Origin of the sequence: Ruminococcus flavefaciens (genome assembly GCF_900116855.1) — a bacterium.
GTDB lineage: Bacteria > Bacillota > Clostridia > Oscillospirales > Ruminococcaceae > Ruminococcus > Ruminococcus flavefaciens_R.
The window spans coordinates 109,250-164,857 of record NZ_UETD01000012.1; the positions used below are offsets into that span (position 1 = coordinate 109,250).

59 protein-coding genes are annotated in these 55,608 nt (G+C 47.3%); 31 read left to right on the forward strand and 28 right to left on the reverse strand.

Annotated elements, in window-relative coordinates; all coding sequences use genetic code 11:
* Positions 1-24: 24 nt before the first annotated feature.
* Positions 25-765, reverse strand: coding sequence for a DUF2461 family protein (locus tag DSZ37_RS13465; protein WP_109727412.1), 741 nt, complete (start codon positions 763-765; stop codon positions 25-27).
* Positions 766-1,271: 506 nt separating this feature from the next.
* Here DSZ37_RS13465 and DSZ37_RS13470 point away from each other — a divergent pair.
* Entirely contained in the window at positions 1,272-1,631 is a 360-nt protein-coding gene (locus DSZ37_RS13470) for a hypothetical protein (RefSeq protein WP_109727413.1), read from the forward strand.
* Positions 1,632-1,755: 124 nt separating this feature from the next.
* Here the strand turns inward: DSZ37_RS13470 and DSZ37_RS13475 are convergent, their stop codons facing one another.
* The 3 genes from DSZ37_RS13475 to DSZ37_RS13485 all read right to left on the reverse strand — a co-directional run bounded on the left by DSZ37_RS13475 (position 1,756) and on the right by DSZ37_RS13485 (position 5,240).
* Entirely contained in the window at positions 1,756-3,051 is a 1,296-nt protein-coding gene (locus DSZ37_RS13475) for a Sapep family Mn(2+)-dependent dipeptidase (protein ID WP_109727414.1), read from the reverse strand.
* Positions 3,052-3,208: 157 nt separating this feature from the next.
* The gene (locus DSZ37_RS13480; RefSeq protein ID WP_109727415.1) at positions 3,209-4,339 is read right to left on the reverse strand and encodes an ABC transporter ATP-binding protein; all 1,131 of its coding nucleotides are present in this window, start codon (positions 4,337-4,339) and stop codon (positions 3,209-3,211) included.
* A 115-nt stretch (positions 4,340-4,454) separates the two neighbouring features.
* Complete coding sequence (locus DSZ37_RS13485) at positions 4,455-5,240, reverse strand: pseudouridine synthase (RefSeq protein ID WP_109727416.1); 786 nt, start codon at positions 5,238-5,240, stop codon at positions 4,455-4,457.
* Between the two features lie 92 nt (positions 5,241-5,332).
* On the opposite strand from DSZ37_RS13485, the gene DSZ37_RS13490 reads away from it, so the two are divergent.
* Positions 5,333-5,740, forward strand: coding sequence for a DUF4830 domain-containing protein (locus tag DSZ37_RS13490; RefSeq protein WP_109727417.1), 408 nt, complete (start codon positions 5,333-5,335; stop codon positions 5,738-5,740).
* A 1-nt stretch (position 5,741) separates the two neighbouring features.
* Here the strand turns inward: DSZ37_RS13490 and DSZ37_RS13495 are convergent, their stop codons facing one another.
* The 4 genes from DSZ37_RS13495 to DSZ37_RS13510 all read right to left on the reverse strand — a co-directional run bounded on the left by DSZ37_RS13495 (position 5,742) and on the right by DSZ37_RS13510 (position 8,840).
* The gene (locus DSZ37_RS13495; protein ID WP_109727418.1) at positions 5,742-6,116 is read right to left on the reverse strand and encodes a DUF4870 domain-containing protein; all 375 of its coding nucleotides are present in this window, start codon (positions 6,114-6,116) and stop codon (positions 5,742-5,744) included.
* A gap of 3 nt (positions 6,117-6,119) precedes the next feature.
* Positions 6,120-6,611 (reverse strand): transcriptional regulator NrdR, encoded by a 492-nt coding sequence (nrdR, locus tag DSZ37_RS13500; RefSeq protein WP_109727419.1) that lies wholly within the window; start codon positions 6,609-6,611, stop codon positions 6,120-6,122.
* On the reverse strand, positions 6,608-7,411 hold the full coding sequence (locus DSZ37_RS13505) for a sugar phosphate isomerase/epimerase family protein (RefSeq protein WP_109727420.1): 804 nt from the start codon (positions 7,409-7,411) through the stop codon (positions 6,608-6,610). Before DSZ37_RS13505 ends, nrdR begins: the two co-directional genes overlap by 4 nt.
* A gap of 100 nt (positions 7,412-7,511) precedes the next feature.
* Positions 7,512-8,840 (reverse strand): hemolysin family protein, encoded by a 1,329-nt coding sequence (locus DSZ37_RS13510; RefSeq protein ID WP_109727421.1) that lies wholly within the window; start codon positions 8,838-8,840, stop codon positions 7,512-7,514.
* A gap of 371 nt (positions 8,841-9,211) precedes the next feature.
* On the opposite strand from DSZ37_RS13510, the gene DSZ37_RS13515 reads away from it, so the two are divergent.
* Positions 9,212-9,826, forward strand: coding sequence for a manganese efflux pump (locus tag DSZ37_RS13515; protein ID WP_109727422.1), 615 nt, complete (start codon positions 9,212-9,214; stop codon positions 9,824-9,826).
* On the opposite strand, the gene DSZ37_RS13520 is transcribed toward DSZ37_RS13515, so the two are convergent.
* The 12 genes from DSZ37_RS13520 to dnaA form a co-directional block, all read right to left on the reverse strand.
* Positions 9,823-10,623, reverse strand: a complete 801-nt coding sequence (locus tag DSZ37_RS13520; protein WP_109727423.1) for a metallophosphoesterase — start codon at positions 10,621-10,623, stop codon at positions 9,823-9,825. The genes DSZ37_RS13515 and DSZ37_RS13520 overlap by 4 nt on opposite strands.
* Positions 10,620-10,898 carry a hypothetical protein gene (locus DSZ37_RS13525; RefSeq protein WP_146198194.1) on the reverse strand — a complete coding sequence of 93 codons (279 nt, stop codon included), beginning with the start codon at positions 10,896-10,898 and terminating at the stop codon, positions 10,620-10,622. Before DSZ37_RS13525 ends, DSZ37_RS13520 begins: the two co-directional genes overlap by 4 nt.
* A gap of 5 nt (positions 10,899-10,903) precedes the next feature.
* Entirely contained in the window at positions 10,904-11,374 is a 471-nt protein-coding gene (locus tag DSZ37_RS13530; RefSeq protein ID WP_109727425.1) for a hypothetical protein, read from the reverse strand.
* Positions 11,364-13,994 carry a DNA gyrase subunit A gene (gene gyrA, locus DSZ37_RS13535; RefSeq protein WP_109727426.1) on the reverse strand — a complete coding sequence of 877 codons (2,631 nt, stop codon included), beginning with the start codon at positions 13,992-13,994 and terminating at the stop codon, positions 11,364-11,366. The genes DSZ37_RS13530 and gyrA overlap by 11 nt, the downstream gene beginning before the upstream one ends.
* A 49-nt stretch (positions 13,995-14,043) precedes the next feature.
* Entirely contained in the window at positions 14,044-14,616 is a 573-nt protein-coding gene (locus DSZ37_RS13540; protein ID WP_242978635.1) for a YcxB family protein, read from the reverse strand.
* 11 nt (positions 14,617-14,627) lie between these two features.
* Positions 14,628-16,559, reverse strand: a complete 1,932-nt coding sequence (gene gyrB / locus DSZ37_RS13545; protein ID WP_109727428.1) for a DNA topoisomerase (ATP-hydrolyzing) subunit B — start codon at positions 16,557-16,559, stop codon at positions 14,628-14,630.
* Positions 16,560-16,562: 3 nt separating this feature from the next.
* Positions 16,563-17,081 (reverse strand): transposase, encoded by a 519-nt coding sequence (locus tag DSZ37_RS13550; RefSeq protein ID WP_109727429.1) that lies wholly within the window; start codon positions 17,079-17,081, stop codon positions 16,563-16,565.
* The gene (remB, locus tag DSZ37_RS13555; protein WP_028521539.1) at positions 17,081-17,341 is read right to left on the reverse strand and encodes an extracellular matrix regulator RemB; all 261 of its coding nucleotides are present in this window, start codon (positions 17,339-17,341) and stop codon (positions 17,081-17,083) included. Before remB ends, DSZ37_RS13550 begins: the two co-directional genes overlap by 1 nt.
* Positions 17,319-18,467, reverse strand: a complete 1,149-nt coding sequence (recF, locus tag DSZ37_RS13560) for a DNA replication/repair protein RecF (RefSeq protein WP_109727430.1) — start codon at positions 18,465-18,467, stop codon at positions 17,319-17,321. Before recF ends, remB begins: the two co-directional genes overlap by 23 nt.
* Positions 18,464-18,676, reverse strand: coding sequence for a S4 domain-containing protein YaaA (yaaA, locus tag DSZ37_RS13565; protein WP_028521537.1), 213 nt, complete (start codon positions 18,674-18,676; stop codon positions 18,464-18,466). The genes recF and yaaA overlap by 4 nt, the downstream gene beginning before the upstream one ends.
* Positions 18,677-18,808: 132 nt before the next feature.
* A complete protein-coding gene (gene dnaN, locus DSZ37_RS13570; RefSeq protein WP_109727431.1) occupies positions 18,809-19,915 on the reverse strand; it encodes a DNA polymerase III subunit beta in 1,107 nt (368 codons plus the stop codon).
* Between the two features lie 482 nt (positions 19,916-20,397).
* Complete coding sequence (dnaA, locus tag DSZ37_RS13575) at positions 20,398-21,768, reverse strand: chromosomal replication initiator protein DnaA (protein WP_109727432.1); 1,371 nt, start codon at positions 21,766-21,768, stop codon at positions 20,398-20,400.
* A 557-nt stretch (positions 21,769-22,325) separates the two neighbouring features.
* Here dnaA and rpmH point away from each other — a divergent pair.
* The 12 genes from rpmH (at position 22,326) to serS (ending at position 33,569) form a co-directional block, all read left to right on the forward strand.
* Positions 22,326-22,460 carry a 50S ribosomal protein L34 gene (rpmH, locus tag DSZ37_RS13580; protein ID WP_009986162.1) on the forward strand — a complete coding sequence of 45 codons (135 nt, stop codon included), beginning with the start codon at positions 22,326-22,328 and terminating at the stop codon, positions 22,458-22,460.
* A 66-nt stretch (positions 22,461-22,526) separates the two neighbouring features.
* On the forward strand, positions 22,527-22,895 hold the full coding sequence (rnpA, locus tag DSZ37_RS13585; protein ID WP_109727433.1) for a ribonuclease P protein component: 369 nt from the start codon (positions 22,527-22,529) through the stop codon (positions 22,893-22,895).
* A gap of 8 nt (positions 22,896-22,903) precedes the next feature.
* Positions 22,904-23,179: a membrane protein insertion efficiency factor YidD gene (gene yidD, locus DSZ37_RS13590; RefSeq protein ID WP_431768068.1), complete on the forward strand. Its 276-nt coding sequence runs from the start codon at positions 22,904-22,906 to the stop codon at positions 23,177-23,179.
* A gap of 12 nt (positions 23,180-23,191) precedes the next feature.
* A complete protein-coding gene (locus tag DSZ37_RS13595; protein WP_109727435.1) occupies positions 23,192-24,337 on the forward strand; it encodes a YidC/Oxa1 family membrane protein insertase in 1,146 nt (381 codons plus the stop codon).
* Between the two features lie 21 nt (positions 24,338-24,358).
* Positions 24,359-25,450 (forward strand): RNA-binding cell elongation regulator Jag/EloR, encoded by a 1,092-nt coding sequence (gene jag, locus DSZ37_RS13600; RefSeq protein WP_109727436.1) that lies wholly within the window; start codon positions 24,359-24,361, stop codon positions 25,448-25,450.
* A 49-nt stretch (positions 25,451-25,499) separates the two neighbouring features.
* Positions 25,500-26,861, forward strand: coding sequence for a tRNA uridine-5-carboxymethylaminomethyl(34) synthesis GTPase MnmE (gene mnmE, locus DSZ37_RS13605; RefSeq protein WP_109727437.1), 1,362 nt, complete (start codon positions 25,500-25,502; stop codon positions 26,859-26,861).
* A gap of 33 nt (positions 26,862-26,894) precedes the next feature.
* Complete coding sequence (mnmG, locus tag DSZ37_RS13610) at positions 26,895-28,784, forward strand: tRNA uridine-5-carboxymethylaminomethyl(34) synthesis enzyme MnmG (protein WP_181380324.1); 1,890 nt, start codon at positions 26,895-26,897, stop codon at positions 28,782-28,784.
* The gene (rsmG, locus tag DSZ37_RS13615) at positions 28,774-29,478 is read left to right on the forward strand and encodes a 16S rRNA (guanine(527)-N(7))-methyltransferase RsmG (RefSeq protein ID WP_242978636.1); all 705 of its coding nucleotides are present in this window, start codon (positions 28,774-28,776) and stop codon (positions 29,476-29,478) included. The genes mnmG and rsmG overlap by 11 nt, the downstream gene beginning before the upstream one ends.
* 112 nt (positions 29,479-29,590) lie before the next feature.
* Positions 29,591-30,412 (forward strand): ParB/RepB/Spo0J family partition protein, encoded by an 822-nt coding sequence (locus DSZ37_RS13620; RefSeq protein WP_109727439.1) that lies wholly within the window; start codon positions 29,591-29,593, stop codon positions 30,410-30,412.
* A gap of 154 nt (positions 30,413-30,566) precedes the next feature.
* Positions 30,567-31,394: a ParA family protein gene (locus DSZ37_RS13625; RefSeq protein WP_109727440.1), complete on the forward strand. Its 828-nt coding sequence runs from the start codon at positions 30,567-30,569 to the stop codon at positions 31,392-31,394.
* 16 nt (positions 31,395-31,410) lie between these two features.
* Entirely contained in the window at positions 31,411-32,265 is an 855-nt protein-coding gene (locus DSZ37_RS13630; protein ID WP_109727441.1) for a ParB/RepB/Spo0J family partition protein, read from the forward strand.
* 11 nt (positions 32,266-32,276) lie between these two features.
* Entirely contained in the window at positions 32,277-33,569 is a 1,293-nt protein-coding gene (gene serS / locus DSZ37_RS13635) for a serine--tRNA ligase (RefSeq protein ID WP_109727442.1), read from the forward strand.
* Positions 33,570-33,621: 52 nt separating this feature from the next.
* On the opposite strand, the gene DSZ37_RS13640 is transcribed toward serS, so the two are convergent.
* Positions 33,622-33,729, reverse strand: a complete 108-nt coding sequence (locus tag DSZ37_RS13640) for a DUF3789 domain-containing protein (RefSeq protein WP_109727443.1) — start codon at positions 33,727-33,729, stop codon at positions 33,622-33,624.
* A gap of 716 nt (positions 33,730-34,445) precedes the next feature.
* Between DSZ37_RS13640 and DSZ37_RS13645 the strand changes: the two genes are divergently transcribed.
* The 7 genes from DSZ37_RS13645 (at position 34,446) to DSZ37_RS13675 (ending at position 40,127) form a co-directional block, all read left to right on the forward strand.
* Entirely contained in the window at positions 34,446-35,603 is a 1,158-nt protein-coding gene (locus DSZ37_RS13645; RefSeq protein ID WP_109727444.1) for an FprA family A-type flavoprotein, read from the forward strand.
* Between the two features lie 21 nt (positions 35,604-35,624).
* Complete coding sequence (locus DSZ37_RS13650; RefSeq protein WP_028521522.1) at positions 35,625-35,828, forward strand: ferredoxin-thioredoxin reductase catalytic domain-containing protein; 204 nt, start codon at positions 35,625-35,627, stop codon at positions 35,826-35,828.
* A gap of 64 nt (positions 35,829-35,892) precedes the next feature.
* Positions 35,893-36,339, forward strand: coding sequence for a GNAT family N-acetyltransferase (locus tag DSZ37_RS13655; RefSeq protein WP_109727445.1), 447 nt, complete (start codon positions 35,893-35,895; stop codon positions 36,337-36,339).
* Between the two features lie 24 nt (positions 36,340-36,363).
* On the forward strand, positions 36,364-36,696 hold the full coding sequence (gene trxA, locus DSZ37_RS13660) for a thioredoxin (RefSeq protein ID WP_028521520.1): 333 nt from the start codon (positions 36,364-36,366) through the stop codon (positions 36,694-36,696).
* 120 nt (positions 36,697-36,816) lie between these two features.
* Positions 36,817-37,311 (forward strand): RNA polymerase sigma factor, encoded by a 495-nt coding sequence (locus tag DSZ37_RS13665; RefSeq protein ID WP_109727446.1) that lies wholly within the window; start codon positions 36,817-36,819, stop codon positions 37,309-37,311.
* The gene (locus tag DSZ37_RS13670) at positions 37,301-39,187 is read left to right on the forward strand and encodes a hypothetical protein (protein WP_109727447.1); all 1,887 of its coding nucleotides are present in this window, start codon (positions 37,301-37,303) and stop codon (positions 39,185-39,187) included. The genes DSZ37_RS13665 and DSZ37_RS13670 overlap by 11 nt, the downstream gene beginning before the upstream one ends.
* A gap of 193 nt (positions 39,188-39,380) precedes the next feature.
* Complete coding sequence (locus DSZ37_RS13675) at positions 39,381-40,127, forward strand: exodeoxyribonuclease III (protein WP_109727448.1); 747 nt, start codon at positions 39,381-39,383, stop codon at positions 40,125-40,127.
* A gap of 47 nt (positions 40,128-40,174) precedes the next feature.
* Here the strand turns inward: DSZ37_RS13675 and DSZ37_RS13680 are convergent, their stop codons facing one another.
* The 3 genes from DSZ37_RS13680 to DSZ37_RS13690 are packed head-to-tail and all read right to left on the reverse strand — an operon-like array spanning position 40,175 to position 43,158.
* Positions 40,175-40,972, reverse strand: a complete 798-nt coding sequence (locus DSZ37_RS13680; RefSeq protein ID WP_109727449.1) for a TIGR02452 family protein — start codon at positions 40,970-40,972, stop codon at positions 40,175-40,177.
* A gap of 9 nt (positions 40,973-40,981) precedes the next feature.
* A complete protein-coding gene (locus DSZ37_RS13685) occupies positions 40,982-42,079 on the reverse strand; it encodes a metallophosphoesterase (RefSeq protein WP_109727450.1) in 1,098 nt (365 codons plus the stop codon).
* On the reverse strand, positions 42,067-43,158 hold the full coding sequence (locus DSZ37_RS13690) for an iron-containing alcohol dehydrogenase family protein (protein ID WP_109727451.1): 1,092 nt from the start codon (positions 43,156-43,158) through the stop codon (positions 42,067-42,069). Before DSZ37_RS13690 ends, DSZ37_RS13685 begins: the two co-directional genes overlap by 13 nt.
* 228 nt (positions 43,159-43,386) lie before the next feature.
* On the opposite strand from DSZ37_RS13690, the gene DSZ37_RS13695 reads away from it, so the two are divergent.
* Complete coding sequence (locus tag DSZ37_RS13695) at positions 43,387-44,574, forward strand: glycoside hydrolase family 5 protein (RefSeq protein WP_242978637.1); 1,188 nt, start codon at positions 43,387-43,389, stop codon at positions 44,572-44,574.
* 490 nt (positions 44,575-45,064) lie between these two features.
* Here DSZ37_RS13695 and DSZ37_RS13700 read toward each other — a convergent pair whose 3' ends face one another.
* Together DSZ37_RS13700 and DSZ37_RS13705 are read right to left on the reverse strand one after the other, a co-directional pair.
* Positions 45,065-46,885, reverse strand: coding sequence for a hypothetical protein (locus DSZ37_RS13700; protein ID WP_109727452.1), 1,821 nt, complete (start codon positions 46,883-46,885; stop codon positions 45,065-45,067).
* On the reverse strand, positions 46,882-47,460 hold the full coding sequence (locus DSZ37_RS13705; RefSeq protein WP_109727453.1) for a sigma-70 family RNA polymerase sigma factor: 579 nt from the start codon (positions 47,458-47,460) through the stop codon (positions 46,882-46,884). Before DSZ37_RS13705 ends, DSZ37_RS13700 begins: the two co-directional genes overlap by 4 nt.
* 224 nt (positions 47,461-47,684) lie before the next feature.
* On the opposite strand from DSZ37_RS13705, the gene DSZ37_RS13710 reads away from it, so the two are divergent.
* The 7 genes from DSZ37_RS13710 to DSZ37_RS13740 all read left to right on the forward strand — a co-directional run bounded on the left by DSZ37_RS13710 (position 47,685) and on the right by DSZ37_RS13740 (position 51,574).
* Positions 47,685-48,119 (forward strand): hypothetical protein, encoded by a 435-nt coding sequence (locus DSZ37_RS13710; protein WP_109727454.1) that lies wholly within the window; start codon positions 47,685-47,687, stop codon positions 48,117-48,119.
* Between the two features lie 27 nt (positions 48,120-48,146).
* Complete coding sequence (locus tag DSZ37_RS13715; RefSeq protein WP_109727455.1) at positions 48,147-48,614, forward strand: DUF2975 domain-containing protein; 468 nt, start codon at positions 48,147-48,149, stop codon at positions 48,612-48,614.
* Between the two features lie 15 nt (positions 48,615-48,629).
* Positions 48,630-48,836 (forward strand): helix-turn-helix domain-containing protein, encoded by a 207-nt coding sequence (locus DSZ37_RS13720; RefSeq protein ID WP_109727456.1) that lies wholly within the window; start codon positions 48,630-48,632, stop codon positions 48,834-48,836.
* A 10-nt stretch (positions 48,837-48,846) separates the two neighbouring features.
* On the forward strand, positions 48,847-49,206 hold the full coding sequence (locus tag DSZ37_RS13725; RefSeq protein ID WP_109727457.1) for a hypothetical protein: 360 nt from the start codon (positions 48,847-48,849) through the stop codon (positions 49,204-49,206).
* Between the two features lie 93 nt (positions 49,207-49,299).
* Complete coding sequence (locus DSZ37_RS13730) at positions 49,300-49,593, forward strand: hypothetical protein (protein WP_109727458.1); 294 nt, start codon at positions 49,300-49,302, stop codon at positions 49,591-49,593.
* Positions 49,594-49,607: 14 nt separating this feature from the next.
* Positions 49,608-50,024, forward strand: coding sequence for a hypothetical protein (locus DSZ37_RS13735; RefSeq protein ID WP_109727459.1), 417 nt, complete (start codon positions 49,608-49,610; stop codon positions 50,022-50,024).
* A gap of 14 nt (positions 50,025-50,038) precedes the next feature.
* Positions 50,039-51,574 (forward strand): DUF4153 domain-containing protein, encoded by a 1,536-nt coding sequence (locus DSZ37_RS13740; RefSeq protein WP_109727460.1) that lies wholly within the window; start codon positions 50,039-50,041, stop codon positions 51,572-51,574.
* A gap of 483 nt (positions 51,575-52,057) precedes the next feature.
* Here the strand turns inward: DSZ37_RS13740 and DSZ37_RS13745 are convergent, their stop codons facing one another.
* Positions 52,058-53,332 (reverse strand): sensor histidine kinase, encoded by a 1,275-nt coding sequence (locus tag DSZ37_RS13745; RefSeq protein ID WP_109727461.1) that lies wholly within the window; start codon positions 53,330-53,332, stop codon positions 52,058-52,060.
* 1 nt (position 53,333) lies between these two features.
* Positions 53,334-54,041 (reverse strand): LytR/AlgR family response regulator transcription factor, encoded by a 708-nt coding sequence (locus tag DSZ37_RS13750; protein WP_109727462.1) that lies wholly within the window; start codon positions 54,039-54,041, stop codon positions 53,334-53,336.
* Between the two features lie 360 nt (positions 54,042-54,401).
* Between DSZ37_RS13750 and DSZ37_RS13755 the strand changes: the two genes are divergently transcribed.
* Positions 54,402-55,352 carry a glycosyltransferase family 2 protein gene (locus DSZ37_RS13755; RefSeq protein WP_109727463.1) on the forward strand — a complete coding sequence of 317 codons (951 nt, stop codon included), beginning with the start codon at positions 54,402-54,404 and terminating at the stop codon, positions 55,350-55,352.
* The last annotated feature ends 256 nt before the right edge of the window (positions 55,353-55,608 follow it).

The window sequence follows — 55,608 nt, forward strand, 5'->3', positions numbered from 1 at the left end:
TAAACATATTCTTGTCCTTTCATTTTACCACATGAACTCCACATCGGGAGCTTTTACCATGTTGATCTCGGGCTCTGGCTGGGACTTTTCCTCCTTCAGCAGAGCCTTTGCAAGCTCCTCCATTTCAACTATCTCGTGGAAATAATCGTTGAGGGGCTGGAGCGCCTTGAATATTTCAATAGCGTGATCGGCTATTTTATGGGAAAAAAGCTCCTCAGCGCCGCTGACCTTGGTGTAGACGCTGAACCCCTTTTTGATGAAATAGGGCTCCAGCTTCGGGTCGGGACAGGGCTTTTTCCGCTTGTACTCGTCACCGCCGACGGTGAGTCCGTACTTTTCAACAAGCTCATCCACCATGTTGATAAACGGCTCCGAGTCCTCAAGAAGTCCGCTGCGGAAACGCTCCATAACAGCGGCTTCGGGCTTGGAAATACGGAAGCCGAACTCCGCTCCCTCGGGGGAAAGCTCGAAATACAGCGTGGGAGTCTTGCTCCAGTACCACGCATCATAGCGGACATATATCCACATGGTGTCACGGTAATGTAGATAAGGAGCAAAATTCTCGTCACGGTATATCCTGCCCACCTTGTACATCATGCCGTCAGTTTCGGCAAATGGCGCAAAAAGCTCCTCGCCGAGAGCCTTCATAGGCTCATATATCTTTTCGGTGTAGACCGCCTTCCGCGGCTCGAACCACTCTTTATTGTTGTTATGCCTTATGCCGAGGAGGAACTCCAGCGCCTCCTGTGAAAATCCTTCAAACATAGTTTATCCTTTCATAAATCGGAATTTAACACCAAAGGTGTTAAATTCCGAAGCCCTTAGCCTTTAGCTTTTAGCCATTAGGAAGCGGCTTCGCCGCTTTATTATCGGGCGGCGGAACGCCGCCCCTACATCAGGCTAACGGCTAATGGCTATTGGCTAACGGCTCAAATCATAATTTAGCAGAGCTAAATTATGATTTATTATATCACAAGTTGCGACATAATTCAAGCGGAAACAACTTTTAACCAATTTTTTACAGCAATATCGTCCTAATTTCATTTCACAAGCGGGTGGAAAAGTTTTCAACACGGTGTTGAATTGATTGTGGAGTCATATGTTCGATTGTTGATAACTCTGTTGAAAGGGTGGAAAACAACGCAGAATTAACTTTCTGGAAGTTCTTAAAAGTTGAAAACGGTGTGGATAATCAGGGAAAATGAGTAAACAATAAAAATACGTTGTGGAAAACGGCTCCACAACAATTCACTGTAAAGGATATGATTTGTATGAAAAAGCTTTTAGCAATATGCTCCATATTTTTTACCGTTTGTGCAACTCTCACAGGCTGCGGCGATAATAACGACGGACATTATACGGACGACGGAAACGGCGCTGTCATAGAGGACTCCACTACCGATAAAAAGTACGAAAGCAATGCTGACAACGACATTCGCGACCGCGTTGACGACGCTGCCGACGGTATCGGTGACGCAGGAAAAGACATTATAGACGGTGCAGGTGATGCAGGCAAGGAGGCTATCGACGGAGCCAAGGACGCTGCTGACGATATCATCGACGGACTTGACGGCGATAAGGAGCACGACGAGGAGGAGACTACCTCCCGTAAAAACCGCAAGGACAGGTAAAACATGAGCCCCGGGGCAATGCCTCGGGGCTTCGTGATTATCTGTTGTAAGGGGCACTGCCCCTTGAAATCCCATACATGGAAGATTGCAACTATTCAACATTCAGCCTTTAATTGTTGAAAAATCAGCCGCAGAGCTCCACCATAGCTTCCGCCATTATCTCCGCATTTTTCAGCAGATTTGCAACAGTTATGAACTCGTCGGGACTGTGCATACGGCCGTCCTCGTTGGGAAACTCCGCACCGAAGGCGACTCCGCCCTCGATATCGTGTACATAGGTACCGCCGCCGATGGCTATGCAGTGGCCTTTATCCCCTGTCACCCGCTCATAGACTCGGAGAAGTCCCTGCACGAACTCGCTGTTTTCGTCGGTGCAGTGGGGCTCCACGCCCTCGCAGCTGTCCACCGTAAAGCCAGCGCCCTCAAGGGCGTCGCAGATGATACTGCTTATCTCAGCTTTAGTGCGGTCAAGTGGGAAACGGATATCCACAGCACCGCATATTCTGCCGTTCTCGGTATTCAGCATTGACAGCACACAGGTCATATCACCCGATAATTCGTCACGGAAGCCAAGTCCGCAGCTCTTGCCGCTGAACTCTCCGTGAGGGAAAAGCTCACCGAGGGACTGGATCAGCAGATTTTCGCCGCAGTAGCTGTCCAGAAACATTGTTATGGCATTCTCGCCCTTTTCGGGAGTGGAAGCGTGTGCGGAAACTCCCTCATAGACAGCCTCCTCAGGCTCTCCCTCATCGTTCTCCATTGTCACCGTGCAGAACTGCGGAACGGCATTGATCACCGTACCTGCCTGTATATCGATGATCTCATCATCGTCGAAGTCCGAGGATAACCACACTCTCAGCATTCCCTTTTCCGCATTGATGACAGGGTACTCACCGTCGGGAGTGAACACCATGGGCGGAAGCTCCCTGTGCTTGCGGTAATATTCCATATCCGCAGATCCGTTTTCCTCATTGGTGCCGAAGATAAGGCGAATGCCCTTTTTAAGGGGAAGTCCAAGCTCTTTGACGGCTCTCGCCGCAAAGAGTGCCGCAACAGCAGGTCCCTTATCGTCAATGGCTCCGCGTCCCACAAGCTTATCGGTGTCGGACTCATAGCGCAGAACAAAGGGGTCAGTGGTCCAGCCCGCGCCGACAGGCACCACATCAAGGTGAGTCAGCACTGCAAGCCCCGCAGGCAGATCGTTCACATCTGCCGAGCCTGCGTAGTTTTCCACATTATCAACAGTAAAACCGAACTCCCTGCACTTATCCAGCATAAGCGAAAGAGCCTCGGCAGGCTCCTTACCGAAGGGAGCTCCCTCCTCGGCTTTGCCCTGAACGCTCGGAATAGCCACAAGTGCTCCGAGAAGGTCGATCATTTCCTGTTTGTGTGCTTCAAGATAGTTTCTGATATTGCTCATTAAAGTCTCCTTTATATATGACCATAGCGGTACACAGCCGCGCAAATTACCTATATACGCAAAAAACCGCAGTAGGAGTACTGCGGCAGTTTGCTTGCACACAACGTCTCCCGACGCTGTGTACCAAGAAAGAAAGGATAAATATGAAAAGAATTAATCAGTTTACAATAGCCTTTTCAGTTTCCTTATCGAAAATGTGGATCCTGTTGGGATCAATAGCGACCTTGATATCGTCTCCGGGTCTTGCTGTTGATCTCGGGCTTACTCGTGCTGTGAGCGGGATACCTTCACAGAGGAGGTAAAGGTATGTTTCAGCACCCATCATTTCTGTAATTTCAACGTTAGCATCGATAACGCCTGTAGAAGCATTTGAGAGGTACATTTCCTCATCGTGGATAGACTCGGGACGAACGCCGAGGATGATCTCCTTGCCAACATAGTTGCCGAGGTCTTCGTTTACCTTAGACTCGGGAACGATGATCTGGTATCTGTTTCCTCTGCCGTTTGTTGCGCCGAATTCAACGATGAACTGACCATACTCTTCCTTCAGCTCAGCGTCGATGAAGTTCATCTGAGGTGATCCGAGGAAGCCTGCAACGAACTTGTTAACAGGATTCTCATAGAGGTTCTGAGGTGTATCGATCTGCTGAACGAAACCGTCCTTCATACAAACGATTCTGTCACCCATTGTCATAGCCTCTGTCTGGTCATGAGTTACATAGATAAATGTAGTACCGAGCTTCTTGTGGATCTTAGCGATCTCGGTTCTCATCTGAGCACGGAGCTTAGCATCGAGGTTTGAGAGAGGCTCGTCGAGGAGGAATACCTTAGGTGAACGTACGATGGCACGACCGAGAGCAACTCTCTGTCTCTGACCACCGGACATTGCCTTAGGCTTTCTGTCGAGGAGGTGTGTAAGGTCGAGTATCTTAGCAGCCTCGTTTACCTTTCTCTCGATCTCTGCCTTGGGAACCTTACGGAGCTTGAGTCCGAAAGCCATGTTATCGAAAACTGTCATGTGAGGGTAAAGAGCGTAGTTCTGGAAAACCATCGCGATATCTCTGTCCTTGGGAGCGATGTCGTTTACAAGGCGGTCGCCGATGTAAAGCTCACCCTCAGAGATCTCCTCGAGTCCGGCGATCATACGGAGAGTTGTTGACTTACCGCATCCGGAAGGTCCAACGAGAACGATGAACTCCTTATCTCTTATCTCTAAATTAACATCCGAAACAGCAACAACGCCGCCGGGATATTTCTTATAAATGCCTTTAAGTGTTAAGCCTGCCATTTAATCCAGTCCTCCAGTTCAAAATAAAATGCCGATCAATTATTCTTTACAGTATCAGCTATGATAATATGATACCACATTTCCAAAAATATTGCAAGTCTCTAAATTGACAAAGTTACATCTTGTTTATTAGAAAGTTTGCCGAAAAAACAGCCGAAAAACCTTGGCAAAAGGCGTCGAAATCCGACTCTTTAAACAAGTTTTCAACATCTTTGTGCAATAATTCCATACACTCTCCGATCGCCAGTTTTTCGGGCAAAACGAGGGCTCCCAGAGAAACTCGCATCAGCACCTCGACGTGATTTCCAACAGAGGCGAACATTCTTTTCACCTGATGATACTTTCCCTCGCAGAGCTCCACAAATGCCAGATTATCGCTGTTTTCAGCCTTTTTTACGCGAGCAGGCAGACAAGTTTCACCGTCAGCGAGAGTCAGTCCCTCACTAAATTTGTTAACATAATTATTTTCAAATGGTCTGGCAAGTTTCACAATATAAACTTTAGGTATGTGTCTGCGCGGTGATAGCATACGATGGGCAAGCTCACCGTCATCTGTCAGCAGCAGAGCGCCCATGCTGTCCTTGTCAAGCCTTCCTGCGGGAAACATCCCCTTTGTACGCATATCCTCGGGAATGAGCTTCATAACGGTCTCGCCGTCCTTGTCGTCGGTAGAGCACACATAGCCCTGCGGCTTATTCAGCAATATATATCGGAACCTGCTGTTTCCCACAGCCTTTCCGCAGACCTCCGCACGGGCGGTATCCGGGTCTATCTTCACATCGCAGCGCTTCACAACCGCTCCGTCAAGGGTTATCTTTCCCTTTGCCGCAAGCTCCTTTATCTGACTGCGTGTATACTCCGTTCTCTCGGAGATGAATTTATCAAGTCTGACCGACGCCATAGAAACTCCTTTTGTAATAATCCCCCTCTGTGACGGAATAAGATTTACAGTCGGGGAGTTTTCCCCTAATTTTGTCACAAGGGAGCGATATAATGAAAAAGCTCACATTCATGTTCATTGCGGCGGCTGCCTTTGCACTTACAGCCTGCAGCGGCAGGGGCGACAGCTCCGAAGCAGCCATACCCGCAGGCGAGTCCTCTCAGCGCATAGACTACTTCGCCTCTCACGGCTGGGAGGTGGAGGAGATTTCCGAGCGTGCCGTAACTATTCCCTCGGATTTTTCCGCAGTATATGAGGAATATGCCCTCATGCAGGATAGGCAGGGGCTTCCTCTGAGAAAATACGCAGGTCGGAACGCAAAGCTTTTCGTATATGAGGTAAAAAATTACAGCCCCGACAGCAAAAAAATGCTTGCAGAGCTGCTTGTCTGTGATGATACTGCCGTTGCCTCAATGGTATACAGTGAGGACAGCGGCAGTATAAAAATGCCTGTCAGTTAGATCAGAATACGTTCAGAAGGCTGCCGATAAAGGGTATTCTGTAAGCCTTGCCCTTATATGCGCCGATGATATATACGATGAGAACTGCTAAAACTGCAAGTGAGATAACCGCATTGCAAATGAGACCGAGTACGGGTATCTTACCGAGAATAATTCTTACGATATTTACAACGAATATTGTTATGAGCCATGTAAGAGACTGATTTCCATGGAATTTGCAGTAGGTAGAATTCTTATCACCTGCAACTGTGGGCAACCAGCAAAGAAATGGAAAAATATAGGCAAGAATAGCCAAAGCCTTATGCTTCTCCACCTCATTCTGAACGAATGTCTGCTCTGTGTTGATGTCGTTGAACTGCTCAAGGAAATTATCCATGATTCATACCTCCGTATTTTTATTTTCGGAATTTTCTTCCGAATTTTGCTCCTTCCTGTCAAATTCGCTTATTGCGGCAACGAAGCTGTCAATATCCGTGAAGTCCTTGTACACGGAAGCGAATCTGATGTATGAGATAGGGTCGATATTCCTGAGCTTTTCAAGGACCAGCTCGCCTATCTCCGCAGACCTCGCAACTGTTCTCAGTGCGTTGGCGTAGTAATTTTCCACATAGTTAGCTATCTCGGTGACCTTCTCAGCGGAGACGGGTCTCTTTTTTATTGCCGAGACTATGCCGTTTATCAGCTTTGCCTTGTCGAACAGCTGAACGCTTCCGTCCCTCTTTTCGACCATGAGCAGCGGCACCTCAACAGCCTCATAGGTGGTAAATCTCTCGCCGCATCTTGAACACTCGCGTCTGCGTCTTGTCTTATCGTCAACAGGACGCGAATCTATTACTTTTATATCTTCATATCCGCAGTATGGACACTTCATAGCTTCTGCTCCCCGCAATAAGACTCAGTCATTCTTGTAAGTATATTATAGCTGGAAACAAGGTCGCTTATGCCGCTCCAACCGCTTCTGTACAGCTCAAGTATGACGCCGCAATCGGGGTTATAGCCTGCAAGCTTGTCAAAGAATTTCCTGAAGTCGAACCTGCCCTTTCCGATGAGAAGGCAGTCGCCCATTTCTCCCGAGTCGCTGATATGGACATGGGCTATCTTGTCGCCCACCACATCGAGGAACCTCATGGGATTTTCGTTTGAGCGTATCGCCTGTTTTGTATCGAGTACAAAGGCGAATTCATCTCCCAGCATATTCTTTATTTCCTTTATAAACGCCGAAGAACCGCTTTTGCACCTTGAAACGTTCTCAACAGCCACAGTCACCCCGAATTCCTTTCCGAGGCGGTACAGCTTTGAGTACCTTTCGCAGTAGAGCTCGGTATTGCATACCGACGAGGGCTTTCCTCCGTGGAAAACGAAGATATCGGCTCCCACGATATTCATGAAACGGAAATACAGCTTATAGTATTCCAGCATATCGTTTACTCTGCGCTCGTACTCCGAGAAGAACATCTGAGGCTCTATCTCGCAGGTAAACGGATGTACAGACGGGCATTTTACATCAAATCTTTTCAGAAGATTGGCGACGCCGTGGGCGAAACCCTTTTTCAGCTCCGAATGGGTATTGATGAACACCTCAACGCAGGAAACGCCGTTGACAGAAAGGTCATAAAGGGCTTCCTCAAGGGGTTTTGGATACAGGCAAGCTGTAGAAACACCTGCTATCAATTATACCCCTCCTTGCACTGATCTGATACAATTTTATTATATCATATTCAGCCCGAAAGTCAATAGAACAAACAAAAAATTTACATTCCGGAGAAAAGCATTATTCTGCGTCTTCCCCGTCATTTTTTTCTGTTTTCAGCTTGTTGACGCGGCACACCTCTATGCGGTGGTGTTTCACCTCGAGAACGGCTATTTTAAGCCCTCCTGCCTCGAGAGTGAGCTGAGAGCCGTCCTTGGGTATCTCGCCCAGCTCGGCTATGACGTAGCCGCCGAAGGTCTCATATTTATCCGCAGGGAGAGTTACCTCAAGCTCCTCGCAGACGTCGCTGAGAGAGCTGATACCGGGAACTGTCCATGTGTTCTCCCCTGTCTGTTCAAGCCTTGCAGCAGGCTCGTCCTCGGGGTCATCGGCGAAGTCACCCACAAGCTCCTCAACAAGGTCGGTGATGGTGATGATACCGCTCATGCCGCCGTATTCGTCAACTACTATGGCGAAATGGTCTGCACCGCGCTGTTTCATCTGGTCGAAAAGGCGGTCAGCCTTCATATTCTCGTGTACGAAGCAGGGCTCGCGGACTGCTTTAGCCATTATGTTGTCCATGCTCTTGTCCTCAAGGCGGAAGTAGTCCTTTGCGTTGAGGACGCCTATGACGTTATCCACACTTTCTCCGCAGATGGGGAAAGCCGAATGACGGGTTCGGTGGATAGTCTCCTCCCAGACACTGACGTCGTCGGCGCTCCAGAGAACGTCAACATCGGTCCTGTGTGTACATACCTGCTCTGCGGTCATATCATCAAAGGCAAAGACGTTTTTGATTATTCGGTTCTCGTCCTCGTCGATGGTGCCCTTTTCCGCGCCTGCGTCGGACATCATGAGTATCTCCTCCTCGGTAACGGTATCGTCATCGCTCTCGGGGTCGATGCCCATGAGTCTGAGTATACCGCCTGCTGAGGCGTTGAGCAGCCATACCATAGGCGCAAACAGCTTTGACACGAAGGTGATGGCTCCGCTCATGGCGAGAGCTATCTTCTCGGGGTCTTTCATGGCTGCACGCTTGGGTATGAGCTCGCCGAAAACCAGTGTGAAATATGAAAGTATCAGTGTTATGAGAACTACCGATACCTTTTTTATGACAGCCGAGGGTATACCTATGCCCGTCTTTGATATTGCAGACGTAAGGTATTCCGAAAAGCTGTCCGCGGCAAAAGCCGCTCCGATAAAACCTGCCAGAGTGATAGCCACCTGTATAGTGGCAAGGAAGCGGGTGGGACTGTCCGTCAGCTTTTTCAGCCTTGCAGCCTTTTTGTTGCCGCTTGCAGCAAGCTTTTCAATACGCATATCATTGGTAGAAATGACAGCGACCTCCGCACAGGCAAAGACCGCATTTAGCGCAATAAGTATTATTTGCAGAATTATCTGCCCTAACATTTTATATCCTCCGTTTTAATATATTTTTTTCCATAACCTCATAAAGGCACAGCCTAACACAAACGATAGTGCAGACCATGCCTCGGTATCATATATTCAGCGGAGTATATTCCGTAATTATCAGGATTACTGCCGTCGGGGGCACCGTCCATCTCAGTTTTCATCTCCTGTTCTGCACAAATTATTTTTTTTCCGGCGAGACTTTTTTTATCCTTAAATAACAATATCTGAACCTTAAAGGGAATAAAAAAATATATAGTGTTCGCCTTGCGAACATTATATCATATATTTCAAAATAAAGCAACACTCAGCGGAAAATTTTTTCACAGTCTCCAAATCAGATGCATATTATAAGGCGGAGGTGTGATATTTTGCTGAAAGAACTTTTCCTCTCCGTAATTATCAGCATCGACATATTCCTTGCGGCAGCCGCCTGCTGCAACAGCGGAATACGGATACCACTGCTGTCTGCTGCGGTCATAGACCTTATATCTGCGGCTGTACTTGGTATTTCCATGACATTTTCCGACATTATCTGCCGCGCTCTCCCTACGGAGCTCTGCCGCACGGCAGGGGAAGCTGTCCTAATCATCATTGGCTCTGCCACCATCGCAAAAAGCCTGTTCCGCAGCCTTGTGCGGCGGATAGCCGACAGGGGGGAGCTGCTGTTGAAGCTGAGGGGGAGCCCTCTCATGGTGAAGCTGTGCATTGACGATACCGCAGCGGATAAGGACTGCTCAAAGGTGCTGTCCGCAGGGGAGGCTGCCGCCCTTGCTCTCGCAAGCTCTCTCGACTCGGCAGCAACGGGACTCAGCTGCGGATACGGCGATATATCGCCGCTTTCTGCTTCTTCAATGACCTTTGTGTGCGGAGCCGCGGCACTTACCCTCGGCTCTATGGTCGGCAGAAAAATATCCTCCCTGCGGCATGATCTTTCATGGCTGGGAGGAGTACTTCTCATAGTATTTGCCTTTTTTCAGGCTTAGATCTCGTAAATCACGATCTCGGCAGGGTCAAAGAGTCTCAGCTTGCCCAGTCCTGCGGACACAAGGAGCTTCATTTTACCGAAGGTATACACTCCCTTTGCGTTTTTCGGAAAGAATTTTCTCTCGGGAGAGAGCATTGCAACGCCGAAAAGCCTTACGATACCGCCGTGAACATGACCGCTGAAGGTATAATCTGCGCCCCATTCCGCGTAGGCTTCCCCGAAAAAGGGATTGTGCGCCATGAGCAGCACCTCTCCCTCGGGACAGCTTCCAAGGAGGGCTTCCAGATCATCGGCGGTAATGCTGTCAAGACCGCGGTAGCCGCCGTTTTTCTTATACACGCCGTAATTTTCAAGGAGACCGTATATTTTCAGCTCCCTGCCATTTATACTCACCGTTGTATGCTGATTTTTCAGCAATACAGCCTCAGACCTTGCGAACATAGCCTCCAGCCCGGGCTTCATTTCCGCGGAAATGCTCTGCTCGTGGTTGCCGTATATCATGTATACGGGAGCGATCTTACAGAGCTCCCCGAGAGTCTTTTCGACGCATTTCAGATCGGTGATATCCCTTGAAACGAGGTCTCCGCTGAAAATGATAAGGTCGGGTTTCTCCGCTCTTACCCTGCTGATGAGCCTGCTGTTGCCCCTGCCGAAGCGCCGCCTGTGGAGGTCGGAAAGATGGGCTATCTTAATGCCGCTGCCCAGCTTCTCACGCCTGACCGTAAGGATGTAAAGGTTCTCCGCTGCCGCATATACGGCGAGTAGTATTACTACCAAAAGTATAATATAAATCAATTTCTCTCTCCAAAAAACAGGTCGTGAAAACTTTTCTCCTCGCCCTTGGGTATTCTATGGGGACTTCCCGAAAACAGCAGCCTTATGGGCTGAGGCTTAAAGCCCTCGTCGCAGAAATGCTCGTAGGTATACTCGTCTATCTCATAATAATCGCTGTAATACATGAAGCTGTCGTTCTCCAGCGTATTCATCACATACATATTCAGTGCAGGAGACCAGCCCGCATACATGATATTGTTCGGGTGCATCTTTTTACGCTCTATAACTCCGCCCATACCTCTCATTTCCTTTCTCTGCGGCTGTCCTGCCCGTGTTTTTTCATTATCAGGGCGTCAACTACCCCGAAAATCAGCAGATACAGTGAGGTGAAAACAAATCTTCCTGCATATGTGGCTATTACTTCCCGTACCGTTCCTCTGTATTCCGCTTCGGGAGAAAAAACGCTTATGTCTGGAGCTGCCAGCAGCATTATCACTGTCAGTATAATTCCCGTAAGCAGGGGCACGGCTGCCGAAAATATAAAGAAGAACCGCCGCGAGAAGCTGCCTTCCCTTCCGCTGTCAAGCTGTACGAAATGATACATCATACATAGCACGAGGGGCGTCACCAAAGTGAAGCCCCATGCGTAGTTTATTTTTTCGTATACGAACCAGTTAGCCCACTGGCAGAAAAGGCTTACCAGAGTCACAGCTATGGCTGTGAACGGGCTTTCGCGGAAGCTGAGGAAGCTCTCCTCAGACTTATTCCTCATTCTCCTCGTCCTCGGGCTCAGCCTCGATGATAACCTCGTTCTGCTCCTCAAGTGCAGCCTCTGCCTCGGCAGCCTTTGCCTGCTCGTCGGTGAGCTGCTCCACCTTTTCGGTCTCGGCGTTGTCATCGTGCTCAGCACGGGTGAAGGCAACTACATTTGCGCCCTCATTTACCCTCATTACGCGGACGCCCTTTGCGATACGTCCCATAACTCTGATATCGCTGGCGAGTATCCTGATGATGATACCGTCGCTGGATACGAGGATTATATCGTCGTCCTCGTCAACTATCTTTATTCCGCAGACATGACCGCGGATATCGTCCACCTTGTAGTTGGTAAGTCCGTAGCCGCCGCGGTTCTGGATACGGTAGCTGTCAAGCTCGGTGCGCTTGCCGTAGCCGTTTTCGGTGACTGTCAGGAGAGTTGCTCCCTCGCGGACTCTTGCCATGCTTACAACATAGTCGCCGTCGCGGAGCTTGATAGCTCTTACGCCGTGAGCGGAACGTGAAAGTGCTCTGCCCTTGCTCTCCTCAAGGCGGATAGCCATACCGTTATGGGTAGCTACAAAGAGCTGTGCATTTCCGTCTGTCATGCGGACGCCTGCTATCTCGTCGCCCTCGTCAAGACCAATGGCGATAAGACCGTTCTTGCGGACGTTCTTGTACAGTGACAGGTTTGTCCTCTTTATCTTGCCGTTCTTTGTGACCATGGTGATGAACTTCTCATCGCTGAAATCCGTGGTCTTTATCATTGCCGCTATCTTCTCGTTTTCTGTGAGAGGAAGCAGATTGATGAGGTTGAAGCCTCTTGATGCCTTTGAACCATCGGGTATCTCATAGCACTTGAGCTTGTACATGATACCCTTGTTGGATATGAACAGGATATTGTCGTGAGAGCCGCAGATGAACATCTCCTCCACGAAGTCCTCCTCACGCTGCTTCATGCCTGTTATGCCGCGTCCGCCGCGGTGCTGGGTCTTGTACTCAGTAAGGGGCATACGCTTGATGTAGCCGTTGTTTGTGAGAGTAACGACGCAGTCCTCCTCGGGGATAAGGTCCTCTATATCCACCTCGCCGCTGACATTCTCGATGTCTGTGCGGCGCTTGTCGCTGAACTTCTTGCGGATAGCGTTGAGATCGTCCATGATTATAGCGTAGACTCTGTTTACGTCTGCAAGGATATCCTCATAGTCGGATATCTTTGTGAGCAGTCCGTAGAGCTCGTCGGTTATCTTCTGTCTCTCCAGACCTGTCAGCTGTCCCAGACGCATCTGGACGATAGCCTCAGCCTGTTCCTGTGAAAGACCTGTCTGCTCCTCGATGTGGAGACCTGTCAGGTCGTACTGTGCGCGGTCCAGAAGTGCGGACATATCAACGTCCTTGAAGCGCTCTATCATGCGGTCCTTGGCTTCCTGAACAGTAGAGCTGGAGCGGATTATGTCGATGACCTCGTCGATATAGTCGGCTGCAAGCACGAAGCCCTGAAGGATATGAGCTCTTTCGAGAGCCTTGCGCAGGTCGAAGCGTGTCCTTCTCTGGATAACGTCAACCTGAAATTCGAGGTAGTGCTGGAGCATCTGCTTCAGAGTGAGTATCTTTGGCTCGCCGTTTACCAGAGCCAGCATGATTATGCCGACTGTATCCTGAAGCTGTGTAAGTGCAAAGAGCTTGTTGAGGACGATATTCGGAACAGCGTCCTTTTTCAGCTCGATAACTACTCTCATGCCGTCCTTGTCGGACTCGTCGCGGAGGTCGTAAAGTCCCTCTATGCGCTTGTCTCTTGCAAGCTGGTTTATGCTCTTGAGGAGTCTCTCCTTACGGAGCATATAGGGTATCTCGTCGATGATGATACAATTTCTGCCCTTTATTTCCTCGAAGTGGGTACGGCTGCGGAGGATTATCTTGCCCTTTCCTGTGCCGTAAGCAGCGCGGATGCCTGCTCTGCCCATGATTATGCCGCCTGTAGGGAAGTCGGGACCCTGAATGTGCTCCATGAGCTGTTCAAGAGTGCAGTCTGGGTCGTCGATAAGGAGCTGAAGTGCGTCTATGACCTCGCCCAGATTGTGGGGAGGGATATTTGTAGCCATACCTACGGCGATACCTACCGAGCCGTTTACCAGCAGATTTGGGAAACGTGAGGGGAGCACCACAGGCTCCTTGAGACGGTCGTCGTAGTTTGAGGTAAAGTCAACGGTCTCCTTGTTGATATCGGTGAGCATCTCCAGTGTGAGCTTTGCCATCTTAGCCTCGGTATAACGGTAAGCCGCAGGGCCGTCACCGTCGATGGAGCCGAAGTTTCCGTGGCCGTCAACAAGGGGATAGCGCATTGAGAAGTCCTGTGCAAGTCTTACGAGAGCGTCGTATACTGACGCATCGCCGTGTGGATGATAACGTCCCAGAACCGCACCGACGGTATCGGCGCACTTACGGTAAGGCTTATCGGGAGTAAGTCCGTTTTCGTGGAGCGTATACAGTATTCTTCTGTGTACGGGCTTCAGACCGTCTCTTACATCGGGGAGCGCTCTGGAAACAATTACCGACATGGCGTAATTGAGCATGGAATTTTCCATTTCGTCAACTATCTCGGTATTTATTACCTTTGAGTTGTCAGTGTAAAGCATTTTTTCCTCCTGAGAGAATTTATTTTGTCCGCAGTATCATGCGTTATTCTCATTTTTTTAAGCTTCTTACGGTATCGAGCTCATTCTCGGAAAATCCCTCTTTCGGGAGTATATAGAACATTTCCTTTCCCGACATGAGCATGAAAAATCTTTCATATTCCATGAGCTGAAAGCTTTCATCGGCGGCAAGTCTGGTCTTTTCGGGAAGGGGATCGATATCCTCGGGGATATCATCCTTTTCCTCATCGGAGAGATCGCTGAGATCGTCCGAGACCGTGGATATATCCACAAATTTGTCGCCTACGCCTATTTTGTACACAGGCTCGCCCAGAGCCTTTACCGACTCTGTGAGACTGCGGCGGAGCTTCTTGGGGTTGTACCACTCTCTTGCCGCAAAGGCAAATGCTGCTACAATGGCGATATAGACGATGTATTTCTGTCTTGTGGAAGCGCCGCTCATTGCAAATATCCCCACACAGAGCAGAGCTATGGCAATAACAGTGAATATTATCATGTATATCCTGCTCTTGGGGTAAACGAATTTTTTCTGGAATTCGCCGTAAGCCTCGCTGAAAAGCTCTGAACTTACCTTGTATTCCTTTTCAAGCCTGTAATTTTCCATTGCAGCTCCTGTCATATATCAAGATCCTGAGCGAACTTTGCGTTCTTCTCGATGAAGTTTCTTCTGGGCTCTACCTTGTCGCCCATGAGTATGCTGAAGGTCTCGTCAGCCTTGAGGGCGTCCTCCATGCCAATTCTTACGATGGTACGGTGCTCGGGGTCCATAGTTGTCTCCCAGAGCTGTTCGGGGTCCATCTCACCAAGACCCTTGTAGCGCTGTACCTCTACGTCCTTGTACTTGCCGTCCTCGGAGAGCTCGGCGATGTACTTATCGCGCTCCTCATCGGAGAATGCGTAGTATATCTTCTTTTTGCGCTCGACTCTGAAAAGGGGAGGCTGAGCGATATAAACATTGCCGTTGGTGATAAGAGGTCTCATGTAGCGGAAGAAGAAGGTGAGGAGCAGAGTTCTGATGTGCATACCGTCAACATCGGCATCCGCCATGATTATTACCTTGCCGTAGCGGAGCTTTTCGATGTCGAAGTCCTCGCCTATTCCCGTTCCGAGGGCAGTAACCACGGGCTCCAGCTTGTCATTGCCGTAGATACGGTCTATACGGGCTTTTTCTACGTTGAGCATCTTGCCCCAGAGAGCAAGGATAGCCTGATAGCGTCGGTCACGTCCCTGCTTAGCAGAACCACCCGCAGAATCTCCCTCGACAATATATATCTCGGTATAGCGGTTGTCGCGCTCGGCGCAGTCTGCCAGCTTTTCGGGCATTGTCGCCTTTCCGAAAGCGTTCTTGTTACGCTCTGCTTCACGGGCGCGCTTTGCAGCTTCACGGGCTTTGAGAGCGGAAACGCTCTTTTCAAAGATGAGGTTTGCGGTCTCGGGGTTCTCCTCTAAGAAATTCATGAGCTTTTCCTGCACCATTTTCTCAATAAATGGTCTTACCTCGGGATTTCCGAGACGTCCCTTTGTCTGACCCTCAAACTCACATTCTGTCAGCTTTACGGAGATGATAGCAGTAAGTCCCTCGCGGACGTCCTCGCCCTTGAGCTTGTCCTTGGCGTCCTTTATCTTGCCCATCTTGACGCCGTACTCGTTGATGACCTTGGTCAGGGCATTCTTGAAACCTGTCTCGTGGGAGCCGCCATCCTTTGTGTGGATATTGTTTGCGAATGAGAGTATTACCTCATTGTAGCTGTCGTTGTACTGGAGAGCTATCTCCGCGAAGGAGTCGCCCTGAGTTCCCGAAATATAGATAACATCGCCGCTGAGTGACTCAAGTCCTCTTGTGGCATGGATGTGCTCTACGAACTGACGGATACCGCCCTCATAGTGGAGAGTCTCGCTGATGATATTGGCGCTGTCGCGCTTGTCAGAGAAGACTATCTTTATTCCTGCGTTGAGGAAAGCCTGCTCACGGAGACGCTTCAGAAGCACCTCATAATCGTAGACAGTGCTCTCGAATATCTCATCGTCAGCCTTGAACATTACGCTGGTACCTGTCTCCTTGGTATCGCCGATTATCTTCAGCTCCTCATCGTAGTGACCGCGCTCAAAGCGCTGGAAGTAAACGTGCTCGCCGTCCTTGACTGTGAGCTCCAGCCATGAGGAAAGGGCATTTACTACCGAGGCGCCAACGCCGTGGAGACCGCCCGATACCTTATATCCGCCGCCGCCGAACTTACCGCCCGCGTGGAGAATGGTATAAACTACCGTAGCAGCTGAGATGCCCTCCTTTGGGTGGATACCTACGGGGATACCTCGTCCGTTATCGGAAACGCGGATGATATCTCCCTCAAGTATCTCAACGGTTATCTCGGTACAGTAGCCTGCAAGGGCTTCGTCGATGGAGTTGTCCACTATCTCGTAAACGAGGTGGTGGAGTCCTCCGGGACCTGTGGAACCGATGTACATACCGGGTCTTTTGCGGACCGCTTCAAGTCCCTCCAAGACTTGTATGTCGTTTTCATCGTAATTGTTGTTCTGCTGACTCATGTTTTACCTCCAAAAATTCTGGTTGTATATGTCATTGACCCAATTTATGGGATTATTGTCTATGTAATTGCAGATCTCAAGGAATTCCCTTTCATTGCGGATTATGTGGTCGTGAAATGATTTCTGCCATATAGAGAAACCTATCTGTTTTGTAGAAATAGATTTAAGCCCGTTGATTATCTGAGAAACGTTTTTTGTAGGGAACGCCGCCCACGGCGTTCCACAATTTACAGATTTATCTTCATAATCCGAAATGAACAAAATCATATGAATATGGTCGGGCATTATTACATATTTCGTAACCGCAACATAGCGGTATATATCATTTATTTTTTTGATATTGTTATCAACGATCTCACCATATTCCGTTAATTTTATGATCGGAACGCCGAGGGCGGCGTTCCCTACATCACGGATATCTGATAAATACCTGATACGGTCTTTCGTGCAAATGGTAATGAAATACAGACCATTCCGTGAATAATCGTAATTTTTCAATCTGTTCAGCCTGCGATCCTCCATCAGAACCCTCCGCCATTTTTCAGGCGCTTACGCAGTGTAGCTGCCGAGAGCTGGGAGATATACACCCTCTCGCTGCCGTTCTTCACTGTTATTATGAAGCTTTTCGGCATTTCGTAGGTGGTGTATATACAGTGATGTTCCTTTTCGGCACGTTCAAGGAGCTTCTTGGTACACTTTTCAACAGTTGTGTTCTCAATGTCGAAAATTCCCACAACGTCCCTGACGTCCACGGAGTAATTATTCCCTATGTGCAGATACATTTTCTTCCTCCTCCACAACGCTTCCGCCGCTTATCCTGAGAATTTTTCCCTTTATCTCGGGAAGAAGCGCATTTTCGTTTGGTGTGGTTATGAATACCTGCATATCTTTTATCATATCGAATACGAACCTCTGACGGCTCTCGTCAAGCTCCCCCATTACGTCATCAAGGAATATGACGGGAGCTTCCTTTGACCGCTGCATGAATATCTCAGCCTGAGCCAGCTTCATGACCAGCGCGGCACTTTTTATCTGCCCCTGCGAGCCGTAGTCCTTGGCGCTGACGCCGTTTATCTTTATGATTATCTCATCGCGGTTCACTCCTGCATGGGTGCTTCCCGTTCTGATGTCGTAATCCGAGGTCTCTTTCAGCTTCCTGTAATACTGCTCGTAAGCTTCCTCGCCGCAGGGCTTTTCAAAGTCCTCGGGTCTGAAAACATTTGACTTGTACTCCAGCTCAAGCTCCTCTGTTCCTCCCGATATAGTGCGGTAAAGTCTGCCGCAGATACCGTTGAACTTTTCTATATACTCATGGCGCATATAGGAGATGACTGCTCCCTCACGGGAAGCTTGTCTGTCCCATACATCAAGGATAGCTCTCTCGGTATTTCCCTGCATTATGCCCTTGAGGAGCGCATTGCGCTGGTTCATGATGGCGTTGTTCTTGTTGATGTGCATGACAAAGACGGGATTGAGCTGTGAAGCTGCCATATCCACGAAGTTACGCCTTTTTTCGGGCGAACCCTTTATTATGTCCACATCGTCGGGGATAAAGGCAATGCACTTGAAAACATCAAAGAGTGCCCTTGTTCCCTTTTGTTTTACGCCGTTGAGAGTTATATTCTTGCTGTTTGCGGCGCTTCTGGTCATCTCAAAGGTTATCTTCTGTTCGCGGACGCTGTCCATGATCTTGACCTTTGACTCCATACGGCTGCCGCCGAGGCAGATATAGTCCTTTTCCTTCGAGCCGCGGAAGCTCTTGCAGCCCGAAAGTATCCACATGGCTTCAAGAAGATTGGTCTTTCCCTGAGCATTTGGACCCACTATGATATTATACTTCGGGTCGGGAGCAAATGATATGCCGCTCAGGTTCTTGAAGCCGTCAATATCGGCGTAGGTGACTATCACTCTACGATTACCTCTTGACCGTCCAGCTCTACTCTGTCACCGGGGCGTATCTTCTTGCCTCTCATGGTGCAGACCTCTCCGTTCACGAGGACCTCTCCGTCCTGTATGAGCTGCTTTGCCTCTCCGCCGGAGCCCACAAGTGAAGCGAATTTCAGGAGCGCATCCAGCTTTATGAACTCAGTGGTTATTTTTATCCTGTTTTCGGGCATATATATCACCTCTTACGGTAGAATACTTAAATAGCGGAACAAAAAACGATACATTTTGTACCTTGCTAAAGGGCTGAAACATGACTTCAGCTGCTCATACAGCAGCTGGAAGTTTCAGCCATTCCGCAGCTCTCAGTTCTTGAGCTGTATGGGCATTACAAGGAATATGAAGCTTTCGCCCTCGAGAGGAAGTATCTCGATGACCTTCATTGCGCCGTTGAAGCGTATACGTACCTTGTCGCCCTCCGCAGCACGGAGCGCCTCCAGAATGAGCTTGTTATTGAAGCCGATAGTAACGGTCTCGCCCGAAATATCGGCGGAAATTGCATCGTTAATCTTACCGATGCCTGTCTTGCAGCTTATCTTCATTACGCCGTTGCCGACCTCGCAGCGGATAGGCGACTTGTTCTTGTCGTCGATAAGCAGGGAGCAGCGCTCGAGACAGGTGGAGAAATCCCTCTTGCTGATGATGACCTCTGTCTTGCAGCCGCTGGGGATACTGAGCTTGTAGTTATGGAAAACGCCCTCGAGAAGTCTGGATATAACGAAAACGTTGCCTATCTCGAAGATGATGTGTCTGTCATTGGTGCAGACTGTACAGAGCTTTTCGTCATCGTCGTCCTTGATAAGTGTTGACACTTCAAGGAGAGCCTTTTTCGGAACTACGAAGTGATACTTTTCTGTGCAGTCGGTGAGCTCGCTTCTGATCGCGAGTCTGAAACCGTCGATAGCTACCATATTGAAGCTTCCCTCCTCGATATCGAAAAGCTCACCTGTGAGAACAGGCTTGCTCTCATTGAGAGAAGCAGCATAGCTGGTCATATTTATCATTGATTTGAGTATGCTCTGCTTTACGGAGAAGCTTCTTGCGGAGTCAACCTTGGGAAGCTCGGGATATTCGTTTGCTGACATTGCGGGGAAGCTGCACTCCGTAGCGCTGCATGAGATGGTGATAACGAGGTTTTCGTCGATAGCGAAGGTTATCTCATCTCCCGACATACGTCTTGTGAACTCACTGAAAAGTCTTGCACTTACTACGAATTCGCCTTCTCCCTCGGTGCTTGCACCGATAGAGGTACGAATACCCATTTCAAGGTTATAGGCGGTAAGCTCCACGCTTCCCTCGGATACGCGGACCTTTATGCCCTCGAGAGCGGGAATGGTGGATTTCTGTGAAACAGCTCTTGAGACATTTCCTATAGCCTCGCTGATCTCTGTTTTATTGCAGATGAATTTCATTGTATAAGCCTCCGTGATATCTTGGCTGTGATAAGATAAGCTAAGATAAGAATAAATAATATTGTTGTTGTTATTGTGTCGGTGGAAAAGTTGGAACAGGCGCTTTTTTAAGATATACGCCGCAAAGCTCGTCCACATGGCACTGTTGTGAAATTTTTGAAATGGGGGAAAAGCTGTGAGACTGTCCGTTTTTGTGTGAAAAAGGTTCAAGGCTGTGGAGTTGAAAAGGAAAAAAAGTTGAGAAAAAAGTGGAAAACGGAATATTGAAATATTTTTTAGCGTAAAATTTCACAATGATGTTGAGTGTTGAAAGTTGTCCGTGTTGAAATGATATCCGACAGCTCCGGTCAGTAAAGGCGGACTGTCTTTTTCTTATCGGGGATAATTTCAGACGGGAATTTTCAGAATAGTTTTTAACACAGTGTTGAAAACTGTGTGGAATGAGCAGTTTTCAACATTTTTAACGTTGACCGCAGGTTGACTCAGACCTTGCTCTTGTCCTTGATGTTCTTGATGATATCGTTTACAAGGTTCTTCAGGTTTGAGTCCTTTTCCATCGACTCTGTAACGCTTGTTACCGAGTAAACGATGGTGGAGTGGTCTCTGCCGCCGAACTCCGTACCGATGGAGGCAAGGGGCATCTGTGTTATCTCACGGACAACGTAGATAGCTACCTTACGGGCAGTAGATATCTGTGCGGAACGCTTGCTGGAGCGCAGATCCTCGGGAGATACGCCGTATACTGTGGATACCTCGGAGATGATCTTCTCAACGGTGATGGGTATAGGCTGCTCGTCTGCGAGGACGTCGCGCATAACGCTCTGAGCCATGGATATAGTTATGGGGCTTCCTGCGAAGTGGTTGAGAGCCTTCAGGCGGACAACTGCGCCCTCAAGCTGTCTGATGTTGGATTTCAGGCGGTTAGCCATGAATTCTGCTACCTCGCTGGGCATTTTAAGCTCAAGAAGCTCGGATTTTCTGTTGATGATAGCAAGTCTTGTCTCGTAATCGGGGGCAGAGATATCTGCGATGAGACCGCCCTCGAAACGGGTGCGGAGACGTTCCTCAAGAGTAACCAGCTCCTTGGGGGGCTTATCCGACGTGATGACGATCTGCTTGCCCTCCTGATGGAGCTTGTAGAAGGTATGGAAGAACTCCTCCTGCATACGCTCTCTTGTGGAGAAGAACTGGATATCGTCGATGAGGAGTATATCAGCGTTCCTGTACTTGTTGTGGAAGTCGGAGATAGTACCCTTATTGAGGGCATTTACCAGATCGCTTCCGAAGGTCTCGCTGGTAACGTATACGATATTGAAGTCGGGGTGATTTTTCCTTACATCGTTGGCGATAGCCGTGATGAGGTGGGTCTTGCCCATTCCCGAGGGTCCATAAATGAACAGCGGATTATAGTCGGGAACGTCCTTTGTTCCACAGTTCTTTGCCACTGATTTACTGCAGGCAAGAGCGAACTCGTTGGAACGTCCCTCGATGAATGTATCGAAGGTATAGTCGTAATTAGCGAATTTATATGACTGTTCAAGCTCTGCGTGCTTCTGCTCGAGCTCTGCGTCAGTGGGAACCTTGATCTTTTCGGGCTCATCGGATTCAACATTGATGGTGATGCTGACATTGAGACCGAGAACGTTGAAGAATGCGTCCTTGACAGCATTGGCATATGAGTTCATTACAATATTCTTCTGGAAATCAGTCTGCACGCTGAAAATAGCCTCGGAACCGTTGAAATCCACAGGCACAAGAGGATCTATCCATGTCTTGATGCCGATCTCGGGTATTGTTCCGTTCTCGAGGCAGTAGCTCTTTACTTTCTCAAAAACCTCGTCAAATGAATTCATAATAACCTCCGAATGTATGTAAGTATAGTTGGAGAAAAAAATACCGTGCTCTCCTATTAATAATATATAAGACAATTATACCATATCCCGTTGAAAAATGCAAGTGAATTTCCTTGGTAAAGAAATAGAAAATAGACCATCTTTCCACACACAAATTGACATATTGTTGAAAACTGTGTTGAAACACCTTAAAAAGTCGGTGGACGGACTTGTTTTTACCGCAAATACCGTGTATGAAAATGTTGAAACAGGTCGGTGGATAAGTTTTTTTACCCTGAAAACCAAATAATTCAACTATACGGGCTGCTTTGTGAGCCGGACTGTTAAAATCGGACAAAGTGTTGAAATTTCAAGTGTTAAGGTTCAGAATATATTGTCAAAAAGACAGAAAATCATCTCCCCGATAAAAAAATTTCGGGAATTGCTTGACAGAAAGGGCTTTTTAATATATAATGATTTAGTGTAATGCAGGGCGAAGTGTCCCTGCGCGTAAATCGCGTCAGTCAGAGCGGTTTTTACGCTCTTATATACAATTGGCAGAGAGGAGGACACTGAATATGAAAAGAACATATCAGCCTAAGAAGCTCCACAGAAAGAAGGAGCACGGCTTCATGAAGAGAATGGCTACTAAGAACGGCAGAAAGGTTTTAGCTCGTAGAAGATCTAAGGGCAGAGCAAGATTAACTCACTGACGAGGCTGACCACAAAATCTTTATTTTGTGGTCTTTTTTGTTAGGACGGCTTTTACAGGTGCGATTATGCTTTATACGGAAATATTGAACGACAATAAGGACTTCCTCGCCCTGTATAAAAAGGGCAGGTATGCCGCTTCAAAATACTCGGTCATCTATGTCAGACCAAACGGCAGACCCTTCAATCGACTGGGTATAACCGCAGGGAAAAAAGTTGGCAACGCTGTCTGCCGCAACAGAGCTAAAAGGCTTATCCGCCTCGCTTACAGAAGCTTCGAGGTGAAGCTCCCCGTGGGCATGGATATAGTCATAGTTGCAAGGAATGCCATTTGCGGAATCAAGTCACAGGAATACTGCGGCTATATGGAAAAGTACGGAGTTTCCGACATCAATAGGATGTTCAGGAGCTTCGACAGCAATAAAAAGCGGATATGAAGTATCTGGTGCTTGGACTTATAAAGTTCTACCGAAAGTTCATATCTCCGCTGTTCCCCCCTAAATGCAAGTATTATCCGACCTGCAGCACTTATGCTCTGGAAGCTGTCAGGCGCTTCGGCGCAGTAAGGGGCTCGGCTCTTGCCGTGTGGAGGATACTCCGTTGCAACCCATGGTCTATGGGCGGCGTGGACCTCGTCCCCGAAAAATTCACCTTCAGGGTGAAAAAATACGACTTCATTGACCCTGACTACGGTGAGGATGAAGACAACAAAAAGATTTAAGAGGGATGAATATTGAACGCACTTTATGATATTATCGGTGTCCCTTTCGGATACCTGATGAGACTTATTTACTCGTTTTGCAATAACTATGCGGTGGCTATAATCATATTCACCATAGTTACAAAGATACTGCTCTTCCCCGTCAGCTACAAGACTCAGAAGGGCGCAGCAAGAATGCAGCTTCTTAACCCGAAGCTGGAAAAGCTCAAGAAAAGCTTCGCCAATAACCCCCAGAGACTTCAGGAGGAACAGCAGAAGCTGTATCAGCAGGAGGGCGTAAACCCCATGGGCTCATGCCTGCCTATGTTCATACAGATGTTCCTGCTCTTCGGTGTTATCGACGTTATTTATAAGCCTATAACCCATATCCTTAACATATCCAAGAACGTCATCAAGGATGCTGTTGCCATAGCTGCACAGAACAGTGACATCAAGGGTCTTGATATGAAGAACCTGAGATGCGAGCTCCTTACTATGGAGAACCTCAGAGACCACAGCGACAAGTACGCTTCTCTCGGTGAGAATTTTCTCTCAAAGGTGACCGAATTCAATGAGAAGTTCACTATTTTCGGCGCTAACTTGGGAAAGACTCCTACACTTCATCCCGAGGGCGGCTGGACAAGGGAAGCTCTCATTCTGGCAGCTATCCCCTTCCTCGCAGGTCTCGCTCAGATGCTGGTATCAGTTTACAGCCAGATCCATCAGAAGAGAACAAATCCTTCTGCTCAGGCAGGCGGCGGCTGTATGACTATCATGACCTTTGGTATGCCTATCATCTCTATCCTGTTTGCCTTCGGTCTCCCCGCAGGTATCGGTTTCTACTGGATATGGTCATCCGTATTCTCATTCCTTATAACCTTTGCGCTTAACTGCTACTTTACTCCCGAGCGTATTACGGCAATAAATGAGAAGGAAAAAGAAAAAGCACGAATTTATGCAGAAAAACATCCGAATAAGAAGACCTTCATGCAGAAAATGATGGAGCAGCAGGCTGCTCTCGATCAGCAGAACGGCGGCTCTTCGGCTTCAGGCAAGGCTAAGGGCATCTCACGTTCTGAACAGAACAAGCAGAACCGCGACAAGCTCAAGGAAGCAAGGCGGCGCATGGCTGAAAAATACGGTGATTCTTACGACGATGATGATAATGATGAGGACTAAAGTCCTCAGGGAGGTAAAAGTATGACTGAAATTTTTACAGCAAGATCCGTCGAAGAGGCTAAGGAATTAGCCGCAAAAAAGTTCGGAAAAAAGATCAGTGAGATCAGGTTCGAGATCATCGACGAAGGAAAAAAGGGACTTTTCGGACTGGGCGCTAAGGAAGCAAAGGTCAAGGCGACCGTTGAGACAGCTTCCGCAGCAGCAGCTACAGCTCCCAAGGCTGAGGCAAAGCCCGTGACAACTGCTCCCGCACCTAAGACAGAAGAGCCTGTAACAAAGGCTCCCGTGGCTGAGAAGCCCATTGTAACGACTGAGACAAAGGCAGTAGAGAAGATAGCTGACAAGGCAGATAAAGCTGAGGAAGCTCCTGCTGAGACAAATGCCGCTGAGGATATGGAGGAGGAGGCTTACTCCCTCGACAACTTCACCCTCATCGAGGACGAGGCTCTCATCAATCCCAAGGTAAAGCTTGCAAAGGACTATATCACAAGCATTCTCAGAGCTATGGACGTTGACGCAGAGTTCACCGTTTATCAGAACGAGACAGGCGCTGTTATCAACATCGAAAGCAACAATAACGGTACTATCATCGGAAGACGCGGCGAGACCCTCGACGCTATCCAGTACCTCTGCTCTATCATCGCTAACAAGGGCGACAAGGACTATTACAGGATCACAATTGACTGCCTCGGCTACAGAAGCAAGAGAAAAGAAACTCTTGAGCAGCTGGCTGCAAAGGTTGCTAAGTCTGTCCTCAGAACAGGCAGATCACAGCCCCTCGAGCCCATGAATCCCTACGAGAGAAGAGTTATCCACTCCGCTATCTCAAATATTGAGGGTGTTTCCTCACGCTCTGTGGGCGAGGAGCCTTACAGAAAGATAATCATTTCTTCAAATAATCCCAGAAGCGGCGGCAGACGCCGTGACGATCGCCGCGGCGGCGGAAGAAGAAACGACAGAAGAAACAACGGCGGCGAGAGAAGAAACCGCGACAGAGAGGTAAATATGGAGCGCAGAAGCGTTGACCTCTCAACAAGCTTTGAAAAAGACTATAAGAGACCCAAGCCCGAGGACAGCATCGAGGGCGGTCTCTACGGAAAGATCGAACTTTAATATCTCAAACAACGGCTTAATTGCCGTTGTTTTTTTAGGAAGTGATAAAATGTCTACCATAGCTGCCATTTCGACTCCCAATGCTGTCGGAGGCATAGCGGTGATAAGGATATCGGGTGAGGACGCCATCGCTGTGGCGGAGCGAATTTTCTCCCCTTACGGCGACAAGAAGGTTGCAGATATGGCTGGGTATACCTGTGCCTACGGAATCGCTCACGACGGCGGAGAGCGCCTTGATGACTGTATACTGACGGTGTTCAGAGCACCTCACAGCTACACAGGCGAGGACGTTGCGGAGCTTTCATGCCACGGCGGCTTATACGTCACGAGAAAGATACTCCGCGCTGCTCTTGCTAATGGAGCTGTCAACGCTGAGGCAGGCGAGTTTACCAAAAGGGCTTACCTCAACGGAAAGCTTGACCTGACTCAGGCTGAAGCGGTCATGGATATAATCTCGGCAAAGGGCGAGCGCGAGCTGAAAATGGCTGAGAGTCTCCGAGAGGGAGCTGCTTTCAAAAAGGCTGAGAAGTGCTCTCAGAAGCTGCTGAAAATTCTCGGTGATCTTGCGGCGTGGGCTGACTATCCCGAGGAGGACATCCCCGAGGTGCGTCCCGAGAACCTTGCTGCGGAACTGACTGAGGTGCGCGGTGATCTTCATTCTCTTGTGAAGAATTACGACAGCGGAAGGATACTTCGTGAGGGAGTGGCGACAGCTATTATCGGACGCCCTAACGTGGGTAAGTCAACGCTGTTCAACTGTCTCAGCGGCTGCGAGAGGAGTATCGTCACCGAGATCGCTGGCACTACCCGTGATGTTATCGAGGAGACGGTCCGCGTGGGAGACATTACTCTGAGGCTTTCTGACACGGCAGGTATTCACGATACCGATGACAAGATAGAGGGTATCGGTGTTGAGATGGCTGAAAAGATGATCGATAACTCAGAGCTGTGCATTGCTGTATTCGACGGAAGTTGTCCGCTTACCGAGGACGATTTATATTTGATTAATAAAATAAACAAAAATAAAACGATTGCTGTCATCAATAAAAATGATGTTGATCAGCAGATCAATACTTCCCTTTTGCAGGATAAAATTCAACATATAGTATTTTTATCTGCAAAGGAAAACACAGGTGTTGAGGAACTCCATAAGCATATTGAGGAAATATTCAAGCTTAATGAAGCTGATTTTGATACTGCAACAGCTGCAAACGAGCGACAGAAAAAGTGTATCGATAAGGCTCTTGAAGGTATTGAAAGTGCTATTTCATCACTTGAAATCGGTGAAATGCTTGATGCAGTGAATGTTCTTATTGATGAAGCGGAGCAGTCACTTTTACAGCTCACAGGTAAAAAAGTTACCGACGCTGTTGTGGATGAAGTGTTCTCACGCTTCTGTGTAGGAAAGTAATGTTTCATGTGAAACAATGGAGGAGGGATAAATTTGACATATACGATGGGAGAATTTGACGTTGCAGTTGTCGGTGCAGGTCATGCAGGCGTTGAGGCAGCTCTCGCCTCTGCCCGACTTGGATGCAAGACTGTGATGTTTACTATATCGCTTGACCAGATCGCAAATATGCCATGCAATCCGTCAATTGGCGGAACTGCTAAAGGGCATCTTGTACGCGAAATTGACGCTTTAGGCGGAGAAATGGGAAAAGCAGCGGATAGCTGTTTCATACAGAGCCGTATGCTCAATCGCGGAAAGGGACCTGCTGTACACAGTTTAAGAGTTCAGGCTGACCGTGTCAGATACCATGAATACATGAAAAATGTCTGCGAAAATCAGAAAAATCTATATGTGAAACAGGCAGAGATTTCCGAGATTATCACTGATGATAATAAGATCGTCGGCGTCAGAACAAGTCTCGGTGCTGAGTATAAGGTCAAAGCTGTAATAATTGCCACAGGAACATACCTTAAAGGGAAAATCCATATTGGCGAAGTTTCATATGAAAGCGGTCCCGATGCAGCTCTTCCGAGTAAAATGCTGTCAAAAAGTCTTGCAGAAAACGGTGTTGAGCTTCGCAGATTTAAGACAGGAACTCCTTGCCGAGTTAACAAAAGAAGTATTAATTTTGATATAATGGAAAAACAAGAGGGCGACGACAAAATTGTCCCCTTCTCATTTGAAACAGATACAGAAGGGCTTGAAAACAAAGTCAGCTGTTATGTCACATATACAAACAGTAAAACACATGAAGTTATACTTGCAAACCTTGACAGATCACCTCTTTACTCGGGCAGAATAGAAGGCGTTGGACCAAGATACTGTCCGTCAATTGAGGACAAAATAGTCAGGTTTTCGGATAAGCCAAGACATCAGCTTTTTGTTGAGCCCATGGGAATGACCACAGAAGAGTACTATTTGCAGGGAATGTCATCGTCGCTGCCGGAAGACGTACAGCTGGCATTTCTCAGGACAATAGACGGACTTGAGGACGTAGAGATCATGAGACCTGCATATGCGATAGAGTATGATTGCTGTAACCCTAACCAGCTACTTCCTACTCTGGAGTTTAAAAATGTTGCCGGACTATACGGTGCAGGACAGTTTAACGGCAGTTCAGGCTATGAGGAAGCTGGTGCACAGGGGCTCGTTGCCGGAATTAATGCTGCACTCAAGATAAAAGGGCGGGAGCCGATGATCCTTGACAGAGCAAGCTCTTATATTGGCACTCTTGTTGATGATCTTGTGACCAAGGGGTGCTCCGACCCTTACAGAATGATGACTTCACGTAGCGAGTACAGACTTATTTTAAGGCAGGATAACGCAGATCAGCGTCTAACTCCGATCGGTCATAGTCTTGGACTTATCTCTCATGAGCGGTATGAAAAGCTTCTTGAAAAGGAAAGACTTACTAAAGAGGAGATAGAAAGAGTTTCAAAGCTCAACGTTTCCCCGACTGAAAAGCTTAATAATTACCTTGAATCATGTGGAACTTCTCCTCTCACAACAGGCTGTAAGATGTCTGATCTTATACGACGTCCACAGCTTAATTATAACGATCTTGCTCAATTTGATCCTGAACGTCCTGAGCTTCCATGGGAGGTCTCCGAGCAGGTCGAATTGCAGATAAAGTATGAGGGATATATTGAAAAGCAGCTCATTCAAATTGAGCAAATGCGTAAAATGGAGTCAAAAAAGCTTCCGGCAGATCTTGATTATTCACAGATATATGGTCTCAGACTTGAGGCAACTGAAAAGCTTAATAAGATCAAGCCGCTTTCACTTGGACAAGCCTCGCGTATTTCTGGAGTTTCTCCTGCTGATATTTCAATGCTTGCGGTCTGGCTGATGCATGAGAAAGGAGCTTCGGATGATACCTGATTTTGCACTATCTTGCTCTGAATTTGAGTCGGTTGGACTGACTCTTTCAAGAGAGCAATATGAGAAGCTTTCAATATATGCTGAGTTCCTTGTGGAATATAATGAAAAGGTTAATCTTACGGCTATAACCGAGCCCATGGAAATTCTCCGTAAGCACTTCATCGACAGCATACTTCTCACAAAATATGTTGATATACCGCTAAATTCAACGTTGATTGACGTTGGGACCGGTGCCGGTTTTCCATCAGTTCCTATAAAAATATATCGTCCCGACATTAAAATCACACTTCTTGACAGCCTTAACAAGCGCATTGATTATCTTAAACAACTCTGTGAAAAACTTGAAATAGATGCTGAATTTATTCACGGACGTGCTGAGGACTTCTCAAAAAAGGAAGAATACAGAGAAAAGTTTGATTTTTCTTGTGCTCGTGCAGTTGCTAATATGGCACTTTTGAGTGAGCTGTGTATTCCTTTTGTAAAGCAAAATGGCTGTTTTGTGGCTATGAAAGGACCAAATGAGGATATTTCTCTCGGTGCTAATGCTGTTGAGATCCTTGGCGGATTGATTGAAAAAGAGATCGAATACAAGCTTTTTGATGAGGAACGCAAGATAGTTCTTGTGAGAAAAATATCGCAGACTCCGTCAAAATATCCGAGAAATAGCAGTCAGATCAAGAAAAAAACTCTATAATAATAATTCTTTATGTCAGTTGGATCGCCATTTTGAAACAAAATGGCGATTTTTTTGTATGGAAACTATTTCCCGCAAGTGTTAGAATAAAGAAAAACACTTGGAGGTCATTATGGCAGGATTTTTGAATTTTACTAAAGAAAAACTCGTTAACAAGGTGATTGAGATAAGTATTGAGCAGATCATTCCCAATCCCTATCAACCAAGAACTGATTTCTGTGAAGATATAACCGCGCTTGCTGAGTCGATTGCACAGAATGGTATTCTTCAGCCTTTGTCCGTGCGAAAGAAGGATAATGCTTATGAGCTTATTGCAGGTGAAAGGCGCCTCAGAGCCGCGAAAATGTGCGGTTTTACTGTAGTTCCTTGCATTGTTTATGATATCAGTGACAGACATTCGGCAGTTCTTGCTCTCGTTGAGAATATTCAGCGTCAGGACTTATCATTCTTCGAGGAAGCGGCTGCTATTGAAAAGCTCATCACTCATTATGGAATGACTCAGGAAGACGCAGCGTCAAAGCTTGGACGCGCTCAGAGCACCATTGCGAATAAGCTTAGATTGTTGAGACTTACCGAAAAGGAGAGGGAGCTTATTACGCAATATGGACTTACAGAACGTCATGCGAGATCACTTCTCAGACTTGGCAGTCCGCAGGACAGATTGTTTATTCTTGAAAAGATAATCAAGAATAATCTGAATGTAGAGCGTTCAGAAAGACTTATCGACGAATTTATTGGAAGTGAACGCAATAAAGTAAGTTATAAGAAAAGGTCGGTGGTTTTTCAAAATGTGAAGATGTTCGTTAATACTATCAATAAAGCAGTTGAGACCATGCAGGCGGCAGGAATTTCCGCTGACTCCAGAAAAATTCAGAGTGAGGATTATATTGAGTATAGGGTCAGAATTCCAATACAGAAGAAAACTCAGCCCTGAAATTGTTTCACATGAAACATTTTATATGTTTCATGTGTTTTTTTATCTGAAATTGTTTCATGTGAAACAATTTTTAGAAAAAATCTTGCTTTCGTATTTACAATAGCTGCAAAAAGTGATATAATAGTATAAGTAAATCTGAAAGGAAGATAATATGGGCAAGATCATCGCTGTTGCCAACCAGAAGGGCGGCGTCGGAAAGTCAACTACCGTTATAAATATAGCGGCTTATCTGGGCTCGAGAGACTTCAGAGTGCTTTGCGTAGACTCCGATCCTCAGGGCAATACAACCACGGGCTTCGGTATAAAGAAAAAATCTGTTCCTGCATCGACATACGATGTGATAACAGGGAAGACCCGTATTCAGGACGCAATCATACCTACTGAGTTCAAGAATGTATCCATAGTTCCTGCAACAGAAGATCTTGCAGGCTGTGAGCTTGAGCTTGCACAGAACGAGAACAGAGTGAACAGGCTGAAAATGCAGCTGCTCACCTGCAAAGAGGATTTTGATTATATTTTTATCGATTGTCCTCCTGCACTTGGCACCATTACTATAAATGGTATAGTTGCCTGTGACAGTGTTATCGTTCCGATGCTGGCTGAGTTCTATGCACTTGAGGGACTTTCACAGCTTGTGAATACTATTAAAATAGTTAAAAATAATTATAATCCCGCGCTTCAGATAGAAGGCATACTCTTTACCATGTTTGATGGACGCCTTAATGTCGCAAATGATGTTGTGGCTGAGGTGGAGAAGTATTTCCCCGATAAGGTCTTTAAAACAAAGGTTCCGAGAAATGTCCGTATCTCAGAAGCTCCCAGTCACGGAAAGCCTGTGATGTACTATGATAAAGCGTCAAAGGGATCGGAAGCCTATGAGCTGGTATGCCACGAACTGCTGGGTGAACCTCTGGAGCTTCCGCAGAAGAAAAAGATCTTCTCTTTCAAAAAACATAAGAAAGGAAAACGTTCGTCTTGACGAATGAGGACAAAGTATGGCAAAAGGTGGCTTAGGTGCAGGACTTGATACCTTGCTCAGCGATAACAACTTCGATGTGCAGGTAAAAAAGACTCTCCGCACTTCAGAAATAGAGCCCAATCGCTATCAGCCCCGAAAGGCGTTCAGCGATGAGGCGATAACTGCTCTTGCAGATTCTATCCGCGAGCACGGTATGCTTCAGCCCATTGTTGTCAGACCAATTGACACAGGCGGCTATCAGATCGTTGCAGGCGAGAGAAGATGGCGTGCAGCAAGAATGCTGGGACTGGACGAGGTTCCCGTTAATATCCGCGAGCTTTCCGACCTTGAGACTATGCAGATAGCCATTATCGAAAATCTTCAGCGTGAGAACCTTAATCCCGTTGAAGAAGCAGCCGGATATAACGAGCTTATCGAGAAGTTCGGCATGACACAGGAAAAGGTCGCAAAAATGGTGGGAAGATCGCGTTCAGCGATAGCAAATGCCGTAAGACTTCTTTCCCTTCCCGACAGAGTGCTGAAAATGCTTGAAAACGGCGATATATCAGCAGGTCACGCAAGAGCGCTCCTCGGCTTTGAGGACGAGGAAATGCTTATTGCAACAGCTCTCAGAGCTGCTGACGGCGGTCTGACCGTGCGTCAGGTGGAGAAGGCAGCGCAGAAGTCTGCGGAGCATAACGAAGCTCCTGCTGAGGAAAAATCAAACAAGAAAATCGACAACTACTTCAAAGAGATGGAGCTGTCACTCAATGAGCGTCTCGGCAGAAAGGTCAAGGTCGACTACGGTAAGAACAAGGGCGCTCTCATACTTGAATTTTATGACAAAAATGACCTCGCGGCACTGGCTGAAAAGCTTGCCAAGGAGGACTAAGGAGAATAAATATGATAGATATCAAGCTTATTAGAACCAACCCCGAGCTGGTAAAGGAAAACATCAGGAAGAAGTTTCAGGACGAAAAGCTGGAGCTCGTTGATAAGGTAGTTGCTCTCGATGAGGAGTACAGAAAGACCAAGACAGAGTGCGACAGCCTTCGTAACGTCCGCAAGGTAAGAAGCAAGGAGATCGGCGGATACATGGCTAAGGGCATGAAGGACGAAGCTGAGAAGGCAAAGGCTGAGGTAACTCAGCTTGGCGACAAGCTTACCGAGATGGAAGCTCTTGAGACAAAGCTTGAGGGCGAGATCAAGGAGATCATGATGGTCATTCCTAACATCATTGATGACAGTGTTCCGATAGGTAAGGACGACTCCGAGAACGTTGAGGTGGAGAGGTTCGGTGAGCCTGCTGTACCTGATTTTGAGGTTCCTTATCACGTTGACATTATGGAAAAGGTCAACGGTATCGATATAGACAGCGCAAGAAGCACCAGCGGAAACGGTTTCTATTACCTCAAGGGAGACATCGCACAGCTCCAGAGCTGTATCCTCTCTTACGCAAGAGACTTCATGATAGACAAGGGCTTTACATATTACATTCCGCCCTTTATGATAAGAAGTGCAGTCGTTACAGGCGTTATGAGCTTCGACGATATGGCTAACATGATGTACAAGATCGAGGGCGAGGACCTTTACCTCATCGGTACCTCCGAGCACTCAATGATCGGTAAGTTCATCGACACTATCCTTCCCGAGACTGATCTTCCTCAGACTCTCACAAGCTACTCTCCCTGCTTCCGTAAGGAGGTAGGCTCAAAGGGTATCGAGGAGCGCGGCGTTTACCGTATACATCAGTTTGAGAAGCAGGAAATGGTCGTTGTATGTAAGCCCGAGGAGTCTATGGACTGGTTCCACAAGCTTTACAGCTATACAGTTGAGTTCTTCCGCACACTGGACATTCCCGTCCGCACACTTGAGTGCTGCTCGGGAGACCTTGCAGACCTGAAGGTGAAGTCCATCGACGTAGAGGCATGGTCGCCCCGTCAGAAGAAGTACTTCGAGGTAGGAAGCTGTTCAAACCTCGGCGATGCACAGGCAAGACGCCTTGGTATCAGAGTCAAGACCGAGGACGGAAATAAGTACTTCCCTCATACTCTTAACAATACAGTTGTTGCTCCTCCGAGAATGCTCATCGCATTTGTTGAGAACAACCTCAACGAGGACGGCTCTATCCGTATCCCCAAGGCACTCCAGCCATACATGAGAAAGGACCTCATCAAGGTTCCCGAGAAGAAGTGATAATAATGAGCGGTACAGTTTTCTGTACCGCTTTTTTTGTGGGGCAGGGGAGTTACTGGCGGTCGATGTGCTGGTCTCCCCACTTTGCAGCAGTGCAGAGACACATAGTAACAACGCCTACCACCCCGCCGCACATACTGCCTAAAACGAAACCAAACATGAATTTACTCCTTTACTCTCGGTAGCGCACGCTGGCAGCGGAGGCACTCCGCCCACCAAACATACTACCTAAAACAAAACCAAGCATGAATTACTCCTTTTTTTCAAAAAATTTTCCGCGCACATTTATAGTATGCGCTTTTTTTATCACAATAATCAAAAGCGCTGTTGTCGTTCTATATTTTTAATATAATAAATCGGAATTTATATTTGTAGGGGACGCCGCCCTCGGCGTCCCGCGAAATTTATTACACGCCCAACGGGACGCCGAGGGCGGCGTCCCCTACATTAGCTAACGGCTAAGGGCTAAGGGCTCAAATCATAATTTAGCTTTGCTAAATTATGATTTATGTTAGCATCCATGTCATTTAACAGAAGGAGAGGGGAGAGAGTCTGCATATTTTTCTGAAAAGTGGCAATAGTAATATTATACAAAGGCAGTGGAAAACAAGCCCCTCCCCTACCGCAGAATGCCCGAGAGAGGTACTCCCCTGCCTGAGAATAAGGCTATTTTCCGTGAGAGCTGTTTTGCGGAGCCGTAGACTAAAATATCATATCTTAACAAAATATGATGCCGCAGAGAAGTACGGCAGGTACAAGAAAAAACTTTAAATTTGTTGCAAATGCCACTTTTCATTATAATGTATTTATGTTATAATATTTTTACAGCGTGCAGGAAAAATCTGCACCTACTTGAAAGAAAAGAGGTAATTTCCAATGAATAACATAACCAACGACATTTACTACATCGGAGTCAATGACCACGAGCTCGACCTCTTTGAGGGACAGTATGACGTGCCCAACGGCATGGCTTATAATTCATATATAATTCTTGATGAGAAGATAGCAGTCTGCGATACAGTTGACGGAAACTTCACAGACCAGTGGCTCGGCAATATATCTGAGGTGCTCGGTGACCGCAAGCCCGATTACATCATCGTTCACCACATGGAGCCCGACCACTCCGCTAACCTGAAGAACTTCCTTGACAAGTATCCCGAGACTGTCGTTGTGGGCAACGCCAAGACATTCACAATGATAGACAACTTCTTCGAGGATATGAACATCGCAAACAAGCTGGAGGTCAAGGAGGGGGACAAGCTCAGCCTCGGAAAGCATGAGCTCACATTTGTTTTCGCTCCCATGGTACACTGGCCCGAGGTAATGTTCTCATACGACAGCACAGACAAGGTGCTCTTCTCCGCAGACGCCTTCGGTAAGTTCGGCGCTCTTGACGTTGAGGAGGACTGGGCTTGCGAGGCTCGCCGTTACTATTTCGGCATCGTTGGCAAGTACGGTATGCAGGTACAGGCTGTTCTCAAAAAGGCAGCTGCTCTCGACATAAAGATGATATGCGCTCTCCACGGCCCCATTCTCAAGGAGAACCTTGACTACTATCTGGGACTTTACAACACATGGTCAGGCTACGGAGTTGAGTCCGAGGGCGTGTTCATTGCTTACACTTCCGTATACGGCAACACCAAGAAAGCAGCAGAGCTTCTCAAGGATAAGCTGGAAGCCAAGGGCTGCCCCAAGGTAGCTATCGCAGACCTTGCAAGAGAGGACATGGCTGAGTCAGTTGAGGACGCATTCCGCTACGGCAAGCTGGTCATCGCAACAACTACCTACAACGCAGACATCTTCCCCTTCATGAAGCACTTCATTCTCGACCTCACCGAGAGAAACTACCAGAACAAGACTATCGGTATCATCGAGAACGGAAGCTGGGCTCCCATGGCTGCAAAGGTAGTAAAGGGAATGTTCGAGAAGTCCAAGAACATCACATGGACAGACACAACAGTATCTATCAAGTCTGCTTTTAAGGCTGCAAACATTGAGCAGATAGACGCTCTCGCAGAGGAGCTCATGAAATAAAAATACAAGGAGGGACTAAGCGTGAAAGTTACACTCAATCCCGACAAAGAAGTAGTGGCAAGAATAAAGGAAGGTCTGAAAATGAAGGACGGCTATTGCCCCTGCCGTCTGGCAAAGACTCCCGAGAACAAGTGTATGTGCAAGGAGTTCCGCGACCAGATAGCAGACCCCACATTTGAGGGCTTCTGCCACTGTATGCTCTATTATAAATCTCTGGAGGATTAAGGAGAAATATAATGGATGGCAAAACAGTGGAAGAGGAAGTTCAGCTGGCAGCTCAGCATTTCTCATGGTGACCGTAAGCAGAGTCGTAAAGGACTCACCTATGGCACAGCAGCTCATGAGCTTCGTTGAGAATTGCTCATGGTATGAGGTCAAGGAGCATATCGCGGAAATGCTCAGGAAGTGGGAGTTCACCGACTGGGAGTGTATGTTTGCCGCAGTTGAGAACGGCGAGATAGTTGGAATGGCTTCAATCATGAAGACGGACTACTATCCGCTTCCGGAAATATTTCCGTGGATCTCCTGCATCTTCGTAACGGAGAGCTCAAGGGGACGCCGCATAAGCGGCGAGCTTATAAACTCAGCCAATGCTTTCGCAAAGGAGCTGGGCTTCACAAAGACCTATATACCCACGGAGTATACGGGACTTTATGAGAAATACGGATACACCTATATCCGTGATATAGTGAACTACGGCGGCGATACCGACCGCCTGTATGCAAAGGAAATTTGATAACAGATCAGAAGGAGGTCTATTATGAATGAAATAATCATCACAAAGGAAAACTTCGACGAGGAAGTGCGCAACTATAAGGGTATGCCCATTCTTCTCGACTTCTGGGCAACATGGTGCGGTCCCTGCATGATGCTCTCACCCATAGTTGAGGAGATAGCCGACGAGCTTGACGGCAGGATAAAGGTCGGCAAGGTAAATGTTGACGAGCAGCCCGAGCTCGCAGCAGCTTTCAGAGTTGAAAGCATCCCCCTTCTGGTAGTTGTCAAGGACGGCGCTATCGTAAAGCAGGCTGTGGGACTTCGTCCCAAGGAGGACATTTACGATATGCTCGGAGTTTATCCCGACGTGAAGTAAGCCTGAGGGCTCACCGAGAGATCGGTGAGCCCTTAAATTTTTTTCAGACTTTGCACGGAAATGCTCCTCAGCATTGTATATATTAGTGAAGCGACGCTTCTGACGGAAAGGAGGAATACCATGAATGATAATTCAGCGCTGTATGCATTCAATAAATTCGGCGATACGATCCTGCGTGCAGCCTTTGCCATGACGGGCAGTTATCCCGAGGCAGAGGACATAACACAGGAGGTCTTTCTGACACTCCATGCAAAGCCACAGGATTTTGAGTCTGACGAACATATGAAAGCATGGCTGCTGCGTACAGCCATAAACCGCTGCAGGAACCTGAGAAAAAGTGCCCGTATGAGACGGGACACTCCTCTTGACGAGGCTCTGGCAAATACGCTGAGCTGTGAGTTTACTCCGAGAGACAACGAGATAAGAGAAAGGATAGCAAAGCTCCCCGAGAGGTATTCATCTGTGATATTCCTCTATTACTATGAGGAGTACAACATCAGAGAGATAGCCTCGATACTGGGAAAGAGCGAAAACACCGTCAGCTCACTGCTGCAGCGCGGCAGGAAAAAGCTGAAAACAGAACTGGAAAAGGAGGGCTATATCTATGAGACCTAACGAATACGATGACCTGCTGAAAAAGATACGCTGCAGCGATGATTTCCGCAGTCGTATGCAGGAAAAGCTGAGCGCCGAGCCTTCCGTGGAACCCGAGTTTGAGGAGATCATCTCCGACAGGGTCGAGGTCATAACACCCAAGCGCAGATGGGGCAGGATAGCGGCAGCAGCTGCGGCGTTCGTGATAATTGGAGGAGCCGCAGGCGGAACAGCCTACCATTTTTCAAAGGTAAACAGCGACAATGTCATTACCGACAAGGACGGAAATAAGTTCGTTGACGACGGCTCAATATATGCTGCACTCAGAAAGAACAAGGACAGCTACTTTATGAAGAGTCTGTATGTCAATGGCGGAGAAGTAGTAACAATGTCCTTAGGGGATGAATTTTATGATTATATGGACAACAATGAGAGCTCAGAGGTCTCCGAAGACGAATTTAATGACAGCAAGGAAAGCGTGGTATTTTATTTTACTCCCATGGCCGTTGACGATGGACAGAACAGCTTTTTACTGTCGGATGAAGATCCGGAGTCATACGATTTCAGGTTTGAGATATACGATAACGGCTGCTATAAATGGAATGAAAAAACAGAGGACAGTGAGCGAGTGAGCTATCACCGCTTTGAAAACGGAGAAGATGCATATAATTACTTTTTGTCTATACAGTTATCGGGAGCTATTACCTACGTTTTAACGAAAACAGAAAATAACTCTCTCATTGATGATCTTATGGGATCAAGAGATATGTACAGCGCATATCTTACAGCCGAAGATGAGAATAATACCCTGATCTTTCAATCGCTGGAGCTGGATACGAGCAGTTTCTTCAGATATCTTGACGAATATACAGAAAACGATGAAGACAGATTCAAGGAGCTTATGCCGGGCGAATATCAGCCGGGCGGATGCAGTCTTACCATAGAATTTTATGATGAAGAAAAGGAAAAAACGAACTATTCCTACACAGGGGCAAATCCGACCTATAATTATAAATTCAAGCTTTATGATAACAGCTGCTTTATCCTCACATCGAACATAGGCGGAAAGGAAAGAGCTGCATATTATCGCTTTGAAACCCCCGCGTTCATTGATATACTTTCCCTTTATGCAGAAGATGATATTGTTGAGCGTTTGAACAAGATGGGCAGAGATGCTTCAAAGACGGAGATACTCAGCGCATTCAATGAAGATTATAATGGTGAAAGTGCAAAATTCCGCAAGGACAGCGGACAGTTCACAGGGGACACCAATGTCACCGTCAGCGACTTTGATGGACTGAAAGATGAGCTTGCATCCCTTGAGTGGGTGACCTGTGATGTCAGCGATGAGAATATCTATAAGGACTTCTATATTGCAGGCGCTATTATCGGCAGAAACGGATATATCTATTCTCAGAGCGGCGGTACACACTATTTTGCATATAAGCTGAAAAATGACAGTGATATTGAGACTTTCAGGGAGATACTTGACTCTCATTTCACAGAGAACAGCGAAGAAACTTCAATATACAGCAAGCTTATAGCTGATAAAGAGAGCTATACTGTTGACCTCAGCGATGACATCAAAAAGAAAGATATTGATAAGGATAGATTGTTTGAATATCTTGATAATTATGATATGTCGTCAGAAATAGGACCGGGCGAGTTCGTTCCGAGTGATAAGATAATAACTGTATTTTTCAGAAAGATCGGTGAAGCAGATAAGAAATATTCTTACGTCGGAGCAAATGAAAAATATGCTTATAAATTAGTGATATACGATTCAGGTGCATTTACATGGACTGAAAACGACAACGGCAAATATAAACTTACAATGCACAGTTTTGCTGATGACGGCAAGGTATATCAGGATATTCTGGATATGTTTGCAGAATAACGGCACGCGCATCTTGCTATTTTCGTACTTATATGTTATAAGCGGGGAGCCCCCGCAGGCTGTTTCGCGGCGAAGTATCATAAAACAGCAGTTTTTCTCCGCGTATCTTGATATTTTCGTACTTATATGTTATAATATATGAAAGTCTCCGCAGTCGGTATGGCTGCGGAGAAATTTTTTCGGAGGTATAACTATGAAGCTCATATCATGGAACGTAAACGGCTTTCGTGCTTGTCTGCAAAAGGGCTTTGAGGACTTTTTCAAGGCTGCGGACGCTGATATATTCTGCTTACAGGAAACAAAAATGCAGCCCGATCAGGCGGACTTCAAGCCCGAGGGCTATCACATATATTTTCACAGCGCTGTAAAGAAGGGCTACTCGGGAACGGCTGTTTTCAGCAAGATAGAGCCGATCTCCGTGACCTACGGCATAAACGGCGAGCACCTTGACGAGGGCAGGGTCATCACCTGCGAGTACGAGGACTTTTACTTCGTGTGCTGCTATGTGCCTAATGCACAGGACGGTCTCAAGCGCATAGACTACCGCATGGAGTTCGAGGACGCTATGAGAGGCTATCTGTCGGAGCTTGACAAGAAAAAGCCTGTGGTGTACTGCGGCGACCTCAACGTTGCACATAACGAGATAGACCTGAAAAATCCCAAGACCAACCGCGGAAACGCAGGCTTCTCCGACGAGGAGCGCGGCAAGTTCACGGAGCTTTTAAATGCAGGTTTTACGGACAGCTTCCGTAAGCTCTATCCCGATACCGTTACATATTCATGGTGGTCATACCGCTTCAAAGCCCGTGAGAAGAACGCAGGCTGGCGTATAGACTATTTTGTGGTGTCGGACAGATTTATGGAGCGCGTAAAGGATTCCGAGATACTCACGGATATAATGGGCAGCGACCACTGTCCCATAATGCTTACCATAGAATAAACGAAAAAGCCATAAAGAGGCAGGAGCTTCTCTATGGCTTTGCTTTTTTATCGGCTGAATGCTTCCGAGAAAATATTGTATTTCTTGTCATTTCCCGATGAATAGATGGCGAAGCAGACGTTATCAAAGAATTGTCCGTACTTCTCATCAATGAGGACCTTTCTGAAATAGCCTGCCACATCTTCGGAGGAGTTGCCGAAGGCTCCGCAGCCCCACGCACCGAGAACAATGTTCCTGTGACCGTGTTTTGCGGCAATTGCCAGCATTATCCGTATGCGTTTTGTCATTGCCTCGGCAATTTTCTTGTTTGAAGCAAAGACAGCAGCTCCGCGCCTGTTAGGAGCTGGCACGGTTATTACGGACGCCATGAAAGGCTTCTCCAGCAGCTCGCATCCACAGTTTCGGAAAACGCATACATTTGGCGAATACAGCATATAGTCCGACTCAGTGGAGCTGAGGTGAGTGTTGTTATAGCGGTACATCTCTCCCGCAGCTTCGGAAGTTATGGAGGCATAAAGGGTGCTGCACCTGCACAGTGCCTCCTCCTGTGTATTGGCTCCCATACGGAAGCCGCCGCCTGCCTTGTGGGCATTGGCAAAGTTCATGACAAAGGCGTTTTCAAAGCGGCTTGCAGCAGTGAAGGAGTCCTCCTTAGTGACGGTGATGGTGCACATATCGCCCTCGGGTATCACCAAGGACTCCACAAGAGCAGCGCCCTTTTCGGGAGACCATACCTCAACGGCAGAGGTGTCCTCGCAGGGCAGCTCTATTTTTTTGCCGTCCAGCTCATAGAAGCCGTCAGCGGTTATTTTTATGGTCTCATTGGCAATGGCGATGTTGTTCATAAAAACACCTCAGTTCTTTACGTCGATGATGACATATTCCGAGAATGTGCCTGTCTTAAAGGGAATAGCCCAGCCCGAAATACCCGATGTTACGATAAATTCGGTATTGCCGCGCTTTTCCGTGCCGTAGACTCTGTCGTTGGCGCCGATGAGCAGTCCTATCTGTCCCGCAGGCCAGATATGTCCGCCGTGGGTATGTCCCGAGAATACCAAGTCTGCGCCCGACTCCGCCTCATTTGCGTAGTCGTTAGGCTGGTGGTCGAGGATAAAGTTGAAGTTCTGTGCGTCCATATCCTTAGCAAGGGCGGACATCTCAGCACGGGCTTCGTTGCTCTTGTCCTGACGGCCTATGAGGGTGAGCCCCTCGGCTATTTCCACGGACTCATCCTCAAGGATAGTGACGTTGTTCTTTTTCAGCTCCTCGCGGAGGTCATCGGCAGTGAAGTCGCGGTAGCCTTCAAAAAAGCCCTTGTCGTGGTTGCCGAAGATAAAGTAGACACCGTATTTTGTATCCAGTTTTCCGAGAGCCTCGCAGGAGCGGATCATGTCCTCCCTGCATGAGTCGTCGTCAACATAGTCTCCTGCGATTACCAGCATATCGGGCTTTTCAGCCTGTATGCGCTCCATTTCCCTTGCAAAGTCATCACCATTGAGAGTGATACCGAGGTGAGGGTCGGCGATAGCGGCAATGCGGAGACTTCCGCCTGCAAGAGGTTTGTCCGTGTGGAGCTCATAGGCTGTACGCCTTACGTCGTGGGCGTTGTGCCAGCCGATAGCAAGGTATACCGCCGTAAAGAGAATGGCGGCAGCTCCCTCGATATTGCGGCGGCGCTGCTTTTTGGCAGCCTTTCTGACTATGGCGGCTATGATATCGGCAATGAGCCAGAATATTATCAGATGGAGCACCACAACTATGACCGTGTAGAAGTTGATGAATCCGAAGCAGGCAAGTCCGCCGAGTGGTATCAGGCAGGCGAGCCATGAGAGGAGCTTGTGCTTCTCTCCGAATTTTTCCATGAAGCTGAACCTGTGGAAGCGTGTGAACAGGTAAACAGTTCCGCCCACAGCCATTATCAGCAGAAGTACAAAGAGTATCAGCCAGAACATATAACTCCTCCTATTATATCGTAAAGAGCCTCTCTGTCAGCCTTATAGGGGCAGCTTGCCAGCTTTTTGGTGTTGCGGAGAAGATTTTCCGCAGCTTTTTCAAGAAGCTCCCTGTCAGCCTGCACAGGGCTTATTTTCGCGATAAACCGAGCAAGACTTTCCGTACTTTCAAAGCCGGCAAGGGAGAGTATATGGCTGCGGTCTGCGACATCGGCAAGCCGCAGATAGCCGCTCTGGAAAAGTCCCACAGCAGCGCCGTGAGGGATACCGCCCTCGTAGGTCAGCGTGTAGCTGAGACCGTGCGGCACCGATGTACCTGTGTGAGCGATAGCCATTCCGCCGAATGTAGAGGCGCAAAGCAGGTCGGCAGCAGCCTTTTCCGTGAGCTTTTCCTCTCCGCTGAGGTATCCGCGGCAGCTGCTCCACAGCTTCAGTCCTGTATCAACGAACATACGGCTGAATGGTGTGGCGGCGGAGTTTATATAGCTCTCTATCATGTGACCGAGAGCGTCAACGGCAGTATTTGCGATGACCCTCATGGGAGCGCCAAGGAGGTATTTGCCGTCGCACAGAGCGATATCGGGGAATACCTTGTGCGCCATTGACATCTTTGTGCGGAGGTCGTGGCGTGTGATGACCGATATCCCCGTTACCTCAGAGCCTGTTCCGCAGGTGGTGGGAACGGCAGCAATGGGTATATTTTCGGGGGAAGCGCTGCTGTCAAAAAGCAGCTCCCACGTCGAGTCGGCATTCTTTATCATGACAGCGATGGCTTTGGCAGCGTCAAGGGGTGAGCCGCCGCCCACTCCCACAACGAAGTCCGCATCGCATGAAATGCCGATATCACGGGCTTTCATTATGGTCTCTACCGAGGGGTTTTCCTCCACCTCGTCAAAGACCGTATATCCGATGCCCTCAGCCTCAAGAGCAGCCTTTACGTCGTCGAGAGAGCCGTTTTTCTTTGACGAGCTCCTGCCCGTTACGATGAGAGCGCAGCTTCCGAGAGCGGCAAGGTCGGCGCTGTGTACCGGCACGCAGTTATTTTCCGAAAAAACCTTTACAGGCATATAATAATTCATAGTATCACCCTGACATGAAAAATAAAAACATATCCGTGCAGGAAAGCAGTCAATATTGCTCCCCACATTTTAATATTAGCATAATTTCCCCCCTCGGTCAATACATGGGTAAAAAAAACGCTTCTTTGTTGCATATAATCTTCAATGCCCTTTATTCGGTTGAAATGGGCAGTTCCCTGTGTTATAATATGGGTAACTTTCAAAGGCAGCAAGGGGGAAACCGGTCTTATGAAGAATGACAATGATTTCAGGGTAGCTGCTGACGAGATCGCTGATAAGATGGGGGCAGGGTGGAACTACGGAAACACTCTTGAGGCGAACAGGGGAGGAACTCCAGACGAGACTGTATGGGGCAATCCGAGGGCTTCTCAGGCAATGGTGGACGCTGTTGCTGATGCAGGCTTCGGTACTATCAGGATACCCGTTTCCTTTCTCAGCAAGATCGACGACAGCTGCGGTTATAAAATAGAACAGGAATGGCTTGACAGGATAGCCGAGGTAGTGGATTACTGCTATAACAGGGAGCTTTTCGTCATTATCAATATCCATGGCGACGGCTACCATACCATCAAGGGGGGATGGCTTCTCTGTGACGGCAGCGACCAGACCTATATAAAGGAAAAATACGCCGCTGTGTGGCGGCAGATAGCTCTGCGGTTTGCGGACTACGACGAGCACCTCATCTTCGAGAGCATGAACGAGGTCTTTGACGGCATATATCATACTCCCGTTGCGGAGTATTACGAGAATATCAACGACTATAACCGCATTTTCATCGACACTGTCAGGAGCACGGGTGGCAATAATACTCACCGCTGGCTCATGGCTGCGGGCTGGAATACGGATATAAACTATACCTGTGACGGATACGGCTTCCGATTCCCTGAGGATAAGCTCTGCACCTGCGGCGAGGGAAGGCTTATACTCTCCGTTCACTGCTATGACCCGTGGGACTACTGCGGCGAGGAGGAAAAGACCATCTTCCTCTGGGGTGAAAAGGGACAGGAGATAATCGAGCTGGAGCTTGCCGACAGAAGATATATGGCTGACTGGGGCGACGAGGAGCATATCAGGGCACAGTTCGCCAAGCTTAAAAAGGACTACATCGACAAGGGTATACCCGTAGTTATAGGGGAGTTCGGCTGTATCGACCGGGCGGTGTGCGCACCCCATATCCCTGACAGGATAACTGAGAACCGCGCCTATTATGATGGATTTGTGGCAGGTACAGCCGCACTGAACGGTATAGTTCCCGTGTACTGGGACAACGGATTCAACGGCAAATTCGGACTGGCACTGTTTGACCGTCGGGCGGTAAAGGCTACACAGCCCGAGATAATAGAAGCCATAATCAACGGCGTCAGGAATAAGGACCCCATGTCAGGCAGACGCCCTGACGAAAGAAAGTGCATATAAATCAGAATTTTGCGCATACGCGAAAAATTGGAAATGTAGGGGACGGCGTCCTCGACGTCCCACGAAATTTGTATTGTAGGGGCAGATATCATCCGCTCAATCAAGGGACGCCCTCACTTGCAGGGCGTCCCTCTTTCAAAAACAGTCCACCGGACTGTTTTTGAAATTCACCCTTGCGGAGCGCTTTGTTTTATTTCGCCGCCTTAAAAGCTGAAAGCGGCGACCAGAGGCGCCGCCTCTGGACTCTGCCAAAGGAACACAGTCCCTTTGGAATCCCTTACATAGGCTCGGCGTACTTATTGCGCTGTAAGCGATGTACAAATATCATTTTTGATATTATTAAGCGAGTTTACGAGCGACAACGTGGCAAGCGGTCGAGCTGGCTCAGCTCGAAATTATGATTTACTTTATAAAACACAATGCCCCGAAGCACTATGATGTGCCTCGGGGCATTATTTCTTTATTTATATCATTTACTCGCTAAAAGTGATCATGAGTACATTTCAGTAAAGAGACTCTTGTCTATGTTTACCTCGGGCATGGGCTCTGCGTCATCATTGAAGTGAACGTCATAGTAGAAGTTGTAGATAACATAAACATCATCATTTGCAATGGTCTGCTGATACATGGGGATACCTGTTTCCTTATCCACATAGCAGGTGATATCCTTTTGATAATCTTTGCCTTCTACAGATGTAGATGAATGGTAATCAATTACATAGCAGTCTCTGCCTTCAAAGGTAGTATCGCCTGTGATATCCCATTTACTGAAATCATAGAGGTAATAAATGACGAGTTCGTGACCGTTGGGGCAGTTCATTGGTCTTGTTTCTTTTTCTATTGTGGCCCCCTGGTCTACGACCCTGATGCTGTTTTCAAGACTGAGCTTGGGATCGTCCTTTCTCGGGACAAAGTTATCAAACTTACTATATCCGCCATTGTTGGCATTACTGCTCCAGTAATAGTTCTTTTCTTCGTCACAGTAAGATTCTTCTGATTTCTTAGAATCAATATCAACGCTCTTTACAAAATCAAGGAGCGACTGGATGTCCTGAGCGCCATTATAATCTATGTCATCGCCGTTAATATTATATGATGTCAGTGCATTATTATCGGCGTAGTACTTGTTCGGCATGATGAGAGATCCTATATCAGCGTCATTACTTAAATAAGCATCTGCCTTTTTTGCGCTTATTTTGTCGTAGTAATCCATGGAATTGAGCATCTTATCCACGATCTCCAGCTTCTGGGCATCAAGCTCGGGACCTGTTGTCCCGATATCGTCTATGACCCATTTATTGCCGTCGTTTACGATCTTCATTTTCATATCACACCTGTTGGGCACACTGGTAAATTCATAGTGTACGCAGGCAGTGAAGCTGTTATCTGTGATGTCGGATATTTCGATGGGCTCGTCCTTGAGGTGATAGAAGCTGTATGTGGAAGGTATTTTATAAATGTCATCATATTTTTCACTGCTGCAATAAAGCTTGCCGCCTATCATCGTGTAGGTGCCGAAATGAGGGGGGGCTTCATTAACGGAATATATGCGGTTAGCCTCATAGTCTGTAAGGTCATCGCCTATAAGATCGGGGAACTGCTTGTCGATGCAGCTCTGTGACATAAAGGAAAGCGCCTTATCCATTACCTCATCGGTATTGTTGTACTTCATTCCTGTGGCATAATACTCATAGTTCCAGATCCCGCGATCATGTCCTTCCCATGATGTAGCATTTTCGTCTTCCAGTGCAAACCAGAAGAAAGAGTAGTTCGGATTGTCATTCCTTTTAAGGTATTCATCCTGTTCTTCGACGGACATACCGTTGCGTTCTTCTTCGGTCAGACCACGCTCAAGTATCTCATCGTTATTATAGGGCTGTATAAAGTCCTCGTATGCGTTCAGCAGTGACTCTGCGGTGCTGCGGTATTCCTCTGCGCGGCTGTCATCAACAGCTCCTGTGCTCTCCTGTGACATTTCCTCGGAAACATTTGTGGGGAGCTCGTCTTCGCCGTTGCCGTCATGGAACTGCTGTACTACGTTGTAGCCTCCGAAGGAGCCTGCACCCAGTACAAGTGCGGCAGCTGCCGCTATGGAAGCGCTCCTCCACTTGGGACGCTTATAGCGCTCAACGCCTGTTACTTCGATTTTTCTGTCGAATTTCTCGTCTGTATTCATATCGGTATCGTTATTGTATTTTCTCTCGCTCATAGCGTAGATCCTCTCCTTTTCTTCATCAGTGAGTACGGGGAAGTCCTGAGCAAGGGAATCTATGGTCATATTATCGGTATTCTCAAAAAGATCGTCTTTCATATGAGATCCTCCTTACCTATCCCTGCTTCACATAGCAGGGCTTTTAGTTTTTGTCTGGCGCGGCTGCTTCGTTTCTGAACTGCCGCAGCTGTCATGGAAATACTTTTTGCTATCTCTTTTGCTGTACGATTGTAAAAATACTGCTGTATTATAATAGTGGTATCGGGTTCGCCCAGCTCCTTTATCTTGCCGAGGAGAAGGCGTGAGCGTTCAGCTTTTTCTGCATTTTCCTCTATCCTCTCATCCGAGCGTAACTCCTCAGTTGTATCATCGTCTATATAAACGCTCCTGTTATTCTTATTGCTCAGCCTGCGGAAGGCGTCGATAGCGGTGTTTCTTGATACGGCAGCGATAAAACCTTTCAGGTCGCCTGAAAAATCGGTATTCGCGTCAAGCTGTTTGTAAAGCTTGAAGAACACATCGCTGACGCAGTCCTCGATATCCTCGCGGCTGCCGCAGTTTCTCAGTATATTGATAACAATGGCGTAAACATAGTTGCAGTATTTTTCAAAGACCACTCTGTGGCATTTCTGCACAGACTCAGCCATAAGCATACGCAGTTCCATGTCCGTCATCAGGAACTCCTCCTTTTTTGAATGCATTCAATAATATAATCGAACCGAATAAAAAAAACAGACACATAATTCTATCATTTTTTGGGTAAAAATGCAAGTTCTTTGAAAAACAGAAAAAAATTATTGAAAAACAATAATTTTCTATTGACAAATGATATTTTATGTGATATACTATAGTCACAGTAAGAAATACGGCACAGGTCCGTAGGAAAGGAAACGTCTGTATGAGGACGATGAGTAAGGCTGCGGCGCTTCTGGGAACGCTGTTTATCCTGACCGGCTGCGGAAAGGGAATAAACTGCGACCTGCCGCCTGAGCCCATAAAATTCAACACAAAGACTTATGTTTCTCCAACTGACAAGGACGATACCTATCTGGAAATAGAGTACGATGGAAGAAAATTCCTCCCCTATGGCACCGTGGAAAGGTCCCTTAAAGGCGAAGATGTGGGGAAGTGTCTCGGATATGTGGTACAGGACGGCACGGAGGACAAAAACACAAGGATCTGCCTGCTCACTGCCACAGAGGATTATCTTGCAGAGATATTCATTGACGCCGGAATGCAGCAGCCTGTGTTTTTCAGAGCAGAGGACACCATAGGAAAGACGGCGGACACTCCGTCATATATAAAAAGCCTTGATTACGATATATGGCGCTGACCAAATAATATAAAGGAGCTTATTTTTATGTGGAACAAGGACAAATCACTTTTTCTATCCCGTATACTGACCGTTGTGGCAGCAGGTGTGGCGATATTCGTTGCATTCTTCATTCCTACCCTGTCAGAGTGGTATCAGTATATGATGACCGTCGAGGCAGCAGGAATACTTGACAGGAGCTCGATGTTCATTCCCATGTGCGTAACGCTGTATGTCTGCGACGCACTGGCACTGGCGGCACTGTGGAACCTGCATCTGCTTCTCGGAAACATCAGCAAGGATCAGGTGTTCATACCTAAGAATACCTCATGTCTCAGACGTATTTCGTGGATATGTATAGCAGTAGGCGTTGTGCTCATGATATTCGGGCTCTGGAGCTCCATATTCGCCTTTATAGGAATGGTAGCAATAATGTTCGGGCTTATCATGAGGGTGCTGAAGAATGTCTTTGAAAAGGCAGTAGAGATAAAGTCGGAAAACGACTTTACTATATAACAGGAGGTGCTTTCCATGCCGATAGTAGTAAATCTTGATGTAATGATGGCAAAGCGGAAGATATCCTCTCAGGAGCTTGCCGAAAGGGTGGGCATAACCACTGCAAACCTGTCGATACTGAAAACGGGAAAGGCAAAGGCGGTAAGATTTTCCACTCTCGAAAAGATATGCGATGAGCTTGACTGCCAGCCGGGGGATATACTGGAGTTCAAGCGGGAATAGGGGGGAGGATATGAAGATACTAAAAAGGATAGTGCTGGTACTGGGAGCATTCGGGATAATATGCGCGGGGTTTTTGATAGCAGGATTATTCCGGTATACGAGTGGAGTTCCGAGGATAACTCCAAAGAATGACCTCACTTTCAGTGCAGGCACTGTGATAAATTTACATGATATAGCTGATATAGAAAAATATGATACCGCAGGGATATGTGACGCTTACTGGGATGACGGTTCCGTGGACGGACTGGTCATAATCAATGAGGGAAGTTCAATAAGAACAGGGAGCCGCAAAGGTGAGCTGAACCTGATAGTCGATGCCCGCGGATACAGCGAAGCAAGATCGGAAACAATAAAAGTAAAGATGGTCTGAAATAGGGGAGTACAGGAAATCCCCGTCACATCGGCATACAGTCAATATACTGTATTCAGATATGTATAATATGCTTTTAGAGGAGGCGGTACTATGAAAAAAGCAGCTAAGATCAGCAAAAGAGATCTGAAGCTTACATACAGCATCGACATTGCCCTCTGCGTCATGAACTTTCTTGTTTGCTCTGTGCTCTGCGCAGGAGGAAGCGAATGGCTCAATGCAGCAGGAGTAATTGCTCTTATAACTGCCCTGATACCAATTGTATCCAAACGGCTCTACTACAAGGATGAATACACAGCAAGAGCAGCCGACACGGTCATGACAGTTTACAGAGTGCTGCTTTCGGCACTGCTGCTCTATGGCATAGACTTTTTCCTCATAGCTTAAAAGGAGAGATAAGAATGAAAAAGGGAACAACACGCGGCATACACACATTTCTTAAAGTACTTGCAGGTACTATGGCAGCAGGCTCGGTCCTGTTTTCGGGAGCAGTTGCCCTGCGGCAGTACAGACTCAACTACCGCATAACTCTCAGCGATGAGAACCTTGCCCACATAGAGCAGGTATTTGATATCAGCTCGGCTGACGAGTTCAGATACTTCAGCTACAGCGGCAGAGACAGTGAAAAGGGCGAGACAGTGGAGCTTGAGACCGACGATTACGAAAGGTTTATCTCCGAGAACGTCAACACTTCTCTGGAACTCCGCCCCACAAACGACGGCAGATTGCACTACGATTACAGCGACGGCAGGGGTGAGATAGAAGTGATCAGCCTTGCAAGCGGAAGTTATTGCATAAAGCTTCATGAGACAGTATAAAGGAGGATACCATAATGGATAATAATAATAATATTTACGGACAGTATCCCGGAACACCATATCCCATGCCCTATGCACCGCCTCAGCCTGTGGCAAAGCCAAAGGAAAAGCCCGAATACTCAAAGGCGGAGCTGGTGCTTTCGGCATTTGTGTTTATCGCAGCATTCTTTTTCGTCAGATTTGTCATTTTTCACGCCACAGGCTTCATCACCACGGGACTTTTCATAGCTGTCATTACCGCGGCAATAATATACATGAAGAAAAGGGAATGCTCGTTCTCGGGCTACAACAAGCTTCTGACCGTGGTATTTTACTTATTTACCGCAGTATTCTCCATAACCGCCAACAACTTCATAAAAACTCTTGACGTGGTCTTTCTTTTCTGCGGTATAGCCTATCTGGTGTACTCAGTGGGAGCAGACAACAAGGGCGTGGAGCGCTACCTGCCCTTTGCACTTACAAAGGCTGTATTCGGTCACCCGTTCACAGGCTTCACCAAGCAGACCGACATCGCTCAGGACTCACTCTCGGACTCAAAGACAGCCACAAACATCAAGTATATCGTTATAGGACTCCTTATCACTATTCCCCTTACATTGGTAGTTGCAGGACTTCTCATGTCCGCAGATGACGGTGTTGAGAAAATGCTCACGGGTATTGTCAACAGGATCTTCAGCGAGGAGATATGGAACGTCTTTATACAGCTGGCACTGGCTCTGCCTTTTTCGCTGTATCTTTTCGGTATGTTTTATACCAATACCCACCGCAAGGACATAAAGGAGCTTGACCCAAATGTCTGCAAATTCAAGATATACAATATGCGCTTTGTAAGCAACCTTGTGGTATATACCGCAGTAACTCCTATATGTATACTCTATGTACTGTTCTTCATCTCGCAGGCTAACTACTTCCTCTCAGCCTTTTCGGGCAGCCTTCCCGAGGGCTTTACCTATGCGGACTACGCAAGACGGGGCTTTTTTGAGCTCTTTACAGTAGCCCTTATCAATCTTGGCGTTCTCTGCTTCATGAGCCTGCACTCAAAAAAGGCAGGCAGAGAAAAGCCCTTTGCGCTGAAGTTTTACAGCATTGTCATCAGCGTATTCACCATTATCCTCATTGCAACAGCCATGAGCAAGATGGTAATGTATATCAATGCCTACGGACTCACAGTTCTGAGAGTTTACACAAGCTGGTTCATGGTGCTTCTGGCACTGGTATTCGTCATGGTGATAATAAAGCAGTTCCGCTATGATATGAAGTTTGCGAAGCATCTGTGCGTTATCTTCACCCTCATGTTCGGACTCCTCTGCTTCTCACGACCCGAAGCAATTATAGCAAAGTACAACATAGAGATGTACCGCTCGGGACAGCTTGAGGAGCTTGATACCGATGCCATTCTGCATATGTCCGATGACGGTCTCCTTGTGGCGCTTGAGGAGGACGAGGTGACAGCCGACGAGGTAAACGAAGTGAAATACAGACTCTATCAGCGCGACAGCTATGGAAAATACAATATCTCCGCAATGATAGTTGACAGCATGACCGAATAAGATACAGCTTTGAAAAAAGACCCGTAAGCAGGACAAACCTGTTCACGGGTCTTAATTTTTGTTCTGAGGCAAAATAAAAATCTCCCCATGAAAGATCACAGCGGAGATAAGGATTTCCGATCCATAGGCATGAGTTTCTATGTCCTCGGAGCTTGGTATGATGTTATCTTAGAATAAAAACGCAGTTTTCAGCGAGAATTTTCCAATCACGGAGACTCCTTTTGTACGGTGGGATAATATCCGACCTGTGTGGATAAAGGAGTCTCCGCAGGGGACAAAAGCCCATTTAAGCGGAGATATCCATGACGAAACCATGGATAGTTGCCTGTTTACAGACGGAACAGGACTAAATCTTATCATAACTTATTATGAGCAGAAAATCAACACTTTAGCGTGAAATGTTATTTTTTTGCGTGAAATGTACATTTTTATTCACAGTTTATTAACAATATAAGCAGAAATAAATGCCTTGCGGCACTTATCTCAATATGCGATCATAATGTCTGCTGTGAAGATACTCTTTTCCCATTTAAAGGAGAGGATACCGTCCAGCTGTTTAACGGCTTCGCGGACGCTGCTTACGCCGATGCCGTGGCCGTAGCCCTCTTTCTTTGTGGTAAGATTGTCCGCATCGACCTCGTCCGAGGGGTTCATAACGCAGATCCTCAGCTTCTTGTTATTCTGTATTATGGAAATATAGACGTATTTGTCCTCAGTCTGAGAGCGCTGAGTGCCTTCAATGGCGTTATCGAGGAGGTTGGCGATTATCCTGCACAGGAGGAGCTCATCGGTGTCCATCTGGTCGGTGACCATGACCTTGCAGGAGAATGGTATGCCCTCTTTAAGGGACTTTGCCCATTTCATATTTACGATAGCATCAACTGCGGAAATGCCCGTATAGCAGACTCCGCTGGCGTCGTTGACCTTTGAGTAGAGCCTGTCAAGGTGGACAACGGCTTCGGGACCCGAGCCCTGCCTGAACATTCTCTTTGCCGCCGCCAGCTGGTTACTGATATCGTGCTTGAGCTGGCGTATCTCTGTATACTTGTTTTCGATGAGCCTGTAATTCTCCTCCTCTGACTGGAGCCTCTGCTCCATCAGCTGGAGCTTTAAGGTGTTGGAATAGGTATCAAAAAAGTCGAAAACGAATATATTCAGCAGGAAAATACCTGCCACAGACAGCAGATAAACAACTGTCCTTCTGGGCGATACCGTGCTGGAAACGAATATGCCGTTGAGGACTATGAGGCTCAGCAGGGGGACGAAGATAATGAGCAGCCAGTTCTTGAACGGCATCTCCCTCTGCTTGGGGCGGAGATATTCCGCGATATATATGCTTATCCAGAAGCAGAACAGCTTTGAGCAAGCCATTCCGATGTATCTTCCCATGCCTGAATTAAGCTGAGATTCGGGAGTTCCCAGATTCATCAGCGTCAGTGCTCCCATAGGGATTATCTCCGAGGCGAGTATGACGACTATGAACATAAGGCAGTAGAAGATGATACTTCGTATCTTACTTTCAAACATTATCACGGATATTATCATCATTGACGCGAATACCAGTACCAGTTTCAGCCACGGATTGGCATCGGCAAGAGTGACCGACACTAAAACGCCGAACATTCCCACGGCGGGGATGACAAGGAACTTAGGCGTATACCTGTACTGCTCCTTCATTATCTGATACAGATAAAATATAACTATACACGCCTCAAAGACGCAATTGACCGTTTCGATTATGTTTTCGGAAGTAAACATTTCAGCTCCACCTGCTCCTGCTGTAGTCCATAAAGCACTGCTTGATATTTTTGATATGATTTCTGCTTGCAAAAAGAGTGTCACCGTTGGTGAGGATGACCTGGTTTTTGCGGATATAGTCGATATTAGCGATGTTGGCGAGGGTGCTTTTGTCAAGACGGGCAAAAAGCAGGTCAGACAGCTGGGCTTCGAGCTCCGACAGGGTACCCTTTGTAAAGTAGTCCCCGTTTTTTGTATGTATCAGGAGCTTATGGGAAAAGACCTCGATATAAAGTATATCATCGGTAGGTATCTTTTCATCCTTTCCGCCGTCGGAGGCTATGATATACCGCGTATTGCGGTAATACTCCCTTACGGCGTCGTCGAGCTGTTTCATATAGATAGAGTGAGGCTGATTTTTCAGGATATACCTGAAGGCTCTTACCGCATAGCCCTGACAGGCGAATTTCTCATAGCTTGTCAGGAATATGATAATAACCTTTTCGTCTATTTTTCGGATAAATTCAGCGGTCTCGAGTCCGTTCAGTCCGGGCATTTCGATATCGAGGATTATAATAGCGTACTTATCCTCGCAGAAATCCGCAAGCAGTTCTCTGCCTGTTTTGAATTCGTCGAAAGAGAATTCGTTGTCATAAGACTGAAGGGAAGAAAGGTCCTCTTCTATTTTTGTTAAAAATCTTTCCTCATCATCGCATATGGCGATCTTCAATATGATATCCCCCTTGAAAGAACAGCGGCGATGTGTAAAAATTCTGACTAATCAACGCAGAACTGACAACTCCGCGAAAAACATATAACGGATTAATTATACTATAAAAAATATATTTTGTCAATCGTTTAGAGCCTGATTTTAGGTTGAAAATGAATAATTCGTGAACAAAACAGTGCATTTCACGCACAAAAATTACACTTGGCGCATTTCACTTGAAATTTATAACGTTTTTGCGCTATAATCTTATTTAGTTATGTTATAAAATTATTCTGCTTTCATAGCAGGGGGACTAACTTAATTCTCGCGGTATGGGGATACCGCAAAACAATTTTACAAGGATGTACAGGAGAAATAACAATGAAATGCAGCATAATAGTATCATATTGCCGCTCTGTTGAGAGGGCGGTAAGGTTGTACCACTCACTGGAAAACCAGGACTTTCCACATGATGAGTATGAGATCATTTTCGTAAACTATAGCGAGATCGACGGACTTTCCGAGTATATCGCCGACCATCCCTCAAGAGTAAGGGTGCGCTGTTTTACTGTTTCAGGCGCAAGGGTAAGTCAGGCTAAAAATCAGGGCATCAGACGCGCTTCGGGAGAGCTTCTCATCTTCCTCAACGGCGACGAGATAGCCACAAGGAGCTTCGTTTCGGGGCACTATGACGCTTACAAGAAGCACGGCAAGCCTGTTATGCAGTTCGGTCTTACCAAGCAGGTATTCGAGGATAATGACGAGGTTTTCTTTGAGAACCGCGAAATACTCAGAAACGGCATCCGTTACTGGCTCACTGAGCCCGAGACATACGGTCTCGACAAGCACAAGAGCTATTACTACATCAAGGATATCCGCCTGAAAATGCTTGAGCCCTATCGCTACGACTTCGATAAGGTAAAGTATAAGATGATATTCACTCAGACCTCAAACCTCTCTATACCCATGGAGTGCATCAGGCGCTTCGGCGGCATTGACGAGAGCTTCCGCGGACAGGAGATAGAGGACTGGGAATTCGGATACCGTATGATGAAAAACGGCGTAGATATCGTTTACAATCCGCAGGTAGCTGTTCTACATCTCTATGAAAAGGAGAAGTATGACAGCAAGCGCTACAGCGAGTGGAAGAGCAATCTTGACATAATGCTCCGTAAATATAACGACAGCTTTCTTGACGAGCTGGAGGAGTTCAAGAGCTTCTTCGACCCGGTACGCAGGGAGCGTATCCGCAAGGCAGAGCCCGGCAAAAACATCTGGATCGAGGTATATAAGCACCTTGAGCGCTCGGCAAGAAAGCCTTCATTTGCTTGATATCCGCTTATGCTGCGCCTTGTCCCTTCCCTGTAACAAGGGGCAGCACTATATTGATAAAAGGCTTGGGGAAATATCCTTGGGCTTTGATATTCCTTCCGAAAGCTTCGCATTTTTGCGGAGCTTTTCTGTTTTTCAGACAGGAAGATTATATAAATCATAATTTAGCGCATACGCGAAAAATTGGAAATGTAGGGGACGGCGCAGCTAACAGCTGCACGTACCCTCTGTCAGCTTGGCTGACATCTCCCTACAC

Excerpts from the sequence above, each read along its gene's own strand:
- DSZ37_RS13655 (WP_109727445.1), top strand. The coding sequence starts at position 35,893 with ATGGTGACCGTAAGCAGAGTCGTAAAGGACTCACCTATGGCACAGCAG.
- DSZ37_RS13465 (WP_109727412.1), bottom strand. The coding sequence starts at position 765 with ATGTTTGAAGGATTTTCACAGGAGGCGCTGGAGTTCCTCCTCGGCATA.
- gyrB (WP_109727428.1), bottom strand. The coding sequence starts at position 16,559 with ATGAGTCAGCAGAACAACAATTACGATGAAAACGACATACAAGTCTTG.
- DSZ37_RS13695 (WP_242978637.1), top strand. The coding sequence starts at position 43,387 with ATGAAGAATGACAATGATTTCAGGGTAGCTGCTGACGAGATCGCTGAT.
- DSZ37_RS13640 (WP_109727443.1), bottom strand. The coding sequence starts at position 33,729 with ATGTTTGGTTTCGTTTTAGGCAGTATGTGCGGCGGGGTGGTAGGCGTT.
- DSZ37_RS13665 (WP_109727446.1), top strand. The coding sequence starts at position 36,817 with ATGAATGATAATTCAGCGCTGTATGCATTCAATAAATTCGGCGATACG.
- DSZ37_RS13705 (WP_109727453.1), bottom strand. The coding sequence starts at position 47,460 with ATGACGGACATGGAACTGCGTATGCTTATGGCTGAGTCTGTGCAGAAA.
- DSZ37_RS13625 (WP_109727440.1), top strand. The coding sequence starts at position 30,567 with ATGGGCAAGATCATCGCTGTTGCCAACCAGAAGGGCGGCGTCGGAAAG.
- remB (WP_028521539.1), bottom strand. The coding sequence starts at position 17,341 with ATGTATCTGCACATAGGGAATAATTACTCCGTGGACGTCAGGGACGTT.
- DSZ37_RS13540 (WP_242978635.1), bottom strand. The coding sequence starts at position 14,616 with ATGGAAAATTACAGGCTTGAAAAGGAATACAAGGTAAGTTCAGAGCTT.
- dnaA (WP_109727432.1), bottom strand. The coding sequence starts at position 21,768 with ATGAATTCATTTGACGAGGTTTTTGAGAAAGTAAAGAGCTACTGCCTC.
- yaaA (WP_028521537.1), bottom strand. The coding sequence starts at position 18,676 with ATGCCCGAAAACAGGATAAAAATAACCACTGAGTTCATAAAGCTGGAT.
- DSZ37_RS13680 (WP_109727449.1), bottom strand. The coding sequence starts at position 40,972 with ATGAACAACATCGCCATTGCCAATGAGACCATAAAAATAACCGCTGAC.
- DSZ37_RS13630 (WP_109727441.1), top strand. The coding sequence starts at position 31,411 with ATGGCAAAAGGTGGCTTAGGTGCAGGACTTGATACCTTGCTCAGCGAT.
- DSZ37_RS13740 (WP_109727460.1), top strand. The coding sequence starts at position 50,039 with ATGGATAATAATAATAATATTTACGGACAGTATCCCGGAACACCATAT.
- DSZ37_RS13755 (WP_109727463.1), top strand. The coding sequence starts at position 54,402 with ATGAAATGCAGCATAATAGTATCATATTGCCGCTCTGTTGAGAGGGCG.
- DSZ37_RS13475 (WP_109727414.1), bottom strand. The coding sequence starts at position 3,051 with ATGAGCAATATCAGAAACTATCTTGAAGCACACAAACAGGAAATGATC.
- mnmE (WP_109727437.1), top strand. The coding sequence starts at position 25,500 with ATGTCTACCATAGCTGCCATTTCGACTCCCAATGCTGTCGGAGGCATA.
- DSZ37_RS13530 (WP_109727425.1), bottom strand. The coding sequence starts at position 11,374 with ATGAGGAATAAGTCTGAGGAGAGCTTCCTCAGCTTCCGCGAAAGCCCG.
- DSZ37_RS13725 (WP_109727457.1), top strand. The coding sequence starts at position 48,847 with ATGAAGATACTAAAAAGGATAGTGCTGGTACTGGGAGCATTCGGGATA.
- DSZ37_RS13745 (WP_109727461.1), bottom strand. The coding sequence starts at position 53,332 with ATGTTTACTTCCGAAAACATAATCGAAACGGTCAATTGCGTCTTTGAG.
- DSZ37_RS13735 (WP_109727459.1), top strand. The coding sequence starts at position 49,608 with ATGAAAAAGGGAACAACACGCGGCATACACACATTTCTTAAAGTACTT.
- DSZ37_RS13620 (WP_109727439.1), top strand. The coding sequence starts at position 29,591 with ATGGCAGGATTTTTGAATTTTACTAAAGAAAAACTCGTTAACAAGGTG.
- DSZ37_RS13710 (WP_109727454.1), top strand. The coding sequence starts at position 47,685 with ATGAGGACGATGAGTAAGGCTGCGGCGCTTCTGGGAACGCTGTTTATC.
- rsmG (WP_242978636.1), top strand. The coding sequence starts at position 28,774 with ATGATACCTGATTTTGCACTATCTTGCTCTGAATTTGAGTCGGTTGGA.
- DSZ37_RS13525 (WP_146198194.1), bottom strand. The coding sequence starts at position 10,898 with ATGGGCGGAGTTATAGAGCGTAAAAAGATGCACCCGAACAATATCATG.
- DSZ37_RS13690 (WP_109727451.1), bottom strand. The coding sequence starts at position 43,158 with ATGAATTATTATATGCCTGTAAAGGTTTTTTCGGAAAATAACTGCGTG.
- rpmH (WP_009986162.1), top strand. The coding sequence starts at position 22,326 with ATGAAAAGAACATATCAGCCTAAGAAGCTCCACAGAAAGAAGGAGCAC.
- DSZ37_RS13685 (WP_109727450.1), bottom strand. The coding sequence starts at position 42,079 with ATGTTCTGGCTGATACTCTTTGTACTTCTGCTGATAATGGCTGTGGGC.
- DSZ37_RS13670 (WP_109727447.1), top strand. The coding sequence starts at position 37,301 with ATGAGACCTAACGAATACGATGACCTGCTGAAAAAGATACGCTGCAGC.
- DSZ37_RS13720 (WP_109727456.1), top strand. The coding sequence starts at position 48,630 with ATGCCGATAGTAGTAAATCTTGATGTAATGATGGCAAAGCGGAAGATA.
- DSZ37_RS13470 (WP_109727413.1), top strand. The coding sequence starts at position 1,272 with ATGAAAAAGCTTTTAGCAATATGCTCCATATTTTTTACCGTTTGTGCA.
- jag (WP_109727436.1), top strand. The coding sequence starts at position 24,359 with ATGACTGAAATTTTTACAGCAAGATCCGTCGAAGAGGCTAAGGAATTA.
- DSZ37_RS13490 (WP_109727417.1), top strand. The coding sequence starts at position 5,333 with ATGAAAAAGCTCACATTCATGTTCATTGCGGCGGCTGCCTTTGCACTT.
- DSZ37_RS13485 (WP_109727416.1), bottom strand. The coding sequence starts at position 5,240 with ATGGCGTCGGTCAGACTTGATAAATTCATCTCCGAGAGAACGGAGTAT.
- nrdR (WP_109727419.1), bottom strand. The coding sequence starts at position 6,611 with ATGAAGTGTCCATACTGCGGATATGAAGATATAAAAGTAATAGATTCG.
- DSZ37_RS13510 (WP_109727421.1), bottom strand. The coding sequence starts at position 8,840 with ATGTTAGGGCAGATAATTCTGCAAATAATACTTATTGCGCTAAATGCG.
- DSZ37_RS13645 (WP_109727444.1), top strand. The coding sequence starts at position 34,446 with ATGAATAACATAACCAACGACATTTACTACATCGGAGTCAATGACCAC.
- DSZ37_RS13480 (WP_109727415.1), bottom strand. The coding sequence starts at position 4,339 with ATGGCAGGCTTAACACTTAAAGGCATTTATAAGAAATATCCCGGCGGC.
- DSZ37_RS13700 (WP_109727452.1), bottom strand. The coding sequence starts at position 46,885 with ATGAAAGACGATCTTTTTGAGAATACCGATAATATGACCATAGATTCC.
- DSZ37_RS13495 (WP_109727418.1), bottom strand. The coding sequence starts at position 6,116 with ATGGATAATTTCCTTGAGCAGTTCAACGACATCAACACAGAGCAGACA.
- DSZ37_RS13550 (WP_109727429.1), bottom strand. The coding sequence starts at position 17,081 with ATGGAGGATCGCAGGCTGAACAGATTGAAAAATTACGATTATTCACGG.
- serS (WP_109727442.1), top strand. The coding sequence starts at position 32,277 with ATGATAGATATCAAGCTTATTAGAACCAACCCCGAGCTGGTAAAGGAA.
- dnaN (WP_109727431.1), bottom strand. The coding sequence starts at position 19,915 with ATGAAATTCATCTGCAATAAAACAGAGATCAGCGAGGCTATAGGAAAT.
- DSZ37_RS13675 (WP_109727448.1), top strand. The coding sequence starts at position 39,381 with ATGAAGCTCATATCATGGAACGTAAACGGCTTTCGTGCTTGTCTGCAA.
- DSZ37_RS13715 (WP_109727455.1), top strand. The coding sequence starts at position 48,147 with ATGTGGAACAAGGACAAATCACTTTTTCTATCCCGTATACTGACCGTT.
- rnpA (WP_109727433.1), top strand. The coding sequence starts at position 22,527 with ATGCTTTATACGGAAATATTGAACGACAATAAGGACTTCCTCGCCCTG.
- trxA (WP_028521520.1), top strand. The coding sequence starts at position 36,364 with ATGAATGAAATAATCATCACAAAGGAAAACTTCGACGAGGAAGTGCGC.
- gyrA (WP_109727426.1), bottom strand. The coding sequence starts at position 13,994 with ATGCTTTACACTGACAACTCAAAGGTAATAAATACCGAGATAGTTGAC.
- DSZ37_RS13730 (WP_109727458.1), top strand. The coding sequence starts at position 49,300 with ATGAAAAAAGCAGCTAAGATCAGCAAAAGAGATCTGAAGCTTACATAC.